The sequence below is a fragment of the Bifidobacterium sp. SO1 genome, assembly GCF_018555335.1.
GTDB lineage: Bacteria > Actinomycetota > Actinomycetes > Actinomycetales > Bifidobacteriaceae > Bifidobacterium > Bifidobacterium simiiventris.
Window position 1 is genome coordinate 1 of sequence record NZ_JAFEJR010000004.1, and the last position, 57,671, is coordinate 57,671.

The window sequence follows — 57,671 nt, forward strand, 5'->3', positions numbered from 1 at the left end:
CGTGGACGAGATCAACAACCGTCCCATGCGGGTACTCGGCTACCGCACGCCGGCCGAGGCATTCACCGACGAACTGCTAGAATTAGCCGACAAACAAGGGCGTTGCACTTCTAAATAGACAACGGGGCGTCCTGAGCTCGCCGCGGCGTGCGTTAGGATACTGTCATCGGCGTTATCGCACGGCGCCGACGAACCGAGGGAAAGGCAAGCCGTATGATTCAGGTGCACGCATGGGCAGACCTTGATTATGACGTGCTCGTGCGCGATATGCGGGCCGTCGCCTTCGACCTCGACAACACGCTCGCCTCGTCCAAGCAGCCGATGTCGGCGGCGATGACCGATCGGTTCGCGGAACTGACCCATCGCACGACGGTGGCGGTCATCACCGGCGGACGATACGAGCTTGTGGTCAGCCAGGTGCTTGACGCGATCGGCGGCCGTGCGGATCGTTCCCGCATGCATCTCATGCCTACGGGCGGAAGCCGGTATTACCGCTGGCATGTGGATGACGACGGATGCGGCCGGTGGAAATGCGTGTACGCGCATGACCTGAGCGAGACGGATCGTCGCGCCGCCGCCGCGTCCGTGGAGACTCGGGCCCGGGAACTGGGATTGTGGGAGACCCGCGTATGGGGCGAGCGCATCGAGGACCGCGGCAGTCAGCTGACGTTCTCCGCGCTCGGCCAGCAGGCCCCGGAGACGGCCAAACGCTCCTGGGATCCGGACGATAAGAAGAAGAGGATGCTGGTCGCGGCGGTTTCCCGAGACCTGCCGCATCTGAAAGTACGATCGGGAGGCTATACCAGCATCGACATCTCCCTGCCGGGCATGGATAAATCGTTCGCGGTCCATGAATTGGCCCGCGTGCTCGGCGTTGAGGTCGGCGGCATCGTGTTCGTGGGGGATCGTATGAATCCGGGCGGCAACGACTATCCTGCCGCCGAGGCCGGCGCCTATGCCGTGCGTGTCGGCAGTCCGGATGACACGCTGCGTTTCCTCGAACGGCTGCTCGTACGCCTGTAAGCGTCGTGCGGGGACGGTGACGGCATGACGGTGTATGGTCTGGTTCGCGATATGGTGCTGCCGCGAGGATGTGCGGGATGCGATACGCCGGACGAGGTGCTGTGCGCCGGCTGCAGGGGCGGATTCAGCCACACCATATGCAGGTCGTTGCCCCTCACGGTGATGGGGGAGGGATATTCCTGCGCGAGCTACCGCGATACGGCACGTCACGCGATCCTGTCATGGAAGGATCATGGCGACGAGGAATGCGATGGCGTGTTCTCCTCGCTGCTCGCCGGTCTTGCGGTGCGTTGCGGTGCCGTGGACCGTAACGCACCGGTGACGTTGATTCCCGCCCCGTCATCCCGTTCGTCGATGGTCAGGCGTGGACGGTGGCATATGAGCACCGTGACCGGCCATATGGCGGCGACGCTTGTAGCACAGGGATATGCGGTCGATATGATGCCCGCGTTGCGTACCATGCTCGTGTCGACCAAATCGGTGCAGGCGGGAGGCGCGGCACAGCGAAGTCAACGCATCGCCGGCAATATCGCAGTGACCGGAGCGGATTCGATACGCGGACGGCGGACAATCGTGATCGACGACATCATGACCACCGGCGCGACGATGCGTCAATGTATCGCCGCGCTCGACCAGGCGGGGTGCAAGGTCATTACCGCGTTGAGCCTGGCCTCGGTGGAGCGATAGAAAACCGGCAGGGATTTAGGCCGCCGGATGGTACTTCGGCAGGGTGATCTCGAAATCGACGCCGCGTTCGTCATCCACCACGCGCACTGTGCCGCCATGCAGCTGAGCCGCCCATCGGGCGATGGACAGCCCCAGGCCGGTGCCGCCGGACTCGGTGCCGGGGCCGGCCTTGCCTTTGACGAACCTGCGAAAGATGTCCGCACGCTCGTCGGGGGGAATCTGCGATCCGAAATTGACCACATTGGTGACGATCATGCCATGATCGGTATCCTCATGGGCCTCCACCAGCACCGTGGTGCCGTCGAGGGAATGCTTCAGCGCGTTGGCGATGATGTTGGTGAACAGTTGGCGAAGACGATCCTGATCGCCTTCCATGCGGATGGATTCGTCGACGTTCATGATGATGTCGTGCGCATGCCCCGCATCGGCGATTTCGAGCGGTTTGATCGTTTCGTCGAGAAAATCGCGTACGTCGAACTCCTCGACATTGAGACTTGCCGCGCCGGCCTCCATGCGGGACAGATCGAGCAGATAGGCGATCAGATCACTCAGACGATGCGTCTGGTCAAGGATGCTTTCCAGATTGGCCGCAGACGGTTCGGTCACGCCATCGGCCATGTTCTCGACCATGGCCTGCAACGCCGAAACCGGCGTGCGTAGCTCGTGACTGACATTGGCGATCATGTCGAGTCGCATCTGATCGGCATACTGCAGTTCCTCGGCCATCTCGTTGAACGCCCGGGCGAGTCTGCCGATCTCGTCACTGCTGTCAGTGGCCAGATGCACACGCACCGTGTAGTCGCCGTCGGCCATGGCGTTCGCGGCGTCGCGCATCTGCCGCAGCGGGGCGATCAGTCCGCGGGAGAAGAAATACGTGATGCCCAATGCCACGACCAGGGTCAGCGGCATGGCGATCCAGCCGTTCCAGCCGAATTTGAGCAACAGCCACGACATGCCGAACGCAATCGCGGTGGCACTGGTAATGATGACACTCAGTTCCACTTTGAGCGACGAGAACATGCCAATCGGGCGTACGATACTACGATGAGACCGAGATGAGACGCCGGCCTTGCCGTTGCGGTCAAGACGACGGGATGAAGCGACTTCCGATACTTTGGTTATGGCCGAAGCGGCCTTCGGGGACGATGCCGTTCCCGAAGGCCGCTTGCTGATGTGCTGATGTGCCAATCGACTCACCTGTGACTGTCACTCGCTGGGAGGCTCGAACGCATAGCCCACGCCGTGCACGGTGCGGATCGTCTCCGAACCGAGTTTGTGGCGCAGGGCCTTGACGTGCGAATCGACGGTGCGGGTGCCCGAGGCATCGACCCAGTCCCACACCTCCTCGAGCAGCTTCTCGCGCGTGAGCACGGAGCGGGGCTTGCGCGCGAGCGTCGCCAGCAGGTCGAACTCCGTGGGGGTCAGATGAACCTGATCTCCGTTCATCGTCACGATGCGCTGTGCCGGATCGATAACCAGTGAACCGAAATCGAGAATCTTCTCGTTCTCGGAATTCTTGGCGATGACCTTCGCCCGCTCCACGCGGCGCAACAGGGCCTTGCACCTGGCGATCAGCTCTCGCATGGAGAACGGCTTGGTCATATAGTCATCCGCGCCGGCGCCCAGCCCGATGACCTTGTCGCTTTCGTCGTCGCGCGCGGTCAGGATCAGCACCGGCACCGGGCGTTCGGCCACGATGCGCTTGGTCGCCTCGAGACCGTCCATCACCGGCAGCATGATGTCCATGATCACCAGGTCGGGGCGTAGCTGCTTGGCGGCCTGCACGGCGCTCGCGCCGTCCGAGGCCACCCTTGCAGTCCAGCCTTCGGCCGTGATGCGCTGTGCGATGGCGGTGGCGAGCGTGGGCTCGTCCTCCACCACCAGCACCGTGCGCGGCGCCGTCGATCGCGTCGGAGTGTTCAGCATATTCGGAAAACCGCCTTTCAGTGTGTCGGTTCCAAGAATACCGCTCCCAACGCCGGAATCGTGAGTCTCGCGGACCATTCGCGCGAATGGAATTCGCCTGGCTCGGCCTCGAACGTGCCGTTGTGGATGTCGGAGCCGCCGTATTTGGCGTCGTCCGTGGTGAGCACCTCACGCCACTTGCCGCCCTTGGGCAGTGCGACCTGATAGTTCTCCCACGCCTCGCCGGAGAAGTTGACGACCACGACCATCTGCTCGCCCTTCGTGCCGATGCGCACGAAGCTGAGCGTGTTGTGGTCAGCGTCGTCGCTGGTAAGCCACTGGAAGCCGGCCGGATCGAAATCCTGGCTCCACAGGGCGGGAGACGCCTTGTACAGCTTGTTGAGATCGGCCACGAGCTTCTGCACTCCGCGGTGGTCGGGCCAGTCCAGCGCCGCCCAGTCGATGGAGCCGTCGTGGTCCCACTCGCCCCACTGCGCGATCTCATTGCCCATGAACGTGAGGTTCTTGCCCGGATGCGCCCACTGGTACGCGAAGAGCGAACGCACGCCGGCGTACTTCTGCCAGTCGTCGCCCGGCATCTTGCCGTACAGCGAACCCTTGCCGTACACGACCTCGTCGTGGCTGATCGGCAGCACGTAGTGCTCGGAATAGGCGTAGACCATCGAGAACGTGATCTCGCCGTGGTGCCACTTGCGGTTGATCGGCGTCTCGTGCAGGTACTGGAGCGTGTCGTGCATCCATCCCATGTTCCATTTGAGGCCGAATCCAAGGCCGCCCGCGTCGGTCGGGGCGGTGATGCCCGGATACGCGGTGGACTCCTCGGCGATCATCATCACGCCCGGGTTGTTCTTGTACGCGGTGGCGTTCGCCTCCTTGAGGAAGTCGATCGCTTCGAGGTTCTCGCGGCCGCCGTAGATGTTCGGGCGCCACTGGCCGGGCTGACGGCTGTAGTCGAGGTAGAGCATCGAGGAGACGGCATCCACGCGCAGCGCGTCGATATGGTACTCGTCAAGCCAGAAGCTCGCGTTGGCCACGAGGAAGTTGCGCACTTCGCGACGGCCGAAGTTGAACACGTAGGTGCCCCAGTCCGGGTGCTCGCCGCGCAGCGGGTCCGGATCCTCGTACAGCGGCGTGCCGTCGAAGCGCCCGAGCGCGAACGCGTCCTTCGGGAAATGTGCCGGCACCCAGTCCATGATCACGCCGATGCCGGCCTGATGCAGCTTGTCGACCAGATACTTGAAGTCGTCGGGGCCTCCGAGACGCGAGTCGACCGCGTAGTAGCCGGTGACCTGGTATCCCCACGAGCCGGAGAACGGGTGCTCCGCCAGCGGCATGAACTCCACGTGCGTGAAGCCCTCCTGCTCGACGTACGGCACCAGCTTGTCGGCCAGTTCGCGGTAGTTGGCAACGTCCTTGCGCCAGCTGCCGGCATGCACCTCGTAGATGCTCACCGGGCCGTCGTGCGGATTCGTCTTGCGACGCTTGTCCATCCATGCCTTGTCGGCCCACTCATGATCCGAGTCCACGACGATCGAGCCGGTCGCCGGCGGGATCTCGTGGGAACGCTCCATCGGGTCGGCCTTCATGACCCATTCGTAGTTGGCGTTGAGGATCTCGTACTTGTAGACCTCGCCGGCCTCGACGCCCGGGATGAAGAGCTCCCACACGCCCGAGGAACCGAGTTCACGCATGGCGTGGCGACGGCCGTCCCAGCTGTTGAAGTTGCCGACGACGCGCACCGCATGAGCATTCGGAGCCCAGACCGCGAATGCGGTGCCGACCAGCGGCTTGCCGGCGGTGCCGTCGGACGAGCCCATCGGGTCGTCGAAACGGCGCACGTGAGCGCCCAGCGCCTCCCACAGGCGCTCGTGGCGGCCTTCGCCGAACAAGTAGGTGTCCATATCGCCGATCGTGGGCAGATAACGGTACGGATCATCCTCGACGACGCTCTCGCCCAGTGCGTACACGGTGCGCACGCGGTAGTCCGGCACGGCGAATCCGTCGTCGGTCCGTTCTGCCGGCATGACGGTGACGAACACGCCGTTGTGCTCGTGCAGGGCCTCGTACGAGCCGTGCTGCGTGAGGATGGACACGGCCTTGGCCATCGGGCGCAACACGCGCACCGTCACCTCGCCCGCATGCTCGCCCGTGCCGAGATGCCCGCCGAGCACCTCATGGGGGTTGTAGAAGGTGGCGTTGCTGACCGCGTCCAGATCGCCCTGGGCCACGGGCACAGCAACAGAATCGTCGTTGATGTTCGTATGTGTAGCCATACTTCAGAAGTGTAAAACGACACCGCCGAAAAGTGGGCATTGTGGTGTGTCGTACCGGTTCGACGGCGCGTCGTGCTGCCGAATATGATGCCGTCCACGGCATATGACATACTTATCAGGTTTGTTCTAGGCTCTCACGGAGGATTCATGGCTTACAAGGTCGGCGATATGGTTGTCTATCCGCGGCATGGCGCGGCGAAGGTGGAGGCCATTACCGAGCGGACGGTGAAGGGCGTGACGAGGCAATATCTCCAGCTGTCCGTGCTGTCTTCCGATGGTCTGGTCATCAACGTGCCGGTGGAGAACGCCAAGAAGGTGGGCGTGCGTGACATCGTCGACGCCAACGAGGTTGCCAAGGTGTTTGAGATCCTGCGCACCCCGATCGTCGAAAAGGAAATGAACTGGTCGCGCCGCTACAAGCTGAACGTGGAGAAGATCGCGACCGGCGACGTCAACAAGATCGCCGAGGTGGTGCGCGACCTCGCCCAGCGCGACGTGGACGACCACGGTTTGTCGGCCGGCGAGAAGCGCATGCTCACCAAGGCCCGTAGCATCCTGACCTCCGAGATCGCGTTGAGCGAGAACCTCTCGGACGACGACGCACAGCGTCTGTTGGACGTCAACCTCGGCTATGCCGAGCCTCAGCCGGGGGACGACAAGCATCACACGCTCGCCCCGGAGGAGCCGGCTTCCCAGACCCTCGCCCGCATTGAGGCCGAAGGCAAGAAATCCAAGCGCAAGTAAGCGTAATCGTGTGATTTTTCGTTTTGCATAAACGGACGAAGGGCGGTTCGGATATCATGTGAGCGGTATCCGATCCGCCCTTCTTGCTTGTTTGATACCGGATATTCGCCGGTTGCCGGGCGGACACGATCAGACCGTTGAATGAGATGAAAGGATCCGTACATGCTGATAGGACAGGGATTCGACGCACATCGGTTCGCCGCCCCCGACTCTGGGCGGCCATTATGGTTTGCCGGACTGCTGTGGGACAGCGCCGGCATCGAAGGGGATTCGGACGGCGACGTCGCCGCACACGCCCTGATCGACGCGTTGCTGTCCGCGGCCCATCTGGGAGACATCGGCACACTGTTCGGCGTCGGTGCGCAATCCGCCGGGGCCGGTCGCCACGGTGCCGACATGCTTCGCGAAACCGTCGCGTATCTGCGTTCGCATGGCTATGCTCCCGAAAGCGCCAGCGTCGCGCTGGTCGGCAACCGTCCGAAAATCGGCCCGCGCCGCGCCGAGGCCGAACAGGCGTTGTCCGAAGCGGTCGGCTGCCAGGTCTCCCTGACCGCCACCACCACCGACGGCATGGGCTTCACCGGCCGTGGCGAAGGCATCGCCGCCATCGCATCAGCCTTGGTCAGCCCCTGCGACGGGCGCTGACCAGTTTGGCGATTGCCCAGAACAGGGTGGACAGGGTCACGATGATGAAGCTCGGGGGAGCGGGGAACATCGCGGCCAGCACCAGGCCTCCCCAGATCGCCGCCAGACACAGTGCGCTCGCCATCACCATCGCACGCAGGGGCGAACCGGCGAGGATGTTCGCGGTCGCAGCCGGCGTGATCACCAGCGCGAAGATCAACAACGTGCCTACGGCCGGCACGGCGATCGTGATCACTCCGGCCATGATCGCCATGAACGCGACGTTCATCGCGCCGATCGGCACGCCCTTGGCCTGGGCGACCTGTTCATCCACCGAACTGAACAGCAGTGGCCGGTAGATCACGGCCAGCACCGCCAGCAGCAGCGCGTCGAAGATTGCGAATCCGATGATCTGACCGTCGGTGATCGTCAGGATTGAGCCGAACAGGATCGATTGCATTTGCTGGGATGCCGAACTGGACAGCCGTGCGAAGAACAGGCCCAGGCCGGTGGCGAACGCGAGCACGGTGCCGGTCGCGATCTCGCGTTGCGAGGCGCGTTTGCCGAGCGCGCCGATTACCAGAGCGCCGCCCAACGCGAAGACGCCGAGACCGAGTGAGACGGGCAGCCCCAGCAGCACCGCGCCGGTCGCGCCCGGCAGTCCGATGTGCGCGAGCGCGTGCGCGGCGAACGTGGACTGGCGGGCGATCGTGAAATAGCCCATCACGCCGGCCGCGACTGCGATGCACAATCCGGCGAGGAAGGCGTTCGTCATGAACGGCGCGGTGAGCGTGTACATCCAATCCGGGTCAAACGAGAAATCGATCATCGTGAATCAGCCTCTCTTCTCTGCCGCAGTCGTCGCATCCGTTGTGTTCGTCGCAGCGTCGGGATGATGGTGGTGGAATTCGGCCACTTCGGCCGGATTGTGCGTGTCCAGAATCGTATCGGGGCGTTCGTCCGCGCTGGGGGTGACGAACATGTCGCCTTGCGGGGTGGTGATGACCTGCACCTGCGTGCCGTAGAGGTGCGTGAGCAGCGACGAGTCGAGCACCTGGTTCATCGCCGCGTAGTGCGGGTGGCCGTCGAGCAGGTAGATCGCGCCGGTGAGGATCGGCAGCAGCATGTTGAGGTCGTGCGCGACGACCTGGATCGTCATGCCGAGTTCCTGGTTGAGGCGCGCAAGCACATGCACGACGGAACGCTGGCTGGCCAGGTCGAGGTTGGCGAGCGGCTCGTCGAGCATGAGCAGCTTCGGGTCGGAGACGAGCGCCTGCGCGATGGCGACGCGCTGGCGCAGGCCGCCGGACAGTTCGGACAGTCGCAGGTGTGCCTTGTCGGCGATGCCGGTGAACGTCATGGCTTCGCGCACTTTGGCCTTCTGCTCCTTGGTGACGAAGTGGATGCCGAAGCGGGTGCCGGTCAGTCCGAGCAGCACCGATTGTTCGGCGGTGAGGTTCGAGTCGATGTCGGACGTGTAGCTTTGCGGCACGTAGCCGATCTGCCGGTTCGCGGAGCCTGCCGGGCGCCCGAGGATCGTGATCGAGCCGGCGGCGAGCGGCAGCAGTCCCAGCTCGGCCTTCATCATCGTGGTCTTGCCGGTGCCGTTCGTGCCGACGATCGCGGTGACCGATCCGGTCGGAATGGAAAAGGTGCCGTGCTGCCAGATCGTGCGGCCGCCGCGTGTCACCGCCGCATCGTGAAAGACGATGGCGTCCGCCTGCGCATCGTTTCCGTTGATGATGTCGTTCGTCATGATTCCGTCGTTTCCGTATGTCCTGCCATATATGGCTTACCGGAACGGATTATGACAAATGACGTTGACAATCATTCTCAATAACGTGAGATGAGACAGCATGGTCGCGATGGGCGAGCATGAACCATGCTGACAGCAATCGAATTACTTGCCGGGATCGGGCTGTGTGTCGTTCGACGATGTGCCGGCATCGCTGGAATCGGACTTGGAATCGTCGGACGAGCCGGACGAATCGGACGAATCGGACGACGACGGGGCCTTGCAGGCCGCCGTGCCGGACGTAGATGACGAATCGTCGTCCGACGAAGTGCCCGCATCGCTCTTGCCGTCGGAGGAAGCGTCCGTGTCCGCATCGCCCGAACCGTTCGTATCCGTGCCGTCGGTGCCTTCGTCCGTCGTGCAGACTGTCAGCAGATCGGTGATGCCGTCGACCAGCGAGTCGATCCAGTCGGTCAGGTCGCTCTTGTTTTCCGGCATCTGCTCGCTGACATCGAACACCGGGATATCGGAACGGCCAGCGGTGCCGGTGATCATGTTGGTCGCGTCGGACGCCTCCTGCGTGTTGTTGACCAGCAGGTCGACGTCCTTGTCCTCAAGCAGCTTCTGGAACTCCTGCAGATCCGCGGGAGCCGCTTCGCCCTCGGCGGCGGCCGATGCGGCGTAGCCTTGTGGCGTCTTGTCGGTGAAGCCCATGTCGCTCATCAGATAGTAGGCAACGGATTCGGTCGCGGCATAGGAGGCGTCCTTATGGGCGGCGGCGAACTCGTCCATCTTCTGCTCGACGGATTGCTCGTCCTGTTGCCAGGCCTTGTACCGCTTGGTGAAGTCGGCCTTCTTGCTCGGCAGCGCCTTCGAGAACGCGTTGACCAGTTCCTTGGCCATGCCGCTGCGGGCGTCCTTTGAGAACCACAGGTGTGGGTTGTCGCCTTCCATCGCGCCCACGATCTGCGCGGCGGATACCGTCACCGTCTTGCGGCCGACGCTTTTCGATGCCCATGTGTCGTAGCCGGCGCCATTGACCACCACGATCTGCGCCTTCGAGATCTTGGCCACGTCGGAGGTCTTCGGTTCGAAATCGTGTGCGTCGACGCTGGTGGAACTCAGAATCGACGTAACGTTTACATCGTCGCCGCCGATCTGCTTGGCGAGCGAGCCCCACTGGTTGATTGACGAGATCACCTCGATCGGACCGCTGGTCTCTTCCTGGGATGGTGTCTGGGGTTCGGCTTGCGGATCGGGTGCCGTGCCGCAGCCGCCGGTCGCGGACATCAGCGCGACGGCGAGCAGCCCCGCGAACGCCTTCACTACACGGGATCCACGAATATCCATATTGACCAGCCTCTCCGTCAAGTTGTCCGATTGTCCGAATGCCGCAGCGAACGCCGTCATTGACTGCAATCCACGATAGCCTAACGCTAAGGCAAAGCAACCCGACACAGGAGGCAGACTCATGGCTATCAGACTCGATGGCAAGCAGACGGCGGCGGACATCAAGCACAATCTGGCCGAGCGCGTGTCGCGGCTGAAGGAACGCGGCATCGAGCCCGGACTCGGCACGCTGCTGGTCGGCCAGGACGCCGGCTCGGTCAAGTACGTGGCCGGCAAGCATGCCGACTGCGCCGAGATCGGCGTGCGGTCCATTAAGCACGAGCTGCCGGCCGACGCGAGCTTCGACGACATCGCGGCCGTCGTGCGCGAGATGAACGACGATCCGACCTGCACCGGCTACATCGTCCAGCTGCCGCTGCCCAAGGGCATCGACGAGAACGCGATCATCGACCTGATCGACCCGGCCAAGGACGCGGACGGCATGCACCCGTACAACCTCGGCGAACTCGTGCTGCACGTGCGCGGCGAGATCACGACCCCGCTGCCGTGCACCCCGCGCGGCGTCATCGAGCTGCTCGGCGCGTACGACATCGACCTCAACGGCAAGGAGGTGTGCGTGCTCGGCCGCGGCATCACCATCGGACGCACGATCGGCCTCATGCTCACGCGCCGCGCCGTCAACGCGACCGTCACACTGTGCCACACCGGCACGCGCGACGTGGCCGACCACATGCGCCGCGCCGACGTGATCGTCGCCGCGATGGGCTCGGCCGGATTCGTCAAGCCGGACATGATCAAGGATGGTGCGATCCTGCTCGACGTCGGCGTCTCGCGCGTCTTCGACGAGGAGGCCGGTCGTTGGCGTGTCAAGGGCGACGTGGACAAGGCGTGCTACGACAAGGCATACGCCTATTCGCCCAACCCGGGCGGTGTCGGCCCCATGACCCGTGCCATGCTCCTCGCCAACGTCGTCGAAATGGCCGAACGCCAGCTTGGCTGACGGCTTGCGACACGCCCGAAATATATGGGCAGGGCTACCGGTATTGTTGAGACTTGCGCGTGCGCCAGCATGCGCGCAATAACTGAAGAACGATTTTATCCACCAACTAGTTATTAAGAAACCACATTAATGGCAGAGAACAATAACGAAGTCGCCAAGGTCGCCATCAACGACATCGGCACCGAAGAGGACTTCATCAAGGCAGTCGATTCCACCATCAAGAACTTCGATGATGGTGATCTGGTCGAGGGTACCGTCGTCAAGGTCGATCGTGACGAGGTCCTGGTCGACATCGGCTACAAGACCGAGGGTGTGATCCCCTCCCGCGAACTTTCCATCAAGAAGGATGTCGATCCGGACGAGGTCGTCGAGGTCGGCGATCCGATCGAGGCCCTTGTCGTCACCAAGGAAGACAAGGAAGGCCGTCTGATCCTGTCCAAGAAGCGTGCTCAGTACGAGCGTGCCTGGGGCGACATCGAGAAGATCAAGGAAGCTGACGGCGTTGTTGAGGGCACCGTAATCGAAGCCGTCAAGGGCGGCCTCATCGTGGACATCGGCCTGCGCGGCTTCCTGCCGGCGTCGCTGGTCGAAATGCGCCGCGTCCGTGATCTTTCCCCGTACATCGGCCAGAAGATCAAGGCCAAGATCCTGGAGCTCGACAAGAACCGCAACAACGTGGTCCTGTCCCGCCGCCAGTACCTCGAGGAGACCCAGTCCGAAGTGCGCGAGACCTTCCTCTCGCAGCTCAAGAAGGGCCAGATCCGCGAAGGTGTTGTCTCCTCCATCGTCAACTTCGGCGCGTTTGTCGATCTCGGTGGCGTTGACGGCCTGATCCACGTCTCCGAGCTGTCCTGGAAGCACATCGACCACCCGTCCGAGGTCGTCAAGGTCGGCGACAAGGTTACCGTCGAGGTCCTCGACGTCGATCTGGACCGCGAGCGCATCTCCCTGTCGCTCAAGGCCACCCAGGAGGATCCGTGGCAGCGCTTCGCTCGCACCCACGTCCCCGGCCAGATCGTCAAGGGCAAGGTCACCAAGATCGTCCAGTTCGGCGTGTTCATCTCCGTTGAGGACGGCATCGAGGGCCTGGTGCACATCTCCGAGCTCGCGAACCGTCACGTCGAGAACCCGGAGACCGTCGTCAAGCCGGGCGAAGAGGTGTTCGTCAAGGTGATCGACGTCGATCTCGATCGTCGCCGCATCTCCCTGTCCCTCAAGCAGGCCAACGACTCCGTCGATCCGAACTCCGAGGACTTCGATCCGGCGCTGTACGGCATGCCGGCCGAGTACGACGAGGAAGGCAACTACAAGTATCCGGAAGGCTTCGACCCGAACACCAACGAGTGGATCGCCGGCTACGAGAAGCAGCGCGAGGAGTGGGAGGCCCAGTACGCGGCCGCCCACGACCTGTGGGAGCAGCACAAGGCGTTCGTCGCCAAGGAGCTGGAGAACGCCGCTGCTTCGGCCGCCGAGGATGGTCAGGCTCCGAAGGAGGAGAAGGTCGAGGAGACCTCCAACTACTCTTCCGAGTCCACCTCCACCGGCACCCTCGCCGACTCCGATCAGCTCGCCGCCCTGCGCGACCAGCTGCTCGGCAAGTGAGCATCGCCTGAACGAGAAGAAGTGATTCAGTACTGATCCATCGGTCTGAATGAGAAGCCCGATCCCTATGGGGTCGGGCTTCTTGCGTATATGCCGAGGCGCGTGGCCGTCACGGTGGTTCGTCTCGCGCTACCATGTGAGACGTGATAGTGAGGATCGGACTGACCGGTGGGATTGCGGCTGGCAAAAGCACGGTGGCACGACGGTTGCGCGAGCTTGGCGCGGCGGTGATCGACTATGATGCGTTGGCTCGACTGGTCGTCGCCCCCGGCGGGGATGGTCTGCGCAGGATCGTCGACGAGTTCGGCCCGGACGCGTTGACCGATGATGGCGAACTGAACCGTGCATGGATGGCGGCGCATGTGTTTGGGACACATGCACCGGCAGGTGCGCGGGAGCGTCTCGATGCGATCGAACATCCGTTGATCTATGACGAAGCGGCGAGGGCGGAACGCGAGGCGATTGCCGCGTTCGATCGTGCCGGTGCCGGTGCCGGTGCCGACAACGGTGACGGGACGCTGGTCGTCGTGCATGATGTGCCGCTGCTGGCCGAGGTGATCGGGACGATTCCGTTCCGGTTCGACCATATCGTGACGGTCGAGGCGCCGGTCGACGTACGCATCGCGCGCATGATGGGGGAGCGCGGCATGAGCCGCGAACAGGCCGAAGGACGCATTCGGCATCAGAGCGATGAGGCGACGCGCCGAGGAATCGCCGATATCGTAGTGGATTCCACACAATCTATAGAACAAATGTTCGATATTGTTGATAGGCTGTATGTCAACTGGATCAGCCGGAAGGAGTAATGATGGGCTTCAATATCGAACGATCGAACAAGCCGTTCGTCGTCAAGTCGCCGTACAAGCCATCCGGCGACCAGCCGCAGGCCATCGAGGAACTGGCCACACGCATCGAGAACGGCGAGAACGACGTCGTGCTCATGGGCGCGACCGGCACCGGCAAGACCGCGACGACCGCATGGCTGATCGAACGGTTGCAGCGGCCGACGCTCATCATCGAACCGAACAAGACGCTGGCCGCGCAGCTGTGCGCCGAGTTCCGCGAACTCATGCCGGACAACGCGGTGAGCTACTTCGTGAGCTACTACGACTACTACCAGCCCGAGGCGTATATCCCGCAGACCGACACCTACATCGAGAAGGACTCCAACATCAACGACGATGTGGAACGTCTGCGCCACGCCGCCACCGCGAACCTGCTGACCCGGCGCGACTGCGTGGTCGTCGCCACCGTGTCTTGCATCTATGGCCTCGGCACGCCGGAGGAATACGCCGGGCGCATGCTGTTCCTCAAGGAGGGGCAGGAGATCAACCGCGACGATCTGCTGCGCCAGTTCGTCGCCATGCAGTACAAACGCAACGACATCGCGTTCACGCGCGGTACGTTCCGCGTGCGCGGCGACACCGTCGAGATCATTCCCGTCTACGAGGAGCTGGCCATCCGCATCGAGTTCTTCGGCGACGAGATCGACCGCATCTCCACCCTGCACCCGCTGACCGGCGACGTGATCGATCACGAGAGCGAAGTGCACATCTTCCCGGCCTCGCATTACGTGGCCGGCCCCGAGCGCATGGAACGGGCTCTCAAGACCATCCAGCAGGAGCTGGACGAGCGCACCGCTCAGCTGCGCAAACAGGGCAAGGAGCTCGAGGCGCAACGGCTCACCATGCGCACCACCTATGACCTCGAGATGCTCGCACAGGTGGGCGTATGCTCCGGCGTGGAGAACTATTCACGGCATTTCGACGGCCGCGCTCCCGGCACGCCGCCGCACACGCTGCTCGACTTCTTCCCCGACGACTTCCTGCTCGTCATCGACGAATCCCACGTGACCGTGCCGCAGATCGGCGCGATGTACGAAGGCGACGCCTCACGCAAGCGCACGCTCGTGGACTTCGGGTTCCGCCTGCCGTCCGCGATGGACAACCGGCCGCTCAAATGGCCGGAGTTCCTGGAACGCGTCGGACAGACCGTCTACCTGTCCGCCACGCCCGGCGACTACGAACTGGGGCTGTCCGACGGCGTGGTCGAACAGATCATCCGACCGACCGGCCTGCTGGACCCGAAGGTCGAAGTGCGCCCCACCAAAGGGCAGATCGACGACCTGCTTGCCGAGATCAAGGATCGCGTCGCCAAACACGAGCGAGCGCTCGTGACGACCCTGACCAAGAAAATGGCCGAGGATCTGACTGACTACCTGCTCGAACGCGGAATCAAGGTCGAATACCTGCATTCCGACGTGGACACGCTGCGGCGCGTCGAACTGCTGCGAGAGCTGCGCGAAGGCAAGATCGACGTGATCGTCGGCATCAACCTGCTGCGCGAGGGCCTCGATCTGCCGGAGGTGTCGCTCGTGGCGATCCTTGACGCCGACAAGGAGGGCTTCCTGCGTTCGTATCGTTCGCTTATCCAGACGATCGGCCGCGCGGCGAGAAACGTGTCCGGCACGGTCATCATGTACGCCGACGAGACGACCGACGCAATGCACAAGGCCATCGACGAGACCGAACGCCGCCGCGCCAAGCAGATCGCATACAACAAGGAACATCACATCGACCCGAAGCCGCTGATCAAGAAGATCAGCGACGTCAACGACATGCTTGCCAAGGAGGACGTGGACACCCAGACGTTGCTGGCCGGCGGATACCGCAGCGCCGGCAAGGCCGGCAACACGCATCTTGGCGTGCCGACGTTCGACAAGGACGAGGCCGACAAGCGGCATGAGGAGATCCTCAAGGCCGGACTGCCGGCGCAGGACCTCGCCGACCTGATCCGCCAGCTGAGCGAACAGATGCACACCGCCGCCGAACAGCTCCAGTTCGAACTCGCCGCCCGCCTACGCGACGAGATCCGCGATCTCAAAAAAGAACTGAGGGGGATGACCGAGGCGAATAAGTGAGCCTCGGTAGCAGCGAGCAGCGGTAGCGTCGCGAGCGTCGCATGTGATGCCGAGGCAAATAAGTGAACTTCGGCCCCGGCTCGGGACCGGGTGCACGCTCCCTCAGTCAGCCTGCGGCTGCCAGCTCCCTCAGCCGAGGGAGCCGAGGCTCGCTATGCTCGCTGAAGTAGCGTCAGCGCCTGTTCATATGCTGGGAGTCATGTCTGAAACCCCTGTAGTGTTTATGGTCGCCACGTTCGTGGTGCTCGCGGCGTTCTTCGTCGTGGATCTGTTCGTCATCGGGCGCAAACCGCACGTGCCGTCCACCAAGGAGTGCCTGCAGCATATCGCGTTCTTCGTGGTCGCCGCCCTGATCTTCGGCGGCATCATGTGGGCCGTCGCCGGTTCCAAGCCGGCCATCGAGTTCTATTCCGGCTGGCTTACCGAATACTCGCTGAGCATCGATAACCTGTTCGTATTCGTCATCATCATGTCGAACTTCGCTGTGCCGAAAGTCCTGCAGAAGTACGTGCTGTCGGTCGGCATCACCGTCGCTCTGATCCTGCGCGGCATCTTCATCCTCATCGGCGCCGCGCTCATCGAACGGTTCACTTGGATCTTCTTCCTCTTCGGCGCGTTCCTCATCGTCACCGCGATCAAGCTCGTCACCGGCGGCGACGATGACGAGGAATACCATGAGAACGGCATCATCAAGGCCTTGCGCAAGATCATGAGGATCTCCGACGAATACGACGGCGAGAAGCTGCGCACCGAAAAGAACGGCGTTAAGTACTTCACCCCGATGCTCGTCGTGTTCCTCGCCATCGGTACCACCGACGTCATGTTCGCCTTCGACTCGATCCCCGCGATCTTCGGCCTGACCAAGGATCCGTTCATCGTGTTCACCTCCAACGTGTTCGCCCTGCTCGGCCTGCAGCAGCTTTACTTCCTGCTTGGCGCGCTGCTCGACAAGCTCGTCTACCTGCCGCTTGGTCTGTCCATCGTGCTCGGCTTCATCGGCATCAAGCTCATCATGGAGGCGCTGCACGGCAATTCGCTGCCGTTCCTCAACGGCGGACAGCCCATCGCATGGGTGCCGGAGGTGCCGACGTGGTTGTCGCTCGCGGTTATCATCCTGGCGATCGGCGGGGCCGCCGTGGCCAGCGTGCTCAAGATGAAGTCGCTGGAAACCACGGACGCCAAGAACGCGTGATGAACTGTTGCTGAACAGTGCGGAACCCGTTGCATGAACCCTTGTCGTGCAACGGGTTTTGCATTATCCGGTGGCTTTGCGTTACAATATTGTGAGCGCTCACAACACACCGCAAAAAACAGTGGCCGTGTTCGTCGTGTGCTAGTAGACTGAACCTCGGCAGCCGGGCCATCCCGGGTCCGGCAAAACAAGATAGGAATAGGCAGGCATTCATGCGTAAAGCCAAGATCGTTGACACCATCGGTCCCGCGACCGAATCTCTCGAGGGCATCACCAAGCTCGTCGAAGCGGGTATGGACGTCGCTCGTCTGAACCGCTCCCACGGCACCCCGGAGGATCACCTTCGCGTCTACAACAACGTGCGCGAAGCCTCCAAGGCCACCGGTCGCAACGTCGCTGCGCTGGTCGACCTTCAGGGCCCGAAGATCCGCTGCGGCTGGTTTAAGAAGAACGCCGAGGGTGAGGACAAGGTCCAGCTCCAGCTTGGCCAGGAGTTCATCATCACCACCGATGATGTTGAAGGCGACGAGCACATCACCTCCACCACCTTCAAGGGCCTGCCGGGCGATTGCCACCCGGGCGACCCGATCCTGATCGACGACGGCAAGGTCCGCCTCGAGGTCACCAAGGTCGAGGGCAACAACGTGTACACCAAGGTTGTCGTGGCCGGTCCGGTGTCCTCCCACAAGGGCATCAACCTGCCGGGTGTCGCCGTTTCCCTGCCGGCCCTGACCGAGAAGGACGAGGCCGATCTGCGTTGGGCCATCCGCACCGGCGCCGACATCATCGCCATGTCCTTCGTGCGCTTCGCGACCGACATCGACCGCGCCCACGAGATCATGGACGAGGAAGGCCGCCGCATCCCGATCGTCGCCAAGATCGAGAAGCCGCAGGCCCTCGAGAACCTCGAGGAGATCGTCAAGACCTTCGACGGCGTCATGGCCGCCCGTGGCGACATGGCCGTCGAGTGCCCGCTCGAAGAGGTTCCGCTGGCCACCAAGCGCATCATCGAGCTGGCCCGCCAGTACGCCAAGCCGGTCATCGTGGCCACCGAAGTCCTCGGCTCCATGGTCCACTCCCCGGTGCCGTCTCGCGCTGAGGCCTCCGACTGCGCCAACGCCGTCCTCGACGGCGCCGACGCGACCATGACCTCCAACGAGACTGCCGTCGGCGAGTACCCGACCGAGACCGTCGCCACCATGTCCCGCATCTCCGGCTTCGCCACCGAGCACGGCTTCGACCGCATCCCGGAGCTGAAGAACCTCGACATGTCCTCCACCGGCGCCGTCTCCTCCGCCGCCGTCGACCTGGCCGACAAGCTCAACGCCAAGGCCATCGTCGCCTACACCCAGACCGGCAACACCGTGCACCGCGTCTCCCGCGAGCGCCCGGCCGCCCCGATCTACGGCATTACCAACAACGAGCACACCTACCACTGGCTCGCGCTGTCCTGGGGCACCGAGGCGTTCTACGTCCCGGAGGACTACCACGATAAGTCCCGCAAGGATCTCATGGCCTACACCGACACCATCCTCAAGAAGGCCGGTAAGGTCTCCGATGGCGACAAGATCGTCGTGCTGAGCTCCGCTCAGGGTGAGCACTCCGCCGGCTCCACCGACACCATCTACGTGCACACCGTCGGCAACGCCGAGTGAGCGTAGCGGTATCGCGCTAGTGTCCATCGCATAGAACGAAGGAACCCCATCCACAGCGGATGGGGTTCCTTCGTTTGTTTCGAGCATCGGATGATGCCGAACGACAATGCCGAATCGCCGGATCGATCACTGGCCGAGGTTGTGATTCGGCGTGGTGTACAGGCGCAGAATCGCGATGATCGTCTTGGCGTCCACGATCGTGCCGTTCACCACCATCTGGTATGCCTCATCCAACGAATACAGGCGAACGTCAGGGCGGGGCGTCTCCGGGCCAAAATCGCCGCGGCTGACCGGAGTCAGGTTCGTGGCGAAGAACAGCGCCGTATGATGCGCCGCGAAACTCGGCATGTTGAGGAAGCGGGAGAACTGCACGTAGCTGGTCGCCGTGAATCCGGCCTCCTCGTGCAGCTTGCGCTTGGCCGCCTCGAGGGCGGACTCGTTCGGATCGTTGGCGTGGCCTCCCGGGATCTCCAGCGTCCAGCGATGGGTCGGGATGCGGTACTGCTCGACCAGCGGGATGCGTCCGTCGTCCGTCATGGCAAGCACGCCGACGCCGTCGCCGTTGTTGCCTTGCAGCACGAACCGGTCGAACTGACCGGCTTTCGGCGTGGACAGCGACACCTGATCGACGTTGAAATAATGGGTGGCGACGATCTGTTTGCGCGATTCCTCCTTGAGCGGCGATGTGCGCCACGGGTCGAACTGACGATAGGTCTGCGAATCGTTCATGACTACCTCCTTGTATGGCATTTGAACTACCTCTATGGCATATTGTATGGCATTAGCTGCGATCCGTGCCATTGCGCCGACAACGAATCGCCGCACGAGACGTGTGATTCATGCCACGCCGAACCATGCGGCAACTCGCCGCAGTCGTAAACCTGTGCTATTCTTCCGTAGGTGCGCATAACGCCCTCGTATCCCAATTGGTAGAGGAAGCAGCCTCAAAATCTGCGTAGTGTGGGTTCGAGTCCCACCGAGGGCACGCGATTTGAGCGATAACGGAAGACAGTGTCGGCCGCATCGCAAAGACGCAGGATAATTGTTGTAAGGCCGGGCGTCGATTCATGAGGAGCAGCCTGGCACTTCGATGAAAGAGGTTGGCATGGTTGCACGGAACAAGACCTCGGAAACGCCGGAATCGTTGGGTGCGGTGTTGACGGATGACGAACTGAAGGCGGCCGCGCAGGCCGAGGATACCACTACGACTCAGGACGACGCCGAGCAGACGGCGGACGAGAACCGCCAGCGCACGGTCGTCGTCGCCGAAGACGAATCCGTCAACCGTATGGATCTGGTCGCCATGCTCGAGGACAACGGCTACAAAGTCGTCGGCGAGGCCGCCAACGGCGAGGAAGCGGTCGAACTGACCCGCAAGTTCCGTCCGGACGTCGTGTGCATGGACGTCAAGATGCCGCGCATGGACGGCATCGCCGCCGCCGGTGTGATCTGCGACGAGAACATCGCCCCGGTCGTCATGCTCACCGCATTCTCCCAGCCCGATCTGGTCCGTCAGGCCACCGGTGCCGGCGCCATGGCGTATGTGACCAAGCCGTATGAGGAGTCCAAGCTGCTGCCGGCCCTCGAGGTCGCGATGGGCCGTTTCGCTGAGATCAACGACCTGCTCGACACCGTCGAGCGCGGCGAGAACAAGCTCAAGAGCGCCCAGGAAGAGCTCAAGAAGATGGAGGCCCAGCTCAAGAAGGCCGAGGACACGCTCGAGGAGCGCAAGCTCGTCGACCGCGCCAAGGGTCTGCTCATGGACAAGGCCGACTTCTCCGAGCAGGGCGCCTTCCGCTGGATCCAGAAGACGTCGATGGACCAGCGCATCCCAAAGAAGCGTCTGGCCATGGCCATCATCGCCAAGTACGGCGATCCCAAGCCGGAAAGCAACAATGACTGAGGCGACGCAAGCCTCTGTCGAAACGCGCGGAACACTGCTGGTCGTTGACGGCCATTCGCTAGCGTTCCGCGCGTTTTTCGCTCTACCCGTCGAGAATTTCAGCACACAGGCCGGTCAGGCCACCAATGCCGTGTGGGGATTCGCGACCATGCTCTCCCAAGTCCTCGACGCGGAGAAGCCCGATCATCTCGCCGTCGCGTTCGACGTCAAGGGCGGCACGTTCCGCAACCAGATGCTCCCGCAATACAAGGGCACACGCGACGCCGCCCCTGAGGAACTGCTCACTCAGCTGCCGCTCATCCAGAAGATGCTCACCGCACTCGGCGTCACCTACATCGAAAAGCCCGGCTATGAGGGCGACGACGTGATCGGCACGCTCGCCACGATGGGTGCCGACGCGGGATATCATACGCTGGTGCTGTCCGGAGACCGTGACGCCTTCCAGCTCATCAGCGACCGCATCACCGTACTGTATCCGGGCCATCATTTCAAGGATCTCAAGCACATGACCCCCGAGGCCGTCGAGGAGAAATACCATGTGCGTCCCGACCAATACCCCGATCTGGCGGCGTTGCGCGGCGAGACGGCCGACAACATCCCCGGCGTGCCGGGCGTGGGCGACGGATTCGCCGCCAAATGGATCAACCTGTACGGCGGCCTCGACGGCATCATCGAACACGCCGACGAGATCAAAGGCAAGAAGGGCGAGGCCCTGCGCGAGAGCATCGACCAAGTGCGGCTCAACCGCAAGGTCAACGCGCTCGTACGTGACCTCGATCTCGGCGTGGGACTCGACGATCTCACGTTCGGCAACGTGAATGCCAAAGCGCTTGACGATCTGTTCAAGGATCTCGAATTCGGCGTACGCACGCGCAGCCGCATGGTCAAATCGTTCAGCGGGCACGCACTGCCATCGGCTGCAACGGACGGCAGTGATGCACCGGCCGAAGAACCGGCTTCGCTGCAATTGCCCGAAGCGACCATCATCGCGGATGCGCCGATGCTGCAACAGTGGGCGCATGATCACGAATCCGACATCGCACAGCCCGTCCTGCACCACGCCGGCGGGTCATGGGCGCTGCTCGCGCAGGGAGACTCCAAGCCCGGGAGCGCCTCGCTCGGTCATGTCGTTATCGCCGCAGGCCATCAGGCAGCCGTTCTGGCAGCGCCGTTCGACCGGTCCACCGCCGATGCCTTACGCCGACTGATCGCCGACCATCACGATACGATGATCGTCCACGGGTACAAGGAGCATCTGCACCTGCTCGGCTCGGCCGGCATCGATCTGCCGTTGCCGGCATTCGACACGAAGCTCGCCGGCTATCTCGTGCACCCCGACTTTCATGCGGACACGCTCGAACAGGCTGCGGCGCACTTCCTCGACCTGCATATCGAGGAACAGCAGCCGGCGGCGGAACAAGGACTGCTCGATCTGGGGGAGGAACCGGCCTCCGGCTCCGACGACCAGACACAATCCATCCTCACCCATGTCGCCATCGTGCAGGCGCTTGCCGCCGCGCTGGCTCCCATGCTTGCCGAACGAGAACAGTCCAAGCTGCTGACGACCATCGAACTGCCGGTGTCTCGCGTGCTGTACGGCATGGAGGATGCCGGCGCAAGCGTCGACATGCAGCGGCTTGTCACCATGCGCGACCAGTTCGCCGCCGATGCGCGTCAGGCGCAGGAAACCGCATGGGATTGCGCGGGCAGCCGTGTGAACCTGCAAAGTCCCAAGCAATTGCAGAAGGTGTTGTTCGAGGACATGGGCCTCAAAGGCACCAAACGCACCAAATCCGGCACCTACACGACCAGCGCGTCCGTATTGCAGGACCTGTACGTCAAATACGTGGACGACGAGCGTGCCAGCGGTTTCCTCGGCGCGTTGTTGCGGCATCGCGAGACGAACAAGCTCAAGCAGATCGTGCAGACGCTCATCGACGCGACCAATCCGCGAGACGGGCGCATCCACACCACGTTCGAACAGACCGTGGCCGCGACCGGTCGCCTGAGCTCGGTCGACCCGAACCTGCAGAACATTCCGAACCGCAACGACGCCGGCCGCGAGATCCGCTCCGCGTTCGTGCCCGGCGACGGGTACGTGTCGCTGCTCAGCTGTGACTATTCGCAAGTCGAGCTGCGCATCATGGCCGACCGTTCCGGCGACGAGGCGCTCATCGAGGCGTTCCGCTCGGGCACCGACTTCCACCGCTATGTCGCGTCGCTCGTCTACGGCGTGCCGGTCGACCAGATCACCTCCGACCAGCGTAGTCACGTCAAGGCGATGAGCTACGGCCTCGCCTATGGCCTGAGCACGTACGGTCTCGCCCAGCAGCTCAAGATTCGCCCGGGCCATGCCGAGGAGTTGAAGCAGAAGTACTTCGCCACATTCGGCAAGGTGCACGAGTATCTGGAGTCGCTCGTCGCCGACGCGCGCGCCAACGGCTACACGGAGACGATGTTCGGCCGCCGCCGCTACTTCCCCGGGCTGTTGTCCACGAACCGCACCGTGCGTGAAGCGGCCGAACGTGCCGCGCTCAACGCGCCGATCCAGGGTTCGGCAGCCGACATCATGAAGATCGCGATGATCCGCGCCGACCAGGCGTTGCGCGACGCCGGCGTGAAAAGCCGCATCATCCTGCAGATCCACGACGAACTCGTCGCCGAGATCGCGCCCGGTGAGGCCGAACAGGTGACTGCGCTCGTCTCCGACGCGATGGAGCACGCCGTCGACCTGTCCGTGCCGCTGGACGTATCCACCGGCATCGGCGATGACTGGCAGCTCGCCGCGCACTGATCCGCATGTCCGCCGTCGTTTTCGCACCGAAGACGACGGCGGACAACCATATTGTCGTAATTGCATGCAATCGTAAGGAGGACTGGATGCCCACGCTCAAACAGATCGTCGATGTACTCGAAACGCTGTATCCGCTGCGGTATGCGGAAAGCTGGGATGAGCCGGGACTGATCGTCGGAGATCCGTCCGCGCCCGTGACGCGTATCATGTTCGCCGCCGACCCGACCATGGCTGTGGTCGATGCTGCGATCGAACGCGGCGTCGACCTGTTGGTGACTCATCACCCGCTGCTGTTCCGTTCCGTGCATCAGGTGTCCGGACTCGGCGCACGCGGCGACATCGTGCGCAGACTGTACCAGTCCGGCTGCGCGCTATGGGTCGGTCATACCAATGCCGATTCGGCGTACCGTGGCGTCGGTCAGGCCGCCGCTGACCTGTTCGGACTGGTCGACCAGCATCCGCTCGTGCCGATCCGGGACGACGAGGCCGCGTCGGCCGGGCACGAGGTCGGGCTTGGCCGTGTTGGCCGGCTCGCCCAACCGATGACGTTCGAGGCGTTCGCCCGCCGCGTCGCCGACATACTGCCACACACCGAACTCGGCGTCACCGCAAGCGGGCCGCTCGACCAGATGATCGCAACCGTGGCCGTGCTGCCCGGTTCCGGCGATTCACTGTTCGACGAGGTGCGCGCCAGCGGGTCCGACGTGTACGTGACCAGCGATCTGCGTCACCATCCAGCCACTGACGCGATCGAACAGGCCCGATACGAGGCCACGATGCGCACGCAAGGCATCCGCGTCGGCCTTGGTGACGAACGCATCCGCCCGCTGCTCGTCAACACGCCGCACTCCGCCATCGAATCGTTGTGGTTCCACTATGCGATTGAGGATGTGCCGAACGCGGTCGAACAGGCGACTGGCCAGCGGCCGGACGTCGAATGGCTGCGCATGAACACTGATCCGTGGACGCTGCGACTGTAGCGCACGGATCCGCGCGGTACGTGAACGGCCGGCCGTACGGCGTCACACGGCATCGCACGGTGCCATACGGCATCACAAGGAAAGGCATCAAGTCAATGCACGACATCATCGATATGAACGCGCCGGTCGAGGTGCGCTCGCGCGAAACCGTCTACCGTGGCGCGATCTTCACCGTCGAGGACATGACCATCGCCCTGCGCCGGCGCGACGGCGGCACCGTCGACATCCGACGGCAGGTATTGCGCCACGCGCCCTGCGTCGTCATGCTCGTCCACGACACGACCACCGACCGCTATCTGGTCGAACGCGAATACCGCGTCGGCTCCGACCGGTTCGCATACGGCATTCCCGCCGGACTCATGGACGCGGGGGAGGACCCGACAACCGCCGCGCTGCGCGAACTCGCCGAGGAAACCGGCGTCGTGCCGGACGGCGAGAACGGCGTCACCATCGACCATGTCGGCGACTACTACTCGTCCGAAGGCATGACCGACGAACTCGCGCACATTATGGTCATGCACCTGAACCGCTACACGACGACGGCGCGCCATCTCGACGCCGACGAACACGTCGACACCGCGTGGGTCGGCTGGAACGAACTGCTCGCCCTGCCGGTCACCGCATCCAACTCGATCATCGCGATCCAGCACGAACGCATCCGTCGCATCCTGAACGCATCATGAACAGGCCGTGATCGTTCCATTCACATCCAGCAAGACCACACGCAAGTGTCGGCAAACTTCACGGTGAGGTGAGATACTGTACCTATGCAGATCAGACCAGGTTTGATGTACCCGCTCGGCGCCAGCTACGACGGCGCCGGCGTGAATTTCGCACTGTTCTCCCAAGTCGCCAGCAAAGTCGAGTTGTGTCTGTTCGATGACGACGACAACGAGACGCGTATCGAGATGACCGAGCAGAACTCGTACGTGTGGCACAACTACATTCCCGGACTCCAGCCCGGCCAACGCTACGGCTACCGCGTCTACGGGCCGTACGATCCGAATCAGGGTCTGCGATGCAACCCGAGCAAGCTGCTGCTCGACCCGTACGCCAAAGCCATCGAAGGCAACATCGACGGCGACGAAAGCCTGTTCTCCTACTGGTTCGACTCGCCCGGCGACGTCACCAAACGCAACGACCTCGACTCGGCCGGCCACACGATGAAATCCGTCGTCGTCAACCCGTACTTCGACTGGAGCAACGACCAGCATCCGCACATCCCGTACCACGACTCGGTCATCTACGAGACGCACGTGCGGGGTTTGACGAACCTCAACAAAGACGTGCCGCCGGACATCCGCGGCACCTACGCCGGCCTCGCATACCCGACCGTCATCGAATACCTCAAGAAGCTCGGCGTGACCGCCATCGAACTCATGCCGATCCACCAGTTCGTCAACGATTCGTTCCTGCAGGAAAAGGGTCTGTCGAACTACTGGGGATACAACACGATCGGCTTCTTCGCCCCGCACAACGCGTACTCGTCCTCCGGCGAACGCGGCCAGCAGGTCAACGAGTTCAAGTCGATGGTCAAGGCCTACCACCGCGCCGGCATGGAGGTCATCCTCGACGTGGTCTACAACCACACCGCCGAAGGCAACCACATGGGCCCGACCCTGAGCTTCAAGGGCATCGACAACCAGGCGTACTACCGTCTCGTCGACAACGACCAGCGGCACTACTTCGACACCACCGGCACCGGCAACTCGCTACTCATGCGCTCGCCGCACGCGCTGCGTCTCATCACCGACTCGCTGCGCTACTGGGTGTCCGAAATGCACGTCGACGGCTTCCGATTCGATCTGGCCGCCACGCTCGCCCGCCAGTTCCAGGAGGTCGATAAGCTGTCCGCGTTCTTCGACATCGTCGAACAGGACCCGATCATCAGCCGCGTCAAGCTCATCGCCGAACCGTGGGATCTCGGCTCGGGCGGCTATCAGGTCGGCGGCTTCCCGTCCAGCTGGTCCGAATGGAACGGCCGTTACCGCGACTGCGTGCGCGACTTCTGGCGCTCGCAGCCGTCCACGTTGCCCGAGTTCGCGTCGCGCCTCATGGGCAGCTCCGACCTGTACCAGATGAACGGACGCCGACCGGTCGCATCCGTGAACTTCATCACCGCGCACGACGGCTTCACCATGAACGACCTCGTCAGCTACAACGAGAAGCACAACGAGGCCAACGGCGAAGGCAACCGCGACGGCGAATCCAACAACCGTTCGTGGAACTGCGGCGTGGAAGGCCCGACCACGATCCCGGACGTGCTCGACCTGCGCGAGCGGCAGATGCGCAACATGTTCGCCACGCTGCTCGTCAGCCAGGGCATCCCGATGATCTGCGGCGGCGACGAGGTGGCGCGTACCCAGCAGGGCAACAACAACGCGTACTGCCAGGACAACGAGATCTCGTGGACAAACTGGGATCTGAACGATTCGCAGAAGGATCTGTTCGAGTTCGTCTCGAAGCTCATCCATCTGCGTCTCGAGCACCCGGTGCTGCACCGTCGTCGTTTCTTCTCCGGCCGCGAGCAGGGGGATTCTCCCGACAAGCTGCCGCAGGTCGAATGGTTCGACCACACCGGTTCGATCATGGACATGGAGGACTGGCAGAACACGCACGCGTTCTCGGTGATGATCTACCTCAACGGCTCGAACATCCCCGAAATGGACTACTACGGCAACCAGCTCGTCGACAATGACTTCATCCTTATCTTCAACGCGCACTACGAGCCGATCATGTTCACGCTGCCCGACGAGAAGTACGGGCGCAAGTGGCAGCTCATCGTGGACACGCACAACCCGAAGGGGCCGGAGCTGAGCTATGAGGCCGGGTTCGTGATCACCGCGCAGTCGCGCAGCTTCCTGCTCTTGAAGAGCGCGAAGGATCCGCGCAAGCAGCAGAACCACTTGTTCTAGTTGAGCGATGATGCATCGCAGTGGAAGCCCTTGCTGGGAACGTAGTTATTGCAAGGGCTTTCACTGTTTTCGAGCTTGGCTGTCTTGTTGTGGAATGTTGTGATTAGCAGTTATTAGCAACAAACTTGCTGGTCGGTTTGCGGAATAGTTCAGCGTGTCTTGTCCGGCTTCGTCGGTGAAGTCGTCTTGCATAGAGAGCATGTGTCGCGAGCGAAAAATCGCGGATCGCTTTTAGTTAGCTATTCAAGTAAAACAGTTTGAGTAGAATTCTTGTATGTTCACGTCTGCGTGTTATCAGTCAGTCTCATTGCCGCGTTACTGTCTAGTTGTACTGTCGTGTGATTCAGTAGTATCATGAGGGTGATAATAGTAAAGCCCTGTGGCGTTCCAGCACCACAGGGCGGTTGAAACCCCTGACAGAGTTCCACTCCCAGATTAGATCTAGGCGTGGAGGAAAGATGACGGACGAGATGGGCTACCGGAACATCGACCGCGTGTACGAGCTCTCGCAGCAAGGCAGACTGTCCAAGGAGAGCGGCGGCACCCTGACCCTTGATCTTCTCGCCTTATCCATGATGACGTACATGGCGCGTAAGGCCATTGACAAAGAGGATCGCAAGGCCATCGCCGAAGGCAAGCCCTACTGGTGCTACTGGGGTGGCTGGGACAGCATGGCTGCGACGATAGGTATGGTGCTGCCGACCGACGAACAACGGGAGCATGCGTTCGAGGACGAATCGGTCGCAGATGCAATATCCGCACGGCAGCTCACCGCTAGGAACCGGTTGAGTCGTACCGCCAAGTTCCTCAAGGAACGCGGTTGTATCAAGATGCTCAAAGCGCCGGTGACATTCGCTCGCGAGAATGCGATATGGCTGCTGAGGCTAGGAGAGACCGAGGAGGAGAACGCCACGGCCGAGGCGTGGGCTAGGAAGTGTCTGAACCTGTAAAACAATTCAAAGCCCCTCACTCTCCCGATGTGGGGAGGGTGAGGGGCTTGTGGCTCAAAACTTTGCCGGTAGAGACCGGTGATGATTGATCGTTGCCGGCGGTTTACTCCCGCTTTCCACGGCGGGCCTACCCGATTGGGTAAGACTTTGTTTACTGTCCGATACTGGACTTGGGCACGCTGCCCATGCCGAGCTTGATGAGCCACTGGTTGACCGCGGGAATCGCCATGACACGCGACAGCGCGCCCGCGATGGCGGTCACGGTCGCGGCCATGCCGGCCAACGTGACGTACAGTGAACCGGACGGGTCAAGGCCGAGCGCCTGCACGATCTGCGGTACAACGGGCGCGGCGATGATGAAACCGACAAGCACCTGCATGATGGTGCGGATCACTCGCTGTCCCTTGTACCAGATGTCCTGCACCGCCTGCTCGTTGCCGGTCAGATCGGACAGGATACTGATGATCTCCTCGTCGGTCAACGGTTCAAGACCGAGCGTGGTCATGGTGTCGGCGGTGATGCCGTCGGTGTCGAGCGTGGCGGTCTGGCTGGCGTCGCTGATCTTGGCGAGTTGGGCGGCGTTCATGCCATTGCCGGTAGTGGTGTCTGCTGTCATGATACGTTCTCCTTTAGTTGTTGACGGCCTGCTGGAATCGGGTGAACCAAGGTGCTTTCTTGCTGCCGAGCTTGAACACCGGGATCGTGATGCCGCACTGTTTCGCGACCTGTTTGATCGCGGTGACCTGATCCGGGTGGGTGAGATTGTGCAGTCTGGTTCCGTCGAACCAGACAAGACGACTTTCGTCGTTGGGCTGGATGATCGCCTGCATGGCGTCGTCTCCTTCCGTAATCGTGTTGGTATTGGTCGTGGTATTAGTGGTGGCCGCTCCGAGTAACTGGTTGGCACGGTCGAGAATCCGCTGTACAGGCAGGGGATTGTCCACGGCGCGGTCGGGACATCCCGCATGATCGGTGCCGGGGATCTCGCGATGCAGGTAGATGTTGCCGTTCAACCCGTCATGCCAGAGTTTCTTCCACCCGTACCTGCGGGCGATGTCCGCGCACAATTGGGCCGACGCCTCGATCTCCGCCTCGGTGACCGCGATTCCCCTGAGTCCGCCCGCATGCTCGATCGTGACGCCAGAACAGTCGGACGCCATGTTCGCGTCCGCCCACGAACCGTTCGCCTCGGACACCCACTGGTAGATCGTCCCGTCCGAACCGACCCCGTAATGGGAAGCGGCACGGAAGTCCGCGCGTCTGAAGCACGTGTCCGTGCCCGCCAACGTGCCGACCATGATGTGCAGGGTGATGTGATCCACCGTGTACCCGTTACGCCCGTCGTAATGGTTCGGCGAGCCACGCCAAGTGACTGTTACCATTCGTTCTCCTTAGTCGGTGTGGTGTGTTTTCGTATAATCCCAGTCGCAGGTCTTCAAACGCTGCTCGTAGTCCGAGGTGAGCCATTCGTGGCGCGCGTGGCCCAAACCGTTGCCGCCGAGCCGAAGGTATTCCTGTCCGGCCTCCAACTGGCGTTCGTGCTGGGTGCGCGACGTGGTGTGCGCGAACAGTTCCAGTCGGAGCACGTCCAGTCGGATCGCGCGCCGATCCCGTTCGGATTGTTCGAGCCGCTGATAGTCGCGGTCGAGCTTGCGTTCCACGTCCTTGAGGATCGGACTGTCCGCCAACGCGGCGTCCAGATCCTCACGGGTCAGCACATGCTCACGCCGGTCGACCCGGTTGAGCAGCCACGTCACGAACGTCACGCCCACGCCGCCCGACAGGATCGACACAAGCACCGTCGCCCACACGGGCATTACATCAGTCAAAACATGATTCCTTTCCTCTCCGTTCAGTCGAGCGGCATCGTGTCCCCGGTGAACGACGTCAGCCCCAGCTTCTGCAATGCCTGCCAGTCGGCGGCCGTGCCGAGGAACATGCTGCTCCAGTTGACGTTCACGTTGGTTTTCGCGGGCGTGAAGAACAGGAGTTGGAGTTTGGTCGCGTCGGCCGGCATGGTGATCTGCATGCTGGTCGTGTTGCTCCCGTCCTTGAGCGCGGGCCCGTTCTTCAGCCATGTCCACGAGCCGCCGGCCTTGCGGCTGTTGGCGATGATCCACTGGCCCTTGGCTGGCGGGGCGGCCGTACCGCCGTAGCCGAGGTACGCGTTCGCGTGGAATTCGAGCTGACGGCCCGCCAGCATGGGGTTGTCGATCTCGCAGGTCGCGAATCCTCCCGTGTCGCTCGTGCTCACGAGCACGATCTGGACGCGGGCGAGATCCGTCGATAATGTGCATCCGTCGGAGACCGGCCATTTCGACGCGCCGGTAAGACCGGGATCCGGGAACAGGTTGGTGATGATCATGCGACCACCATCCAATCCATGCGGCGGAGCACACGGGTCAGGCGTTCAGCCCCCCCAATGGCATCGTGTCTCCGTCGAACCACGGGAGGTCGGGCAGCAGTGCGCTGACCGCCGTCCAGTCGTCGGGCGAGTAGATGGCGATGTACCGTAGGGTGACGGTCTGCGTCTTGTTCAACCGCAGGCCGAACGGGTAGTCGTTGGTGATGCATTTGCCGGCGATCCACCGGACGCCGTTCCTTTCCCCGTGGGCCAGCGGCGTTCCCGCCTCGATGCCGGTGGTGGCCGTCTCGTCGGCCGAGTCCACCGTGAAGGCGAGCACGATGACGTCGCCGGCCGTGAGCTTGCCGGTCTGGACGACGGCGAAGTCCGTGCCCTTGTACTGGTACGTGTAGTGGCCGTCACCGGTTTTGGTGACGGTCATGGTGCCGCCGGTCTTGGAGTCGCTCACGTATGTCGGGCGCTGCGTCGCGGCGCGCGTGTCGGTGGCCTTGTTGGTGATGATCATGCGGCCACCTCCCACCGGGAGGCGACCGCTAGTTCAACGGCATGGTGTCGCCGTTGAACGTGTCCTTGGGCAGTTTGAGCGTCTGCAGGATAGTCCAGTCGGCGCTCGTGCACACGCACAGGTTGTCCGCTTTCCAGTACTTGCCGTCGTTCAGGCAGGTGAACGTGATCGAATCCGTATCCGACTGGGGTGTGATGGTCCAGATGTTCGCCTTGGGGATCCCCGCCTCCGTGACGGTCGTCCCGCCGCACGAGATCGTGAAGCCCTTGGCCTCCGCGTCCGTCCAGGTCTTCCACACGCTCACGCGCAGGACAAGTTCCGTGCCGGCGGTGACCGGGCTGATCCTGAAGGTCGTGCCCTCGCTGTTGAATCCGGTGAAGCTCTTCGGAGACAATGCGATGTTGCGAATGTACGTCATGCGGCCAGCCCCCATTCAAGAGAGCCGACGCGAACCAGAACGTGAGAGCGGCGGCTAGGCCATCCCCCCCTAATGGCATGAGATCACCGTACAGACAACCGGGATTATCGGTCCATTTCGACCATGCGGCGTATTCGTCCGCGGTCATGATCATGAGGTTGGTGACGCTGATCGTCTCGTCCACGGCCTTCGGCGTGCTGGCGACGGCTTTGATCGACGTGTAACCGGAGGATGGCGCCGTGAACGGGATCGCGAGCTTCTGGGTGCCGGTCTTGGCTCCGCCGCCTCGGGCGAGTTCCGCCCATTTGCCGTCCGCCGTGGTCATGCCGATGATGATCGGCGAACCGTTGCGCAACGCGGTCGCGGTCTTCAAAAACACGTCGCACAACAGGACGAGGCTTGTGGACGGGGCCTTCACGACCCACTCGTGGATGCTGATCTCGGCCTGCGCGCCCTGCGTGTCCTTGCCGGTCACGTTGAACCCGTATTTGCCCGTCGTCGCGTAGCTGACGGCCGACACGACGCCGTTGCCGGCCGAAATGCCGGGTAGTTTCACGGTCTTCGGATCGCACCAGTAATTGTGGTACAACACGATTCGTCTCCTTTCAAGGTATGAAAAAAGCCACCCCGCGAACGGGATGGCTTCATGACGTGAGGGAACCGGCTTACTGCTTGTCGGGCTTCTCGAGCTTGGAAAGACGCCGGTCGCGGTCGGCGAGCTGTGCTTTGAGGATGCTGTTCTCGACCGTGAGGTTCGCGATCTTCAATCCGAGATCGTTGATCAGATCGGCCTGCTCGTAATCGGCGTTCATTTGGCGTCTCCTTCGATCGGATCGGATGTGACGGTCAGGATACCGTCGATGGACACGAGGTCGCCCACGGTGACGGTTTTGGACGTGTTGGTGCGCGTGTCCTCGAACGTGACCGTTTCGCCGTCGGCCGGGACGCGGGCGAGGAGCATGCGTTCCGTGTCGCGCCAGATCTCCTCGGACTGGTCGGGCTGATAGTCGAAGTTCAGTCCGAGACTGATGAGACGCCCCTTCACGCTGTCGATGGCGGGACGCAGGTCGAGCGTCTGCGTTTCCGGAATGGTGGTTTCGTCTGTCATGATGTTCCTTTCCTGCTGGGTTAGAATGCGATCCACCGGACGGTCACGGCCTGTTTGCCAGTCTCCCAGCCGTCCGTGTCGTTGCGGGCGAGACGGATGGTGCAGCCGGTGTCGGTGATGTTGGTGACGACCGGGTGGAAGTGGATGCCGTTCTCGTTGGCCATGCTGACCACGACCGTCGGCACGTATCCGCAGTTGTGGTTGAAGCTGAAGTAGCCTTTCTCCGAGTTGCCGGCCGCGGTTCCGCTGCGGGGCGTGAACTTCTTCCCGTTGAGGGTGGCGACGTGCAGTCCGTCCGATTTGAACTGCATGTTCGTGCCCTGCACGTAGAAGTCGAGCTGCGTGTCGGTGAGCTTGACGTACGTGTTGCTGTCGTATGTCATGTACATCGCGGCGTTGGTCGCCTGGAAACTGTGACCGTTGCGGATCAGCGCCGCATACGTGCCGTTCATGTCGACTCGGCTCGTGTCGGTCGAACTGGTGCCGACCATGAGCTGGCAGTAGTCCGATCCGATCTGCAACGCGGTGTTCGCGGTCCTCAACTGCAGGCCGAACCCCTTCTGCGTGGCGGACAGGACGCTCGTGTAGTTGCCGAACTTCATCCACGTCTTGCCGTCCTCGCTCAGGAACGAGCTGTCCTGTTTCGCACTGACGAACTTCGCGCCCGTGACCGTGCCGCCGCTGATCGCCGCGCCGCTGATCGTGCTGCCCGATACGAGGCTGCCCTTGATCGAGATCGCGCCGGTCGACGTGTTGATCCACAGCGTGCTGTTGCCGGCAGCGTCCTTGACCTGCATGTGGTCGTCGGTGATTGTGAACCGTCCGTTCGTGGTCGTGAACGAACCGCCCTTGATCGTCGCGCCGGTGATCGTGCTGCCGGACACGAGACTGCCTTTGATGGCGACGGCGCCGCTGCTCGCGTTGATCCAGAACGTCGTGTTCCCGGATGCGTCCTTGGCGGCGATGCCCGAATCGTTGATCACGATCCTCTGGTTCGTGGTCTGGATCTTGCCGCCGGTGATCGTGGAACCGGTGATCGTCGATCCCGTGATCGTGCTGCCGGAGGTAAGACTGCCCTTCATGCTCACGGATCCGTCCGACGCCTGCAACACGAACGTGTTCGTCCCGCTCGCGTTCTTCAGCACCATGCCGGAGTCGGTGAGCGTGAGCCTGCCGTTCGTGGTCTTGACGGCAGCGCCGGTGATGGTGCCGCCTGTGACGTTCGGCGCGGTGATGGTGCCGTTCGCGAGGACGCCGCCGTTCGCTTTCAGGTTGCCGTTCACGTCGAGCGTGAACTTCACGGTGCCGGACGCGTCGTAGCCGACCAATCCGCCCGACGTGAGCTTGACGCCCCTGTTCGCGGTCGCGGTGGTCTGGATCGTGGAGCCGGTCACGGTCACGCCCGACAGGCTTCCCCCGGACATGACCGGCCCCTTGAGCGTGACCGACCCGTCCGCACTGTTCATGGTCAGGGTCGCGGCTCCCGACGTGTTCTTGAGCGTGAGCCCGGAATCGTTGATCAGAAGCCGGCCGTTCGTGGATTGGAACACACTGCCCTTGATCGTGCTGCCCGAGATCGTGCCCTTGACGGTCAACGATCCGGTCGTGCTGTCGTACGAGAGCTTGTCGCCCAACGTCATGCCGGCCTGGTTGATCGTCAGATACCGTGTGCCGTCCGTTTTGAGTCCGCGGATCTCCGCGCCCTCGACCACGCCGCCCTTGATCGTGCTGCCGCTGATCACGGCGCTCGACATGATGGGCGCGTCCATCGTCAGACGCCACTTGTCGGCCAACGTGGTCAGGCGGGACGGTGAATTGTTCGCCTCTCCCTCCCATTCGGTGTAGAAGTCGGCGAGCAGCGAAACGGAATTGTTCTCTTCGCCAGCCCACCTGGTCCACAGTCCGATCGGAGCCCACGTGAGAACCGGCTTGCCCTCGCCGTCCGTGAACACCAGCCCGTCGTCCGAAATGTCGACGTGCTTGCCGGCGGTCTGGAAACTGGAGCCGGTGATCGCCGTGCCTGTGATCGTGCTGCCCGCGTTGATCGCGCCGGTGACCGACACCCTGCCGGTGGCGGCGTCCACGGCGAACGTGGGATCGCCGTTCGCGTCATAGCCGGCCAGTCCCTTGTCGGTGAGCTTGACGCCCCGGTTCGCGGTCGCGGTGGTCTGCACCAGCGCGCCCGTGATGGTCGTGCCGGTGATCGACCCGCCCGACACGATCGGCCCCTTCACGGTGACCGACCCGTCCGACGATTTCATCGCCATGGTCACGCCGCCGGAAGCGTCCTTGAGCGTGAGCCCGTCGTCGTTGATCAGCAGACGGTTGTTCGTGGTCACGAACTTGCCGCCCTGCACGGTCGTGCCGGACAGGAGGTTGCCTTTGATCTTCGTCGCGTCGATCGATTCCGCGGCGATCTTCTCCGCGTTGACCGCGCCGGCCTTGATCTTGTCGGCCGTCACGCTGTTCGCGGCCAACGCTTCGGACACGATCGAGTTGGCGGTCATATGCCCAGCGTTGATCGACTTGGCGGCGATCTTCACGGCGGTGACCGCGTTCGCGGCCAAGGCGTTCGTGGTGACGCTGTTCGCGGCGAGCTTGTCGGCGGTGATCGCGCCGACCGCGATCTTCGCGGCCGTGACGGCCAATGCGGCCAGTTTCTCGGTCGTGACCGCGTTCGCGCTGATCTTCTCCGCGATCACCGAACCGACAGCCAGTTTCGCGGCCGTGACGGCCAACGCGCTGATCTTCTCGGTGGTAACCGCGTTCGCGGTGATGTTCGAGGCGAGCACGCTGTTCGCGGCCAGTTTGCCCGCGGTGATCGCGGCCGCGGCGATCTTGTCGGAGACGATCGACCCGGCGGCGAGCTTGTCGGTGGTGATGCTGTTCGCGGCCATGTTGTCCGCGACGACGCTGCCTGTGGCGAGGATGTTCGCCGCCACCAGATTGATCTGGTTCCACCGTTCCCCGTCGTACACGTTGGCGTCCACGATACGGCTCGACAACGTGGACAACCATGAGGGGCTGTTGTTCGCCGCGCCCTCCCAACCGGTGTAGAAGTCGGCGAGGATGCTGACGGAATTGTTCTTCTCGCCGGCCCAACGCGTCCAATACGCTTGGGTGCGGTACCACAGGTCGCCCTGTCTGACCGTCACGTCCTTCAACGTGGTCGGATCGTCGGGCCCCGTGTACACGTTGTGCATGCCGTCGAGGCTCGTGCCGACGCTGTTGGCTTTGTCCAACGCCTTCTGGGCGGTCGAGCTCGCCGCCGTGATGTCCGTGCGGTTCTTCTCGATCGCCGCGCTGTTGGCCGCGACCTGCTTGCTGGCCGTCGCAAGATCGCTGTTGGCCTTGTCCAACGCGGTCTTGTTCGCGGCGATGTCCTTCTGCGCTTGGACGATGGTCTTGTTCGCTTCGGTCAGACCGGTCTTGTTCGCCGCGATGTCGGTCTTGGCCTGGCTCAGATCCTTCTGCGCTTGGGCGAGATCTGTTTTCGCCTTGTCGAGCGTCTTGTTGGTTTCCGTGATGGTCTGATCGAGTTCGGCCTGTTTCCGTTCGTTGTCCTCGAGCGACTGCTTGACCGAATCCATGTCGGCGTTCGTCAGTTCCAACCATTGCGAGCCGTTCCACCGGTACGTGCCGATGACGCGCGTGGACAGCGGGGTCAGCCATGACGGGCTGTTGTCCGCCTCTCCTTCCCAACCGGTGTAGAAGTCGGCGAGCAGCGAAACGGAATTGTTCTCTTTCCCCTGCCAACGGGTCCAGTATTTCTGTGTGCGGTTCCACAGGTCGCCGTCCTTCAACGTGACGCCTTCCAACGTGGAGGGGTCGTCGGGGCCCGTGTACACCTGATGCAGGCCGTCGACGGCAAGCCCGACCTTGTTGGCCTTGTCCAACGCCTTGTCGGCGGTGGAGGTCGCGGCGGCGATGTCCTTCCGCGCTTGGGAGACCGTGGCGTCGACCTCGGCCGCGTGCTTGTTGATCGCGGTGATGCTGTCCTTGTTCGCCGTGATCTGCCTGCCCGCTTCGGTCAGGGTCGCGGCGGTCTGGTCGATGGTCTTCTGTTGGGCGGCGTCCACGGCCTTCAGATCGGTTATCTGCTGCGCGTTCGTCTCGGCCGCGTTCTTGGCCGCGTCGGCCTGTTTCTGCGCGTTCGAGATCGCCTGCCCGTGCTGCGAGATGGTTTTCTGCGCTGCGGCCAGCGCGTTGTTGGCCGCGTCGATCTGCTTCTGCTGGGCGGTGTTCGCGTCCGAATTGGCCTGAACCTTCTGATTCGTTGCGGTCAGGGAGTCGCGGATGGTCTGGTCGGCCTTCTCCGCCTCGGTCTTGTTCGCCGCGATCGCCGTGCTGTTGGCCGTGACCTTCTTGTCCACGACGGCGACCTGCGCGGCCGCGTCCTTCTTCGCTTCGGCGAGGATCCTGTCCGCGGACGCGTCCAGCTCCTCCTGTGTGACCGCGGGCACGACCGTGATGCTCGCCCCCGCACCCCAATCGGACTTGTTGTCGGAACGGTCCACGCTCCTGAGTGCGAACCAGTAGGTCTTGCCGACCTCCAGACCGGTGACGATGCAATGCCCGTCGCCCATGATCATGTCACGGTACGTCCAGTTCGTCGGCCCGTTCGACATGCCGACCTCGCAATGGTCGAAATCGGCCTCCATTCCGCCGTTGACGTTGTTCTTCCCGTCCCAGCGCACGTCCACCGTGCCCAGCGAGGACGAGAGGATCGGCTTCGACGGGACGGACGGGGGAGTGACGTCGGCCTCGGTACGTACGACCACGGTCTTCGACCATTCTCCCGGCCTGTCGGAATACGTGGGGATCGCACGCACGCGGAACCCGTATTCGACGCCGCATTCGAGATTCGTGATGCCGAGCGTCGAGCCTCCCGCATCGGCGGCGGGCGCAGCATCCATGACATTGACTGCCGCGGCCTGCGCGTCGGTCTCGCCGCCGAACTGCCACGGGGCTCCGGCGATGTTCTTCCGATATTCGACCCTATAGCCCTTGACGTCGATGGCCGTGTCGTCGGTCGCCTGATCGACCGGATCGGCTATGACGCGCGCCAACGCGACCGCGTTCCCGTCCTCGGCGATGTACGCGTCGGTCGTGACCGTCACGGACACGGGAGCCTTCGCTACCCTGTGATCCTTCTCCGGAGCTGGGATGCCGTTGCCGGTGCCGCCCGCGACCGCGCCGCCAAGCATGCCGGTGACCTTGCGCGCGTTCGTGACGGAACGGTTGTACACCTTGTCGTTCAGCACCGCGTTGATCTTGTACCGGCCCGAATCCGAGGACACCTGGTTCGCGTCCATGCTGATCGTGACCTGCTTGACCTGCACCTTCTCGCCGACGCCGTACGTCGGCGCGGTGATCCAGTCGCCTTGACGCCAGTCGATCAACGGCAGATAGTCCACGTTGCCGCTCAGGATGCTGCGCGTGTACTCGCCGCGCACGCGCGACGCGGAATCCAATGTGCCCTGCAGGTAGGCGGCGGCGCTGGCCGCATCGGAAACGCCCTGCTGCGACAGGTACAATTCCCACTTGCCCCACGGGGTCGGCGCGGTCGGATTATCCTGCGTGAACGCCTTCTGGTTGTCGCCCCTGACGAGGATGTGCGAGGCGACCGATTCGATGCTTTCCTGCGCGGGCGCGTCGACCACGTCCCTCATCGGCACGCGGATCGAAGACATGTCGCGCGACAGGGCCGCGGAACCATGGTTGTAGACGCGCAGCTCACGCTGGTAGAAGCACCAGTCGCACAGGAAGTTGTCCGACATGTTCTGCAGGACGGTGTACATGCTCACGCCCGGTTCGAACGCGAGCGTGAGCCGGTCCTTCCACGGCTGGCCCGCACTGTCCTTCGCCGTGTCGAACACGCAGTTGACCGGCACGCCGCCGCGCTTGAAGTTCTCGTCCATCATCGTGCGCAGGATCAGACCGACCGTCGCGTTGCGGAACACGCGCTTGCCCTTGTTGTCGCCCTTCTGCTCGAGCACGTTCAGGTTCAGCATGAGCGCCTTGTTCAACAGCCACCCGTACGAGGGGCAGGTCAGCTTCACCGTGTCCGACAGGTCGAGCGCGTCCGTGTCCGCCTGGATGCGAATGTACCGGCCGTTGACCATCTCATGCCAACTGGTCGGCTCCGTGTCGTCGCACACCTCCAACGCGAGCTCCAAGCCCGCGCCGAGCGCACGGTCGAGCAGATACCCGTTGATCGCCTTCCGCGAATAGGTGAGCGACAGGCTCCCGTTGCCGTCATGCAGCAGGGTCGCGTCGAACTGGATCGGCTGGGGAAGGAACCCCAACGCCGGCCCGTTCGGCTCGTACACACGGAAACGGACACCGAGATTCTTGCCCATCAGATCCTCTTTTCAACTCTCAGCAAACACCCATGCGGGCTACCACCACGTCTTGCGCACATGCGCGAACACCCAGCCGCTCACACCGTCCGCGGCCACGCCCATCCTGTAGATGTCCTGCGCGTCGGGCCAGCATTGCAGCAACCCCTGCGACGGATAGTCCAGACCGTTCGAAACGTCCGTGCCCGACAGGGTCCACGCCTCGTTGTTCTCGCTGCGCCACGCGCGCATGCGCAGCGGGTCGATGAACAGGCTCGCCTCCTGCGCCTGCCCGGTCCACGCGATGCCCGAATGGGTCACGTGGTCGGTGATGATCACGCGGGTCGCGTGGCCCGGCACACGGAACACCATGTCCGTCAACGGCGCGTCCGACAGGCTCCCGTCCGTCGACTGCGGCGTCCACACCGGGGACGTGGTGCCGATCTGCAGCTTCTGGTCGTAGTATTCGGCCGAATGCCACCACACCTCGATCATCGCGAACTGCGCGGTGAAACTGACCAGCCCGTTCGGATCCGACGTGTCGTCGTCCACGACCAGACTGACCAGTTCGACCTTCGTATGCTGTTCGACGCCGTTCCTGACCCGTGTCATGGTCAGTTCCGGCATGGCGCACAGGCGCATGATCCTCGACGACTCCTCGTACACCTTCGGATGGAACGCGTCCACCTTCAACGTGATCGTCCGCTCGTCGTACACGGGCAGCACTCCCAAGTCCAGCGTGCCGTTGATGCCGGGCATCGTCGTCACCGTACGGCGGCGCGTGATGCCCGGCAGCAGGGAGGAGCCTGTGACGACCAGACAGTTCTCGCTGTCCAGGGGGACGCCGGCCAGCCGGTACGACATGGTCGAGAAGGCCGTCATGGTCCAACTCCTTTCAGATCAAACCCAGATTCGCGTATTCGTCGAGCTGACGGTTGCGCTGCACCGGGATCGGGGTGACGCTCGGATAGATGAACGTCTGGTTGTACGTGTCGCCGGATTTCACGGCCGGCATGGACAGAGCCGCGTTAGATCCGGTCGAACGGGTCGAGCGTGCGGATGGCAGGGTGATTCGGCTCGTGCGACGCGCGTCCGTGATGTACTTGTTCGGGATCGACCCGGTCGCGTTGATCGCGGCCATCACGCCCGAACCGTACAGTTCCTCCATGCGGCGCACGCTCGACGCCTTGACCACGTATTCGCCGGTGGACACCATCGTGGACGCGTTCAACGGGATCGAATCGCTCGTGTTGTCGCCCTGACCGGTCACGCGTCCGGTCCTGGTGACGCCGGAGCCGAGCACTTCGCCGCCCTCCGCGTCGCCTCGGACGAAGCCGAGCACCGCGTTGAACGCCTTGCTGGCCCATGACGTGCCCCAATTCCACGCGGCCCAGAATGCGTTTTGCACTTCGTCGGTGGTCGCTCCGAACTGCGCGTTGTACGTGCTGCCGTTCCACTGGTTCGCGTAATCCTGCGCGGTGTCCTTCGCGTTCCTTGCGCCCGTCGCGTCGCCGTCGAATCCCGCGACGCGACGCACGCCGGCCCAATAGTCCGCGTACGACATCGCCGTGTCCTTCGCGTTCTTCGCTCCGGTCGGGTCGCCGTTGAAGTCGGCGACGCACTCCTCGATATCCCAGTCGTCCGCATACTTCTGCGCGGTGTCCTTCGCGTTCTTCGCTCCGGTCGGGTCGGCGTTCAGCTTCGCGGTGGGCACGAGCTTGCCGTACGCGTCCATCTTGCCGTTGACGTAATCCAACGTGGCCTTCGTCAGATCGGTCGCGTTCAGCGTGGTCGTATACCCTTTGCCGTCCTTGCCTTTCTTGAACAGTTCCGCATGCTGCTTGACCAGTTCGGTCTGCACGAGCGCCTGTTCGCCGTTCGCGTCCAGCACGATCGTGTACTTGCCGGTGTCGTCCGTGCTCGTGTTCTTCTTGAGCTCGTCCATCTTCGCCTGCACGTCGTCCATGCTGGTGATCGCACCCGAGTTGATGCCCTCGAGGATCGTTTTGAAGATCGCGGTGTTGCCCGCCTCGGGGAAGATCGCGCGAAGATTGCTCAGATACTGGGTGAGCGCCGTCTTCGTCTGCTCGGTCTCCGCCTTGAACAGGGTGGTCACCTCTTCCGGGGTCAGCCCGTACGTCTTCAACAACTGGTCGACGGCATCCTGGGGGATGTTGATCTTGTTGGCCGTGTCGACGAACTGTTCGGCCAGCTCCTTCTGCTTGGCTTTCACCTGATCGGTCGTCGCCCCGGACTCGACCATGCTTTTCAACCAGTCATGGCCGGCCGTGCCGAGATTCGACAACGCGGTCTGCGCCTGACGGCCCGCCTCGCTCATGTTGTTGAACGAGCCGGTCACGTTCGCGATGCCGGTCGCGTTCTCATCCCAGACGGGCCCGGTCTTCCCGGCGAGCTCGTTGATGTTGGCGATAGCGTCGCCCATGTTCGAATACGTCTCACCGTATTCGGACGCCGCGTTCAACGCGTTCTGCTGGCTTTGCCGCTGACGGTCCTGCCAACTGATGAGCTGCTGGGTCGCGGTGGACAGCATCTGCGTGCGCTGCTCCTGCGTTCCGATGAGGATGCTCAACGCCGCGGAATCCTCGCCCGTCTTGATCAGGTTCTCCGCGAACCCGGCCTGATGCCCGTTCGCGATCGCGGTGGCCTCCGCGTTCGTGATGTACTCCTCGCGGGCCTTCTCCAACGACGCCCTGACCTTCTGGGCCGCTCCGGCGAGAGTACCGTAGTTGCCGGTCAGGGTCGCGATGCCGCGGTTGTTCTTCTCGTAGATGGCGTCGAGTTTGCCGAGCATCGCCTCGTACTGGGATTGCGAGCCGGTCGCGGTCTTCGCGAGATCCTCGGTCTTCATGCCGAGCTTCTCCGCCGCGTCGGCCGTGCTGTCGAATCCGGTCGCCACGTCGGACAGCCAGTTGAACCCGGTCTCCGCGAACTCATTGTCGTTGAACGACTCGTCGATCGTCTTCGCGACCGCGCTGATCCCATCCTCCGCCTCCTTGGCGGAGTCGGGAATGTTCGACAACGCGGCCCTGATGTCCTCCGAAGCCTTCTCGGTCGCCTGCGCCTTGCCCACGTAATCCGACATCGCGGTGGTGAGCGCCGCGACGCCGGCCGTGACGGCCACGCCCACCGGGCCTCCGAACGCGCCCAATACGGCGCTGCCGGCCGACTTGGCGAACGCTCCGGTCTTGCCCAGCACGCCGTTCGCGGCCTTCACGCTGCCGGTGATGCTCGACAACGCGGGGTTGACGGCCACGAACCCGGCGATCGCGCCCTTCATGCCGGTGCCCGCCTGCTTCGCGCTGACGCCCAACGACCGAAGCGTCTTCTGATAGGCGAGCGTCTGCACCGTGTTCTCCAGAAGCCCGGTCTTCACCGTGTTCCACGCGGTCAGACCGGCCTTGCCGAACGTCATGTACAGGCCGATCGCGGCCTGCACCGGTTCCGGCAGACGGCTGAACGCGTCGGCCGTGGTCTTCGCGGCCACCGCCACCGCCTCGATCAGCGGGGTCGCGGCCTTCAACGTCACGGCGAGCGTCCCGCCGAACGTGTCCGACAGTCGACCGACCGTGGACAACAGTTGGCTGAACGCGGGGCTCGCGTCGCCGACCGCGTCGAACACCTTGCGGAACCCGCTCGACACTCCCGCGGAGAAGTCCCTGATGCCGGTGCCCGAGTTCTTCAACAGGCGGCTCACGTTGCTCGAGAACGAACCGAACGTCGCGCCCGCATCCCGGAACACGTTCGCGGTCGTGTCACGCAGCGCGTACGCGGCCGAACCGATGTCCGAGAACGCGTTGCGCACCGACTCCTTCGCGTCCTTCGCACCATCGGCCCACGTCCTCAACGTCGTCTGGAAGCGTGCCGAGTTGACCGCCCGGTCGGCTTTGCCGACCGCCTTGCTGAACCCCTCGATGCCGTTCTGGGACTCCGCCAACGCCGTGTACAGGCCCTTCGCGATGCCGAGCGTGCTTTTGAACGTGTCCTTGAGATACCCGCCCTGCTCCACGACCTCGCGCATCGACGCGACGATCTCGCCGGTGTACCGGGTCTTGTCGACCCACTCCGAGAACTTCGCGGACAGTTCGCTCATATAGTTCGCGGCCCGCGGCAGGTATTGGCTCGTGCCGTCGCTCAGCCGCAGCATCGATTGGACGAGGCTCTTCACGCCAGGCTGCAGCTTGTCGATCGCGGTCTTCGTCGTGTCGAAGATGACGGGCAGTTCACCCGCCTTGTCGGATTCGCGGATGATGTCCGCGATACCCTCCACGACCTTGCCCTCCGCAGTGGCGATGCCGGTCATGCCGGGGATGAGCGTGCCGCTCACATCGTCCATCAGATTACGGATCGCGAGACGCGCCTTGCCGTAGAACGCGTCGTCCATCGCCTGACCGAACCCGTTGAGCTTCGTCGTGGCGATGTCGATCTGCGTGCTGAACGTTTCGCCCTTGTCGCCCCACGCGTGCTTCAACACGGTGAACGCGGCACCAAGACCGATGATCGCGCCCGGGGCTGCCAACGCGGCCTTGCTCATCGTCACGATGGACGAGCCGACGCCGAGCACGCTGCCCGACAGGTTCGTCGCGCCCGCCGCCAGACCGGCCATGACCGTGCCGACCGCGCCGAGCACCGGCACCTTCGTGTCCAGCGTGTCGAACAGGTTCACCAATCGTTGGAACTGGTTGTTGACGCCGCGCAGGCCGGTCGCCCCGTAGGTCATGCCGTCAAGCAGCTTGCCGAAGTCCGTGGCGTGGAGTTTCGCGTAGATGTCGACCGAACGGGGGCGGGTCAGCACGGCGAGATGCGCGGACGCGAGCTTCGACTTCAGGTCTACGTCCATGTCGAGCTTGTCGTTCTTGTCCTTCCACTCGTCGAGCCGGCGTTTCGCCCGCTCCAACTGGAGGTTCAATTCAAGCTCGTATTCGATCCTGCGGTCCGGGTCGGCCTTGATCCTCGCTTCGATCTCGCGTAGTTTCGCGACCGCGTCCTTGATGTCCGCCACGTATTCGACGGGGATGTCGAGGCGCGTGTGCTGCAGCTTGTACAGGTCGTTCTCGAGCGAGTCGGCCGTGCCCTTGACCCGTTCGACGCGGACCTTGATCTCGTACTCCTTGCGGAGTTTTTCGCCGAAGTCCTCCAACCGGGCGTCCAACGTGTCGAACGCGGACGTGAAATAGTTCTCGAACCGGCCGTTGTGCAGCAGCGCGTCCGCGAGGCTCGGCATGCGGTTGATCTTCCGCTGCAGGTCGTCGATGCGGGCGACCGCGTCGTTGACGTTGCGGTTGAGCTCTTCGCTGCGACCCCACGGGAACATCTTCTCCTGCGCGGCCTGCGCGCTTTGCAGACGGTTCCGGTACTGGTCGAGGACATCGTTGACGTATTTGGTGGCCTGCTTCTGCCGGTCGAGCTGCTGTTTGATGGCGGCGGAGGTCTTGGCCTGCCGGTCGGTCGCGTCGGCGAACGCTTCTGCACGTTTCTCCGCCTCACTGTTCGTCTTGGCGAGCCGTTCCGTCTCGAGACGCAGGGACGCGAGCCCGCGATCCAGCCCGTTCCGCAGAACGCCCTTATAGGAGTCCTGGAACTGCTTGACGCTCTTGGACATGTCAGCGGCCGAATGTTTGACCCTCTTGCGCAGGTCGTCGACGGCCTTCTGGTTCTTGCCGATGCTGTCGGTCAGTTCGTCGATCCGACTGGTGTCCAAGCTGCGAATCAGCTTGTTCTGTTCCTTGGTGAGCTCGCTGATGCGGGTCCTCGTACCACGGATCCGTTCGTTGCACCGGTCTCGGGCCGTGGTTTCCTCTTGGATCAGTTTGACGGCGCGCGCAACGCCTTCGATGTCGTTGGCTTTGCGGAGTCCGGTCTTCTCCTTGCGCAGCGCGGCGAGGGTGTCCTTGTGCCGCTGGTATTCCTCGTCAAGCCGTTTCAGCGACTGTCGTTCCTGAGCCATGTCGGCCGACAGGCGGTCCAGCGAGTCCAGAGTCCCGGACATGTCGGAGAACAGTGTGGCGCGTTCCTCGGTCTGGGACTTGACGAGCCCCTGAAGGTTGCGTAGCTTTTCGGCCGCGTCGTCCACGGAACTGGAATCGACCTTGACCTTGGTGTCGATGACCTTCTTCTCGAACGGGGAAAGCTTCCTGCCGGCGTCTTTCCGCGCGTCATCGATGGACCGGGCCATGCGGCGCAGGCCATCGGTGTAAAGGGAGTCGTCGAACTTGGGCGCGAACCTGGTGTTGTCCCAGTCCTTGTCCATCTTGCGACGATCCTTGTCGCGCTTCGACAGGCTGCGACGCCAATCGTCGTCATCGAACGCGGGGGAGATGCGGGTCTTGTCCCAATCCCGTTGGAGTTTCTGACGCTCCTTCTCCCGGTCGTTCATCCATTTCTTCCAACCGGAGTCGTCGCCGTCGATCTTGACCTTCTGACGGATGTGGTCGTTGCCCGCGTGCTTGGCCCAGTCGCGGTAGCCGGAATCGTCCACGTCGGTCTTCACGTCGACATGCACCGGGACGCTTTCATCCGAGTAGCGGGCCAACGCGGCACGCAGTTTCGTGCCGAAACCGGTCGTGTCCGGGTAGATGTCGATACCGACGCTGCCGGCCTTGTACAGAACCATGGGAGACTCTTTTCAGTTGTCAGCCGCCGAGGAACGCCTTCATCGAATCGAACGTGGCGCTACCGCCCGGGGCATGTCCGTCGTCGCGGTTGCCGGGCGGCAGTATCGGCGTGAACTCGGGATGTTTGCCGTTCTTCGAGGTGAGCAGTCCGGCGACGAGCGCGCCGACGTTGTTGTACAGGCCGAGCAGCAGGCTCGTGTCCTGCGTGTACCGGTGGTAGGAAAGCATCGGCGTACCGTCTGATTCCGGGGCGGGTTGCCGGTCGGGATGGTCGAGCAGCCATTCGCGGTACAGGCTTTCGTCATAGCCGGCCAGACCGGTCATGAGCCGCCACAGGAGCCCGCCGTCCAATTCACGGAGGGCGGCGGGCATGTTCAACTGGTAGAAGCGGCGGAAATCGCAGGTCAGTTCGACGGGGCAGGTTCGGTAGGCGTCCTCGACGCTTCGGATTTTCCCAGTTCGTTCCGGTAGAACATGGTCAGCAGCGTGAACGCGTTGAACAGGACGTTGCCGTTGCGGCCCCGCGTCCACTGCTCGTACGCGGTCTTGTCCTTGGCGATCTGCGCGTAGAACTCGTCCGACACGGTGATCAGCCGCGCGATCTGCAACGCCGCCTGCACGTCATCCGTTTGCTCGTCGATCCCGGGAATAATGGACACGTACAAGGTGTCGAGCACGCCGAAATCGGCGGATTGTGCGGGCGTGAACTCGTGGGCCGGCGTCATCGCCGGCACGCCGGACAGTTCGGGATAACGGGCGGCCAGCCCGTCGAACGTGTCCGGGAAAACGTTTTCATCGGTCTCCGTCTCCTTGGAGACAATGGGAGTGTTATTCTTCGCTGCCATGAGCGGTCCTATCTACTAGCGCCTATCGTGGTGTGAAATCCCGGTCCGCGCGGATAGGCACGCGCGGACCGGGAAGAATAATCAGGCGGCGGCGGTCACGGTGACCGTCAACGCGGGCGACGTGACCCCGTCGGCCTTTGCGGTGATCTTCGTGGAACCGACCGCGGCCGGCGTGACGGTGCCGTCGCCGCCGATCTTCGCCTTCGTCTGATCGGATGACGCCCACGTGACCCCGGACGAGAGAATGTCCTTGGAACCGTTGTTCCGGGTCGCCTGAGCGTACAGGCGGATCGTCTTGCCCATCTGGACGCTGCCCGGCGCGGCTCCGCCGTTGGCGGCGGTTACCGCGACCGAGCGGATCATTTTCCCGTCGACGTGGTGAAATCCTCGGGCGAGAAGAGCTGATAGCCGCCGATCTCCCCGTTCGGACCCTTCTTCAGGGATTCCGACGAGAGCACGACCGCGTTGAAGCTGAACTCGGCGAAATCGTCGCCGGTCAGATCGATCGTGTTGAACGTGAAGTCGGCCTCCGGCACGTACAGGCCGAACGACAGGTTGTCGCCGTCGTCGTAGGCGAGCACGAACATGGCGTACTTCTGCACGACCGACTTGACCGGCACGACCACGCCGCCCCCGTTGCCGTCCCAGCCGCCGGTGATCTTCTTCAACGTGGCCTTGTCGCCCTGCACGGACGAGCCGGTTATCGTGATGGTCGGCGCTTCGGTCGAGGATTTCGCGGACGCCTTCAGCCACGTGTCCTTCGTGGTGGTGTCGCCGCCATCCTTCGAGAAGCCGATCTTGTTCGAATTGGACGTGTGGCCGAGATTGTCCCAGCTCACGTTCGCGCCGACCGAGATCGCGCCCGCGTTCAACAGGAACGCGCCCACGCCGGCCGTCGGCAGGCCGGTCTTCGCCGGCGCGAGGAACACCGTGCCTCGCGTCGCCTGGATCAGCGCATTATCGGAAATAGCCATAATGGCCCCTTTCACATGTTTTGGGTATGAAAAAAGGGCCGCGCCATACCGGTCACGGCCCTCGAATGGACAGGAACTACTGGATGTCGCGCGCGTCCATCAGCGCGTCGAACCCGTATTCCTTGATGTTCTTGCCTTGGTTCTCCTTCGCGTCCGAACGGCGTTCGGGAGCGTCCATGCTTACGATCCGACTGATCTTGCCCGACATGGTCGCATCCTCGAACGGCCATCCCATGACCCTCTTGTACAGGTCGCGGCTCAACCCGTACGGGTTGTTGACATCCGCGCCCAGCACGGTGAACGTGACCGTGAACTCCCACAGGCCGCGATCCCTCTGCTTCGGGGACTCGACCGAATAGAGGATCACCCGGCCGGTTTCCGCCATCGCGTTCAGATCCAGATCGATCTCGCTGAACACGTGCACGTCCGGCCACACGTCGTTCGGATACGCGCGGTTCAACAGCTCGTACACGAGGGTTTCCGCATCCAACGGCAGACGCACGTCGAGTGCGAGCCTCTGGAAGATGGTGGTGTCTGCCATGACGGCCTCACATCCTCAACTCGGAAGCGGTCTTGCGCGCCGCGTGCAGGCCTTTCATATGCCGGTTGGCGCGTTCGTTGAAATAGCCGAACTCCAGAAGACTGGCGATCTCCTTGCCTTCGCGGCCGGTCACGCTCAACACGATCTGATGGTTGTACGCGCGTTTGAACGTTTCGATGCTCACGTTGCCGGTCAGATCGGCGCGGGCGACCGCGTGATTGCGGTCATCGACCGTCGCGGCCCTGATGTTCGTGGCTAGCAGGGGCGCGCCCTTCGCGGCGACCTTCGCGGTCAATTGAGGTCCGAACAGGCGGGCGATGTCACGCCCCACATGCTTATTGACCGTCACTCGGCCCATAGCCGCCCACCACCTTCGTCCATTCCGGTTCCGGGATACCGCCCGGTATGTTCTTGCCCTGCACGGTGCGGCGGCAGCGCACCTCCCAATGCCGGGACAGTCTCGACCCGTGACCTCGCCATGTCGGCTCGCCGTCCGCGTCGTACCAGTCGCCCTGATACCAGATGCGCGAGTGGATGTCGCCCGGCCATTCCCGGGCGATGATCTGCAATGGGGTGACCTCCTGCAAGCCGCCCGAGGACTGGCCGGAAGGCGTCTTGTCTTCCGCGCCGGAAATCGAGAACATGCCTGCCTGCTGGGCGCGCCCCTCCACGCTGCAGATCACCTTGACCGGGTCGCCGACCTGCTCGTGGTATCCGCCGTGCGCGTCCTGCACGTGACGCCGGTTGACGACGATCACGTAATCCTCGTCGAACAATTGGCGTACGCCGCCCGTCACGTCCAACCCGTCGTAGAGAAACCCTCCGCCGAACGCGGCGAGATCGATACCGTCGAACAGATGCCCCATGTCGAGGCGTGTCTCAGTGTCACCCATGCCCGCCGCCTTACAATCCGTACGCGCGGTCGAGTGCCATGTGCATCGTGCCGATCGGGCCTATGGAACTGCCTTCCAACATGGCCTTCTCGCGTTTCGACACATACAGGTTCGGGGAACCTTCCTTGCCGGGAGGATTGTCCTGCGGATCGAAGTTCGTGTACTGGTAGGAGCCGTTCGACTCGGTCTTGAACTGGCGGTAACGCACCACGCGCAGCACCATCTGGCATACGACGTACGCGAGCGTGCGTTCCTTGAGATCACCGTTCTGCAATCGGGGGATCGCGTCCGGCGTCTCCGTTTCGATCATGTCCACGGCGACCAGACACATATTCTCCAACCAAACGTTCGGACACCGGTCAAGAAGGAGGTCGGGCTGGTCAAGCGCGTTCACACGCAGCCATTGCAGCCAGTCGACGGAATCCACCGAAGCCATCGCGGCCTCCCTTTCACGGTCAGAGAACGGACGCCTTCGCGGTCGACACGGCCTCCTGCAGGATCGGCATCATCGTGCCGTTCGCCCACAGGTCGTACTTGACCGGAGCACCGCCGGAGAACATCGCGCCGACGAAACCGTCGTTCACGCTCTTGTTGATCTCGTACTCCGGATCCTGACCCTCGACGGTCGGACCGGACGCGGTGAAGCCGAGGCTTGAATCGTTGTAGGACGGGAACATGAGGAACGTGCCGTCCGGGATCATCGCGTTCACGTCCACCGGCATCTTGAAACCGTTGTCGATCTCAAGATCACGGTAGATCAGGTCGATCATGCGCACGTCGGACAGGCCGCACGCGGTGCGCAGCACGTCAAGCACCTCTTCGCGGGTCAGACGAGGCTTCGAGTTCGCGAGGCTCACGCCCGTGTATTCGGTGATGAACGACTCGTTCAGACGCAAAGCGTCGATGACCTTGGACGTGGTGAGTACCGCGCCCGGAGCGCGACCGCGCTCGTCGCGAATCTTGTCGACCCACTTCAGCACGTCGGTCACCGGATCCGACTTCACGTCGGACCACACGGTCTCCGGAGTGAGCTTGGACAGCGTGTTCGGGCGTTCGAACGTCCACGTGTTCTGCTTGATGCCGTTCTCGTCCACGGTGATCTTCGCATCGACCATCGCGGTGATGCGCGCCAGTTCGATGCGCACCGCGGCTTCCTGTCCGAGCTGGGTGAAGATCTCGGATGCCTTGTCGTGAATCCAGTTCGAGTCGCTGGTGTGGGTGATGACATCACGTTCGGAGATGTGTCCCATCTTCGACAGGGGGATCAGACCGGTGTAGTTTTCGCCGGTGCTGGTCGAGGTCTTGCCGTGCGCGGCCTCGCCGTCCCACGCGCGGAACTTCATCGCGTCGGTTTCCTTCGGCGGGATGATCTTCGTCCACGTGACGGTGGTCTGGCCGTTGTTCGACTTGACCGGGAACACGCTGCTGAACGGCAGCAGGTTGTTCACGAAGTCGAACCCGCCCTGCACGAGACCGGACGCCTCGGCGGGGCTGATGATGTTCTTCTCAAGAGTTCCACTCATTGAGGTTTCCTTTCAGATATGAGAAGGCCCGCCACTAAGGAATGGGTCTTCGGAGATTCGTGATCCGGTCAATGCCGGACGAGACGGAGACTCATGAACGGATTGCTCATCGTGTGTCTCCTTCGAGTCGGACGAGGCTGGGCGTGATGGTCACGTCGAACGGGGTGGCCGTGCGGGTCACGATCTGCAGCGGGTAGCCGCCGCCCTTCAGCGTGAACCTCGGTGTTTTATTGGTGGGGTTCACGCTGGATTCGGGGTCGACAAGCTGTATGTACATGAGGGCGGGCAATGTTGACGGCTCGCTGTTCGCGAGCGTGTACGTGCCGGCAGGCAGGCTGACTATGCCGCATCGGATGAGACAGTACCTGTCCTGTCCCGCGACCGGGGTGATCGATCCCTTGACATGGATCGCGCGCCCCTCGTCCATGATCTCGGCGGTGACCTCGCTTGCGGCGGGCCCGTCCAGACTGAGACTGGTGATGGCGGGCAGCAGGTTCACGTTTTCATCACCCCCCCCCCGAAGCGTTCGTCACGTCCGGGGGCATCCAGTCGAGCACGTTCGCGCCCTTGTTGAGCATGGGTTTGAGATCCGCGTCGACCGTGGTGCGCGCCTGCATGCGCAGGGTGAGGTATTTGACCGCGGGTTCGAGAATCGTGTTCACGCCGATCGACTGCGAGGCCTGTCCGGGCCGGTAGCCGACCAGTTCGAACTGCAGGCTCTTCGGCTTGTCGCCCGCGTTGAACGAGAGCACGTCGCCCGCCCTGACCCCGATGTCCGCCAGCTGGATGCTCCACGTGACGAAGTTGTACGCCGCGTCCAACACGCCCGTGACATGCAGGGAACCGTCCGGATTGACCGTGACCGTCAGTCCGCCGATGTCCAATGGGCCGTATCGGAGCAGGTTCGGGCTCAGGCTAAAAAACCGGCCGTACGACCGTTGGTCAGTAACGTGTTGAACTTGCTCTTGATCTCGTTCACCGCGGTCACGACCGCGCCGAACTCGGCCTGAGTTGGGGTCGCTCCCGCAGCGGCTTTCGCGTCCGCCGCACCCACGTTCGCGACCGCCGCGGCCTTCTTCACGCCGCCGATCACGGTCGCGGTGGCCGCGGGCAGCGTGTACGCCGCCGGGATCGTCGGCTTGTTCGACAGATCGTTATAGCTGCCGGTAAACGAGCTGGTGCCCGCGCCGATCGCCGTACGCGCCGCCGCGGCATCCTTCGCGGTGAGCACGTTCTTGCCGACCGTGGACGCGTCGGAGATCGACGCAGAGGTCACGGTCGTAGCGCCACCAGAAGCGGCGGCACCCTTGGCCTCGGACAGCGGGGTCACCACATCGTCCTCGACATCGAAGAACATGCCGCCCCACACCGCGTCGTCGGCCGGCACGACCGGCAGCTTGGATTTGACGATGTCGCCGCGGTAGCGCATGCCCGCGTTGGCTCCGTCGGCCAGTTCCAAACCGCTCAGGTACACGTTGACGGTGAGCATGCTTTCGAGCAAGCCGGCGATCTTGTTCTGACGACCGTCGGTCGCGGTCGGATCGTACGGGCCGTATTCGCCGGTCGCGTCGATCTTCGCGAGCGGGATGCCGCTCTTGATGTAGATGGTCGTGGCGCGGTCGCCCAAACCGGTGAAGTACTTGTTGCGCAAGGCCTCGTCGGTCGTGTTGAACGTGTCGAGGTTGAGGGTCACGCTGACGGTACCGTCATCGGTGTGAGCGCCGTACCGCCACTCGTTGTTTTCCTCCACGGTCACAATGCCCGTGGAGCGCACATTCTCGTATGCCATGTGCTTGTCCTTTCAGTGAAGTGGATGATTGTTACTTGCCGGAGCGGGCTTGACGCCGCTGCTCCTGCATCGCCATAGCCTTCTTGTACCCGTCGTTCATCGAACCGGACGAAATAGCCGGGATGCCCTCGCCACGAGTCCGAGCAATTCGGTCAGCCAGGTCACGTACCGGGGTTGCCGATGGGGCTGTTTTGACTGGTTCGTCGAGATGGAAGGTTTCGGCGATCTTGTCGGCCCACGCGGCCACCTCGTCCGGCGTGGTCTTGTCGCACAGGGCGATCATCGCGTCGGTGAGGTTCGGATGTGCCTTCTGCGCCTTGAGGAACGCGTTCTCCATGCGGGCGTCGTGCAGCTCGTTCTGGGTCTGCGCGTAGGAAGCTTCGGTCTTCTGGAGCTTGTCGTAATTGTCCTTCGCCTGCTTCTCGTGCTTGCGGGAAGCCTGCTGCCAGAACGACAGCTGTTCCTCGACCGGCTGGTCCTTGAGCGCCGGACGCTGCGCCGGCTGCTCCGGTTTCGTTTCGGGTGCCGACGGCTCTACAGTCGGCGCTGTCGACTGTGTTTCGGGAGCCGTGGCGGTCTGCCCGGTAGTGTCCTGGGAATCGTCCGTGACGGTCTGATTCTTGATTTCGTCACCCATACGTGGGCCTTTCTTGATTAGGCAGCGGTGCCAAGCATCGACTGCATTTGATTGAGCAGTGAGCGCTGATACGCCCACGCCTGTTTGAGATGGGTCGAGGGTTTGAACGTGTAGTTTCGCCCCTCGTACCGGAACTTGACTTCCTCTCCGCTGTCCGACACCTGCTTGTAGCGTTTGCCGAACTCGATGGCACGGTTCTTCATGCGCTCGTATTGGGCGAGCGTGGTCTGACGGTCGGGCGTATGCCACGCTTCGACCGACTTGTTGGGAATGGTTTTCGGCGTGGCCCTCGCGTCCGCGGCGGACAATACGGGGCCAAGCTCTCCATGCGTTATGGTCTGCACGCGCACATTAGCCAAGTCGGAGGCTTTATTGCCACCGGCCTCGTTATAGAGCTTGCGCAGATCATCATTGTTGAGCTGGAAACCGGGATCATAGTCGGAACCCGCCGGAGCGACCCCGCAATGACAGTGGTTGTGCATGGGCATGAGATTGTCGGTCGAATACCAACGATCGGCTGCGACCACGCACAATCCGCACGAACCGGACCGGGATAGCTCCGGGTGCAGTACGCGACGGTAGGAGAGCACCTTGCTGCCCTTGTACTGGTCGAGCGTGGCGCTCGTGGAGGCGATCTGCGTGTTCGTGTCCGTAGTGGCCTGCAAGCGGTCGAACGCTGCCGTAATCCATTTGCTGACTTCCTCGTAGTCCTCGTCGCCAACGGACGGCCATGCGGTTGGCCGCAGATCCGGCGTTTCCACGGAGGCGCTGCGATACGAGTCGGCGGGGCGCGCGGCAACGAGCCACGGGTCGGTGTTCACGCGCGGGTAGATGAGCTGCATGACGCTGTTCTTCGGGCTGACGCCGACCATGCGCAGCGTCTGGTTCGCGTAGGCGATGCCCAAACGACGGACCTGGCCGATCAACGCCAGTTCCAGCATGGACAGGCGCGCCGCAGCCCCATACACCACGGCGTCATTCCACCAGTCGGCCGGAGTAAGACTGTTCCACATGATGCGGGCCAATCTCACGTACTCGTTGACCAATTTCTTCTGCGACGCATCCAACGCGTTGGATGCGACCTCAAGCGTCACCCCTGCCATTACATAGCCTCAGCCGTCTGCTCGGAATTGTCCGGTTCCAGCTGCCCGGTGTCGGATGATGCCGTGCCGGTTTCGTCCAACGTCAGGTTCGAACCGAAACCGGTCTCGTCCGGGAGCGTGGGGGAGACTTGCCGCGAGGTCTTGCCCTCGATCAACTGATTCTCCGCCGCCAGCGCCTGAGCGAACTGCGTGTCCATCAAGTCCTGCATGGCCTCGGCGATCTCGATTTCCGTCATGCCGAAGGAACGACGCATGTTCGTCTTGGCAGGCAGAACGCCCTTCGAATAGTTCGCGGTCTGTGCCTGTTCCAACTGGCTCGGCGGATTGATAGGCTTCCACACCGTCTCGAAACGCTGCTCGGGGGCCTTGTTGTCGTTGCCTGCGGTCAATGCCATGCGCAAGAGTCGGGTGAATCCGTCGTTGGCTCGCGCGTTCATGTCCTCGACCTTGAACACCAAGCCCTCGCGCTTGAGCTGCGCGCCCTCGGCGCTACCGGACACGTCCGGGCTGAGAATATCCAACGGCGTGCCCGAAGATGCAGCCAAATGCTTGATGTCCGACGCAACTGCCGTAATCAGCGGAGTGATGTCGGTGACACCGGACTCCCAGAACTTCGCATCGCCCGGCACCAACCACAACGCGTCAGGCCCCTGCTGAAACAGGTCCTTGTAATCGATCTTGTCGCCGGCGCTTGCCAAACCGTCCCGCACCTGCGGATCGGACTCCTTGTAGTACTGCGGCATGTTGCTCATCGACACGGCGCGTTGCTTGAACGCCTGCAACTCTTGAATGCAGAACCGCTGGAAGCGCTGCTGGTCGATCGAACTCAACGCCGGAATATGAGGCTCGAACTGGCCCTTACCGCCTGATGCGTGCATACGCACGATCGGCAAGCATTGACATGCTTCAGCGTACGGGTAGCTGTATTCGGCGGCGCCTTCCCATTCAAACGTCGGAGAAAGAGAAGGCTTCAGTTTGGAATCATCGTTAGCGATGCCGTAGATTTCTTCCTCGTTGTTTTCGTCAAGCAGACTGCGTTTGTCGGTTTCATTGGAAGCGACTCGGCAAAAGATGCGACTCACTGACCCATCTTCGTTTCGCTCCAGCTTGTAAAGGGCAATGTATTCCTTGCCGTCTACCGAACTATAGGTGTAGTTGATCGCTGAATCTTCGTCGGAGGACACGTAGGTCGTCCAAGGGCTGAGCACGGTAATGTAGGACGGGTATTCGTTAGCGTGGACCATCGCGTACGCGTTGCCGTACACGGACAGATCATGGAATAACTGTCTCGATTTCAGTTCCATGCGACATTTGGACCACATGTCGTCCGCTTCGGTGCTGCGCATGGTTTTGTCTGAGATCAGCCTGAACCCGGTCGGCCGTTGTCGGTGGATCACCGCGTCGGCGATGGCTTTAGCCAAGTCAAGCTGACATATTGCCGTGAAGCGTTGGTACACCGCGTAGCCGGACTGGTTCGTGCTTTTCGGAATCGATTTGGTGGGTACCAGTTCCTTGCCGTCGTAGAACGTTTTCAACGTGCAGAGCGTGGGGATGCGGTTGACCAGACCGTTTGTCAGTTCGGTCAGCAGCATCGCGTCACTGTCCGACTCGTCCGCGGATGGGATGAGGCTTTCCAATTCAGCCACCGCAGTCTCCTTTCATTACCAGACGCGCATCGGCGCGAACGATTCCTCGGCCTGTTCGGCGGCGACACCGAGGTAGATGTCCCTCGCCCGATAGGCGAGCATGCCGGCCGCCAAAGCGTCGATCTTGTGCGGTGAGTTCTGTGTCTCCTTGAACACCAGATAGCCTTCCGGCCTATCCCTGCGCCGACCATTGCGGAAATGGTCGATCAATCGCGGGTCGGCGAACAGCATGATGTTCGTCACGTCCGGTTCCGCGGTCTTCGGGACGATGCGCATGTCCTCGCTGAACGCGGCGCGCATCGTCTTCCATTCGGCCATCACGTCGCGCTTGTACCCGTTCATCGGGAAGCGGATATGCGAACCGTTCGACCGGGGGAACACGTGCAGTCGGGAACCGAAGTCGATCTCCCATTGCGCGATGTACGGTTCCCACTCGTCCGTGTCTGCGAACATGCCGATCACGTTGTAGTGGGCGAACATCCACCGCACCTTGCCGTCGAAACTATCGCGGTCCACACGCCAGTGCGCGCCCTGCGGGCCGTCCGGCTTCTGCTCCAGTTTGATCAGGAACAATAGGCCGTCGCGCACTCGACATCCGACCAGCGCGGTTGAATCGTCCGACATGGAACCGTCGAATCCCAAGGTGATCTCGTCGTCCTTCGAGACGACCTTGCGCCACGCGTCGTCCAGCTTGTACCGGTTTCGTGTGGAGATCGCCTCGTCCACGACGTTACGGTAGGCGACATGCGATTGGATCATGTCCTCTTCCAGCCACGCGTCGCGTGCGGACGCGAGGTTGTTGAGGTAGAAGCGCGTCGCGTTGTCCGGGTCGTAGCCCGGGTCGAGGATCTTCTTGACCGTGCGCCGCAGGTCGCACCAACCGTATTTCGACGGTCCCGGCTCCACGCCCTCGTCCTTCAACGACCAGCCCTCCGAGGAACGGCCGTCGGCTCCGACCGGAACCATGCGCCCGTCAGGAAGGAAGATGTAATCCCTTCCGTCGGGTGATTTCATGGCCGAACCGTACGCCTCGTACACCGCATGCTCCAGCTTGCCGTCGTCGGCGAAATCCTCGCGCGACAGCGTGGAATACCGGTGGTCGAACAGCAGGTCCTCCCAGCCTCGCAGCTTGCCGGACTCGATGTCGTGCGCGGTCCTGAACGTCGCCTCGGCAACGCTTTCCTCACCCGGCCTGTACATGGTCGTCGTCTCCAGAAACCACGGGTCCGCCTCCACGCCGCGCTTGGTCAGGTTCTGCGTCATGATGTCGTACAGGTCGCGCAGACGCTTGTTGTTGTACTGGTGCGTCTCATCGAAGCACACGAACGTCTGCAGGCCGCCGTCCTTGCTTCGCGCGGCGGCGGTGCTGTAGCGGATCTCCATGCCGGTCTTCGGCCACAGGATGCGGGTCTTGCCCGCGTCCATGCCTTCGCCGGCGAGGAACCTCAGATAGCCTTCGGTGCAGTTGTAGTAGATCGTGTCGTACACTTCGCCGGTCTGCTCCTCGGCGGTGGCGAGGCAGACCACGAGCGGTGCCTTGATCGGCCGGCCCATCGGTTCGCCCGGCTTGTACTTGTAGGTTTTGCCGAGGAACGTGTACGTTTCCCCGCCCTTCGCCCAGCCGGCGAACCGGCACGGGCCGAACGCTTCGAACATGGCGATCTCCGCCGCGAAACCGCTCTTGTTGCAGCCCTTCGGCCGCGACAGGAACACGTGGCCGAACCTGCGCCGCCCATGCCTGTCGAGCGCGTAGCAGTCCACGATGAACTGGAAGTATTCGGGGGAGTGGCGTATGCGACGGCCTTTCGCGTCGCCGCGGCCGATCAACGTGAACTTCTCGATCCACCACACCGCCAGACGCCCCAGTGAACGTTGGCGGTCCTTCGCGGTGAGTTTCGGGATCACGTCGTGCACGTCACATCACCGCCTGGGCGCGCGCCTCGAAATCGTCATGCGGATCGTCCGGGATCTGGAAGCCGACGATCCCTGCGGCCATGTCGTTCGCCTCCGGCGCGTCCATTTTCAGCTTGCGTTTCGCGTCCGGGGTGTCGCCGTACTGGTTCATCGACTGGCGCATC

Annotated in this window: 52 protein-coding genes and 1 tRNA gene (1 of these 53 running past the window's edge); 18 read left to right on the plus strand and 35 right to left on the minus strand. The window is 62.8% G+C overall.

Annotated features, from left to right (window positions below; genetic code table 11):
• The first annotated feature begins 213 nt into the window (after positions 1 to 213).
• A complete protein-coding gene (locus JS541_RS04710) occupies positions 214 to 1,023 on the plus strand; it encodes an HAD family hydrolase (RefSeq protein WP_214373346.1) in 810 nt (269 codons plus the stop codon).
• Positions 1,024 to 1,047: 24 nt separating this feature from the next.
• Positions 1,048 to 1,710: a phosphoribosyltransferase family protein gene (locus JS541_RS04715; RefSeq protein WP_236036800.1), complete on the plus strand. Its 663-nt coding sequence runs from the start codon at positions 1,048 to 1,050 to the stop codon at positions 1,708 to 1,710.
• 15 nt (positions 1,711 to 1,725) lie between these two features.
• Here the strand turns inward: JS541_RS04715 and JS541_RS04720 are convergent, their stop codons facing one another.
• The 3 genes from JS541_RS04720 to glgB all read right to left on the minus strand — a co-directional run bounded on the left by JS541_RS04720 (position 1,726) and on the right by glgB (position 5,909).
• Complete coding sequence (locus JS541_RS04720) at positions 1,726 to 2,730, minus strand: HAMP domain-containing sensor histidine kinase (protein ID WP_214373524.1); 1,005 nt, start codon at positions 2,728 to 2,730, stop codon at positions 1,726 to 1,728.
• Between the two features lie 186 nt (positions 2,731 to 2,916).
• Complete coding sequence (locus JS541_RS04725) at positions 2,917 to 3,636, minus strand: response regulator transcription factor (protein ID WP_214373347.1); 720 nt, start codon at positions 3,634 to 3,636, stop codon at positions 2,917 to 2,919.
• 17 nt (positions 3,637 to 3,653) lie between these two features.
• On the minus strand, positions 3,654 to 5,909 hold the full coding sequence (gene glgB / locus JS541_RS04730) for a 1,4-alpha-glucan branching protein GlgB (protein WP_214373348.1): 2,256 nt from the start codon (positions 5,907 to 5,909) through the stop codon (positions 3,654 to 3,656).
• Between the two features lie 147 nt (positions 5,910 to 6,056).
• Between glgB and JS541_RS04735 the strand changes: the two genes are divergently transcribed.
• Together JS541_RS04735 and ispF are read left to right on the plus strand one after the other, a co-directional pair.
• Complete coding sequence (locus tag JS541_RS04735) at positions 6,057 to 6,653, plus strand: CarD family transcriptional regulator (protein ID WP_214373349.1); 597 nt, start codon at positions 6,057 to 6,059, stop codon at positions 6,651 to 6,653.
• Positions 6,654 to 6,815: 162 nt separating this feature from the next.
• Positions 6,816 to 7,298: a 2-C-methyl-D-erythritol 2,4-cyclodiphosphate synthase gene (ispF, locus tag JS541_RS04740; RefSeq protein ID WP_214373350.1), complete on the plus strand. Its 483-nt coding sequence runs from the start codon at positions 6,816 to 6,818 to the stop codon at positions 7,296 to 7,298.
• On the opposite strand, the gene JS541_RS04745 is transcribed toward ispF, so the two are convergent.
• From JS541_RS04745 to JS541_RS04755, 3 genes are all read right to left on the minus strand, one after another.
• Positions 7,276 to 8,106 carry a metal ABC transporter permease gene (locus JS541_RS04745; RefSeq protein ID WP_214373351.1) on the minus strand — a complete coding sequence of 277 codons (831 nt, stop codon included), beginning with the start codon at positions 8,104 to 8,106 and terminating at the stop codon, positions 7,276 to 7,278. The two genes, ispF and JS541_RS04745, sit on opposite strands and share 23 nt — an antisense overlap.
• A 6-nt stretch (positions 8,107 to 8,112) precedes the next feature.
• Positions 8,113 to 9,033, minus strand: a complete 921-nt coding sequence (locus tag JS541_RS04750; protein WP_214373352.1) for an ABC transporter ATP-binding protein — start codon at positions 9,031 to 9,033, stop codon at positions 8,113 to 8,115.
• 144 nt (positions 9,034 to 9,177) lie between these two features.
• On the minus strand, positions 9,178 to 10,362 hold the full coding sequence (locus tag JS541_RS04755) for a zinc ABC transporter substrate-binding protein (protein WP_214373353.1): 1,185 nt from the start codon (positions 10,360 to 10,362) through the stop codon (positions 9,178 to 9,180).
• Between the two features lie 121 nt (positions 10,363 to 10,483).
• On the opposite strand from JS541_RS04755, the gene JS541_RS04760 reads away from it, so the two are divergent.
• The 6 genes from JS541_RS04760 to pyk all read left to right on the plus strand — a co-directional run bounded on the left by JS541_RS04760 (position 10,484) and on the right by pyk (position 18,731).
• A complete protein-coding gene (locus JS541_RS04760) occupies positions 10,484 to 11,362 on the plus strand; it encodes a bifunctional methylenetetrahydrofolate dehydrogenase/methenyltetrahydrofolate cyclohydrolase (protein ID WP_214373354.1) in 879 nt (292 codons plus the stop codon).
• A gap of 129 nt (positions 11,363 to 11,491) precedes the next feature.
• Positions 11,492 to 12,964 carry a 30S ribosomal protein S1 gene (rpsA, locus tag JS541_RS04765; protein ID WP_152358590.1) on the plus strand — a complete coding sequence of 491 codons (1,473 nt, stop codon included), beginning with the start codon at positions 11,492 to 11,494 and terminating at the stop codon, positions 12,962 to 12,964.
• A 143-nt stretch (positions 12,965 to 13,107) separates the two neighbouring features.
• Positions 13,108 to 13,770: a dephospho-CoA kinase gene (coaE, locus tag JS541_RS04770; protein ID WP_338023556.1), complete on the plus strand. Its 663-nt coding sequence runs from the start codon at positions 13,108 to 13,110 to the stop codon at positions 13,768 to 13,770.
• A 2-nt stretch (positions 13,771 to 13,772) separates the two neighbouring features.
• Positions 13,773 to 15,884, plus strand: coding sequence for an excinuclease ABC subunit UvrB (gene uvrB, locus JS541_RS04775; RefSeq protein WP_214373526.1), 2,112 nt, complete (start codon positions 13,773 to 13,775; stop codon positions 15,882 to 15,884).
• A 199-nt stretch (positions 15,885 to 16,083) separates the two neighbouring features.
• Positions 16,084 to 17,076: a TerC family protein gene (locus tag JS541_RS04780; protein ID WP_214373355.1), complete on the plus strand. Its 993-nt coding sequence runs from the start codon at positions 16,084 to 16,086 to the stop codon at positions 17,074 to 17,076.
• Positions 17,077 to 17,288: 212 nt separating this feature from the next.
• On the plus strand, positions 17,289 to 18,731 hold the full coding sequence (gene pyk, locus JS541_RS04785) for a pyruvate kinase (protein ID WP_152358588.1): 1,443 nt from the start codon (positions 17,289 to 17,291) through the stop codon (positions 18,729 to 18,731).
• A 126-nt stretch (positions 18,732 to 18,857) separates the two neighbouring features.
• Here pyk and JS541_RS04790 read toward each other — a convergent pair whose 3' ends face one another.
• Positions 18,858 to 19,460, minus strand: a complete 603-nt coding sequence (locus JS541_RS04790) for an NUDIX hydrolase (protein ID WP_214373356.1) — start codon at positions 19,458 to 19,460, stop codon at positions 18,858 to 18,860.
• Positions 19,461 to 19,642: 182 nt separating this feature from the next.
• On the opposite strand from JS541_RS04790, the gene JS541_RS04795 reads away from it, so the two are divergent.
• The 7 genes from JS541_RS04795 to JS541_RS04825 all read left to right on the plus strand — a co-directional run bounded on the left by JS541_RS04795 (position 19,643) and on the right by JS541_RS04825 (position 28,273).
• Positions 19,643 to 19,716: transfer RNA gene (locus JS541_RS04795), tRNA-Leu, on the plus strand.
• Positions 19,717 to 19,836: 120 nt separating this feature from the next.
• Positions 19,837 to 20,634: a response regulator gene (locus JS541_RS04800; protein WP_214373357.1), complete on the plus strand. Its 798-nt coding sequence runs from the start codon at positions 19,837 to 19,839 to the stop codon at positions 20,632 to 20,634.
• Positions 20,627 to 23,428: a DNA polymerase I gene (gene polA / locus JS541_RS04805; RefSeq protein ID WP_214373358.1), complete on the plus strand. Its 2,802-nt coding sequence runs from the start codon at positions 20,627 to 20,629 to the stop codon at positions 23,426 to 23,428. Before JS541_RS04800 ends, polA begins: the two co-directional genes overlap by 8 nt.
• An 86-nt stretch (positions 23,429 to 23,514) precedes the next feature.
• Positions 23,515 to 24,408 carry a Nif3-like dinuclear metal center hexameric protein gene (locus JS541_RS04810; protein ID WP_214373359.1) on the plus strand — a complete coding sequence of 298 codons (894 nt, stop codon included), beginning with the start codon at positions 23,515 to 23,517 and terminating at the stop codon, positions 24,406 to 24,408.
• 95 nt (positions 24,409 to 24,503) lie between these two features.
• Positions 24,504 to 25,091, plus strand: a complete 588-nt coding sequence (locus tag JS541_RS04815) for an NUDIX hydrolase (RefSeq protein WP_214373360.1) — start codon at positions 24,504 to 24,506, stop codon at positions 25,089 to 25,091.
• Between the two features lie 84 nt (positions 25,092 to 25,175).
• The gene (glgX, locus tag JS541_RS04820; RefSeq protein WP_214373361.1) at positions 25,176 to 27,323 is read left to right on the plus strand and encodes a glycogen debranching protein GlgX; all 2,148 of its coding nucleotides are present in this window, start codon (positions 25,176 to 25,178) and stop codon (positions 27,321 to 27,323) included.
• Positions 27,324 to 27,781: 458 nt separating this feature from the next.
• Positions 27,782 to 28,273 carry a hypothetical protein gene (locus JS541_RS04825; RefSeq protein WP_214373362.1) on the plus strand — a complete coding sequence of 164 codons (492 nt, stop codon included), beginning with the start codon at positions 27,782 to 27,784 and terminating at the stop codon, positions 28,271 to 28,273.
• Positions 28,274 to 28,424: 151 nt separating this feature from the next.
• Here JS541_RS04825 and JS541_RS04830 read toward each other — a convergent pair whose 3' ends face one another.
• From JS541_RS04830 to JS541_RS04855, 6 genes are read right to left on the minus strand one after another with little or no spacing between them, the layout of a single operon-like run.
• Entirely contained in the window at positions 28,425 to 28,889 is a 465-nt protein-coding gene (locus JS541_RS04830) for a hypothetical protein (RefSeq protein ID WP_214373363.1), read from the minus strand.
• 13 nt (positions 28,890 to 28,902) lie between these two features.
• Positions 28,903 to 29,655 carry an N-acetylmuramoyl-L-alanine amidase gene (locus JS541_RS04835; RefSeq protein WP_214373364.1) on the minus strand — a complete coding sequence of 251 codons (753 nt, stop codon included), beginning with the start codon at positions 29,653 to 29,655 and terminating at the stop codon, positions 28,903 to 28,905.
• A 9-nt stretch (positions 29,656 to 29,664) separates the two neighbouring features.
• Positions 29,665 to 30,102, minus strand: a complete 438-nt coding sequence (locus JS541_RS04840) for a hypothetical protein (RefSeq protein WP_240539248.1) — start codon at positions 30,100 to 30,102, stop codon at positions 29,665 to 29,667.
• A gap of 23 nt (positions 30,103 to 30,125) precedes the next feature.
• On the minus strand, positions 30,126 to 30,638 hold the full coding sequence (locus tag JS541_RS04845) for a hypothetical protein (RefSeq protein WP_214373365.1): 513 nt from the start codon (positions 30,636 to 30,638) through the stop codon (positions 30,126 to 30,128).
• 37 nt (positions 30,639 to 30,675) lie between these two features.
• Positions 30,676 to 31,143 carry a VCBS domain-containing protein gene (locus JS541_RS04850; RefSeq protein ID WP_214373366.1) on the minus strand — a complete coding sequence of 156 codons (468 nt, stop codon included), beginning with the start codon at positions 31,141 to 31,143 and terminating at the stop codon, positions 30,676 to 30,678.
• Between the two features lie 28 nt (positions 31,144 to 31,171).
• Complete coding sequence (locus JS541_RS04855; protein ID WP_214373367.1) at positions 31,172 to 31,561, minus strand: hypothetical protein; 390 nt, start codon at positions 31,559 to 31,561, stop codon at positions 31,172 to 31,174.
• A gap of 239 nt (positions 31,562 to 31,800) precedes the next feature.
• On the opposite strand from JS541_RS04855, the gene JS541_RS04860 reads away from it, so the two are divergent.
• Positions 31,801 to 32,067: a hypothetical protein gene (locus JS541_RS04860; protein ID WP_214373368.1), complete on the plus strand. Its 267-nt coding sequence runs from the start codon at positions 31,801 to 31,803 to the stop codon at positions 32,065 to 32,067.
• A gap of 159 nt (positions 32,068 to 32,226) precedes the next feature.
• On the opposite strand, the gene JS541_RS04865 is transcribed toward JS541_RS04860, so the two are convergent.
• The 22 genes from JS541_RS04865 to JS541_RS04970 form a co-directional block, all read right to left on the minus strand.
• Positions 32,227 to 32,373, minus strand: coding sequence for a hypothetical protein (locus tag JS541_RS04865; RefSeq protein WP_214373369.1), 147 nt, complete (start codon positions 32,371 to 32,373; stop codon positions 32,227 to 32,229).
• Positions 32,370 to 32,669, minus strand: coding sequence for a hypothetical protein (locus JS541_RS04870; protein WP_214373370.1), 300 nt, complete (start codon positions 32,667 to 32,669; stop codon positions 32,370 to 32,372). The genes JS541_RS04865 and JS541_RS04870 overlap by 4 nt, the downstream gene beginning before the upstream one ends.
• Positions 32,670 to 32,689: 20 nt before the next feature.
• Positions 32,690 to 39,031: a hypothetical protein gene (locus JS541_RS04875; protein WP_214373535.1), complete on the minus strand. Its 6,342-nt coding sequence runs from the start codon at positions 39,029 to 39,031 to the stop codon at positions 32,690 to 32,692.
• Positions 39,032 to 39,070: 39 nt separating this feature from the next.
• The gene (locus JS541_RS04880) at positions 39,071 to 39,892 is read right to left on the minus strand and encodes a hypothetical protein (RefSeq protein WP_214373371.1); all 822 of its coding nucleotides are present in this window, start codon (positions 39,890 to 39,892) and stop codon (positions 39,071 to 39,073) included.
• 13 nt (positions 39,893 to 39,905) lie between these two features.
• The gene (locus JS541_RS04885) at positions 39,906 to 45,641 is read right to left on the minus strand and encodes a hypothetical protein (RefSeq protein ID WP_214373372.1); all 5,736 of its coding nucleotides are present in this window, start codon (positions 45,639 to 45,641) and stop codon (positions 39,906 to 39,908) included.
• Between the two features lie 19 nt (positions 45,642 to 45,660).
• Entirely contained in the window at positions 45,661 to 46,014 is a 354-nt protein-coding gene (locus JS541_RS04890; RefSeq protein ID WP_214373373.1) for a hypothetical protein, read from the minus strand.
• A gap of 32 nt (positions 46,015 to 46,046) precedes the next feature.
• Entirely contained in the window at positions 46,047 to 46,487 is a 441-nt protein-coding gene (locus tag JS541_RS04895; protein ID WP_214373374.1) for a hypothetical protein, read from the minus strand.
• An 81-nt stretch (positions 46,488 to 46,568) separates the two neighbouring features.
• Complete coding sequence (locus JS541_RS04900; protein WP_214373375.1) at positions 46,569 to 46,850, minus strand: Ig-like domain-containing protein; 282 nt, start codon at positions 46,848 to 46,850, stop codon at positions 46,569 to 46,571.
• Entirely contained in the window at positions 46,847 to 47,461 is a 615-nt protein-coding gene (locus JS541_RS04905) for a hypothetical protein (protein WP_214373376.1), read from the minus strand. The genes JS541_RS04900 and JS541_RS04905 overlap by 4 nt, the downstream gene beginning before the upstream one ends.
• Positions 47,462 to 47,537: 76 nt before the next feature.
• Positions 47,538 to 48,002 (minus strand): hypothetical protein, encoded by a 465-nt coding sequence (locus JS541_RS04910; RefSeq protein ID WP_214373377.1) that lies wholly within the window; start codon positions 48,000 to 48,002, stop codon positions 47,538 to 47,540.
• A 7-nt stretch (positions 48,003 to 48,009) separates the two neighbouring features.
• The gene (locus JS541_RS04915; protein ID WP_214373378.1) at positions 48,010 to 48,360 is read right to left on the minus strand and encodes a hypothetical protein; all 351 of its coding nucleotides are present in this window, start codon (positions 48,358 to 48,360) and stop codon (positions 48,010 to 48,012) included.
• On the minus strand, positions 48,338 to 48,895 hold the full coding sequence (locus tag JS541_RS04920; protein WP_240539249.1) for a hypothetical protein: 558 nt from the start codon (positions 48,893 to 48,895) through the stop codon (positions 48,338 to 48,340). The genes JS541_RS04915 and JS541_RS04920 overlap by 23 nt, the downstream gene beginning before the upstream one ends.
• A gap of 10 nt (positions 48,896 to 48,905) precedes the next feature.
• On the minus strand, positions 48,906 to 49,331 hold the full coding sequence (locus JS541_RS04925) for a hypothetical protein (RefSeq protein ID WP_214373379.1): 426 nt from the start codon (positions 49,329 to 49,331) through the stop codon (positions 48,906 to 48,908).
• Between the two features lie 19 nt (positions 49,332 to 49,350).
• Entirely contained in the window at positions 49,351 to 50,418 is a 1,068-nt protein-coding gene (locus tag JS541_RS04930; protein WP_214373380.1) for a major capsid protein, read from the minus strand.
• Positions 50,419 to 50,524: 106 nt separating this feature from the next.
• The gene (locus JS541_RS04935; protein ID WP_214373381.1) at positions 50,525 to 50,917 is read right to left on the minus strand and encodes a hypothetical protein; all 393 of its coding nucleotides are present in this window, start codon (positions 50,915 to 50,917) and stop codon (positions 50,525 to 50,527) included.
• 7 nt (positions 50,918 to 50,924) lie between these two features.
• Entirely contained in the window at positions 50,925 to 51,302 is a 378-nt protein-coding gene (locus JS541_RS04940) for a hypothetical protein (protein ID WP_214373382.1), read from the minus strand.
• A 26-nt stretch (positions 51,303 to 51,328) separates the two neighbouring features.
• Positions 51,329 to 52,207: a hypothetical protein gene (locus JS541_RS04945; protein ID WP_240539250.1), complete on the minus strand. Its 879-nt coding sequence runs from the start codon at positions 52,205 to 52,207 to the stop codon at positions 51,329 to 51,331.
• Positions 52,208 to 52,238: 31 nt separating this feature from the next.
• Positions 52,239 to 52,844 carry a hypothetical protein gene (locus tag JS541_RS04950; RefSeq protein WP_214373383.1) on the minus strand — a complete coding sequence of 202 codons (606 nt, stop codon included), beginning with the start codon at positions 52,842 to 52,844 and terminating at the stop codon, positions 52,239 to 52,241.
• Between the two features lie 17 nt (positions 52,845 to 52,861).
• Entirely contained in the window at positions 52,862 to 53,947 is a 1,086-nt protein-coding gene (locus JS541_RS04955) for a hypothetical protein (RefSeq protein WP_214373384.1), read from the minus strand.
• Positions 53,947 to 55,539, minus strand: a complete 1,593-nt coding sequence (locus tag JS541_RS04960; RefSeq protein WP_217625340.1) for a phage portal protein — start codon at positions 55,537 to 55,539, stop codon at positions 53,947 to 53,949. The genes JS541_RS04955 and JS541_RS04960 overlap by 1 nt, the downstream gene beginning before the upstream one ends.
• A gap of 69 nt (positions 55,540 to 55,608) precedes the next feature.
• The gene (locus tag JS541_RS04965) at positions 55,609 to 57,507 is read right to left on the minus strand and encodes a hypothetical protein (protein ID WP_214373386.1); all 1,899 of its coding nucleotides are present in this window, start codon (positions 57,505 to 57,507) and stop codon (positions 55,609 to 55,611) included.
• 1 nt (position 57,508) lies between these two features.
• On the minus strand, positions 57,509 to 57,671 hold the end of the coding sequence (locus JS541_RS04970; protein WP_214373387.1) for a hypothetical protein. 317 nt of this gene lie beyond the right edge of the window; only the last 163 of its 480 coding nucleotides appear in the window; the start codon falls outside the window, past its right edge — the gene reads right to left on this strand; its stop codon occupies positions 57,509 to 57,511.

Excerpts from the sequence above, each read along its gene's own strand:
- JS541_RS04710 (WP_214373346.1), top strand. The coding sequence starts at position 214 with ATGATTCAGGTGCACGCATGGGCAGACCTTGATTATGACGTGCTCGTG.
- JS541_RS04715 (WP_236036800.1), top strand. The coding sequence starts at position 1,048 with ATGACGGTGTATGGTCTGGTTCGCGATATGGTGCTGCCGCGAGGATGT.
- JS541_RS04720 (WP_214373524.1), bottom strand. The coding sequence starts at position 2,730 with ATGTTCTCGTCGCTCAAAGTGGAACTGAGTGTCATCATTACCAGTGCC.
- JS541_RS04725 (WP_214373347.1), bottom strand. The coding sequence starts at position 3,636 with ATGCTGAACACTCCGACGCGATCGACGGCGCCGCGCACGGTGCTGGTG.
- glgB (WP_214373348.1), bottom strand. The coding sequence starts at position 5,909 with ATGGCTACACATACGAACATCAACGACGATTCTGTTGCTGTGCCCGTG.
- JS541_RS04735 (WP_214373349.1), top strand. The coding sequence starts at position 6,057 with ATGGCTTACAAGGTCGGCGATATGGTTGTCTATCCGCGGCATGGCGCG.
- ispF (WP_214373350.1), top strand. The coding sequence starts at position 6,816 with ATGCTGATAGGACAGGGATTCGACGCACATCGGTTCGCCGCCCCCGAC.
- JS541_RS04745 (WP_214373351.1), bottom strand. The coding sequence starts at position 8,106 with ATGATCGATTTCTCGTTTGACCCGGATTGGATGTACACGCTCACCGCG.
- JS541_RS04750 (WP_214373352.1), bottom strand. The coding sequence starts at position 9,033 with ATGACGAACGACATCATCAACGGAAACGATGCGCAGGCGGACGCCATC.
- JS541_RS04755 (WP_214373353.1), bottom strand. The coding sequence starts at position 10,362 with ATGGATATTCGTGGATCCCGTGTAGTGAAGGCGTTCGCGGGGCTGCTC.
- JS541_RS04760 (WP_214373354.1), top strand. The coding sequence starts at position 10,484 with ATGGCTATCAGACTCGATGGCAAGCAGACGGCGGCGGACATCAAGCAC.
- rpsA (WP_152358590.1), top strand. The coding sequence starts at position 11,492 with ATGGCAGAGAACAATAACGAAGTCGCCAAGGTCGCCATCAACGACATC.
- uvrB (WP_214373526.1), top strand. The coding sequence starts at position 13,773 with ATGGGCTTCAATATCGAACGATCGAACAAGCCGTTCGTCGTCAAGTCG.
- JS541_RS04780 (WP_214373355.1), top strand. The coding sequence starts at position 16,084 with ATGTCTGAAACCCCTGTAGTGTTTATGGTCGCCACGTTCGTGGTGCTC.
- pyk (WP_152358588.1), top strand. The coding sequence starts at position 17,289 with ATGCGTAAAGCCAAGATCGTTGACACCATCGGTCCCGCGACCGAATCT.
- JS541_RS04790 (WP_214373356.1), bottom strand. The coding sequence starts at position 19,460 with ATGAACGATTCGCAGACCTATCGTCAGTTCGACCCGTGGCGCACATCG.
- JS541_RS04800 (WP_214373357.1), top strand. The coding sequence starts at position 19,837 with ATGGTTGCACGGAACAAGACCTCGGAAACGCCGGAATCGTTGGGTGCG.
- polA (WP_214373358.1), top strand. The coding sequence starts at position 20,627 with ATGACTGAGGCGACGCAAGCCTCTGTCGAAACGCGCGGAACACTGCTG.
- JS541_RS04810 (WP_214373359.1), top strand. The coding sequence starts at position 23,515 with ATGCCCACGCTCAAACAGATCGTCGATGTACTCGAAACGCTGTATCCG.
- JS541_RS04815 (WP_214373360.1), top strand. The coding sequence starts at position 24,504 with ATGCACGACATCATCGATATGAACGCGCCGGTCGAGGTGCGCTCGCGC.
- glgX (WP_214373361.1), top strand. The coding sequence starts at position 25,176 with ATGCAGATCAGACCAGGTTTGATGTACCCGCTCGGCGCCAGCTACGAC.
- JS541_RS04825 (WP_214373362.1), top strand. The coding sequence starts at position 27,782 with ATGACGGACGAGATGGGCTACCGGAACATCGACCGCGTGTACGAGCTC.
- JS541_RS04830 (WP_214373363.1), bottom strand. The coding sequence starts at position 28,889 with ATGACAGCAGACACCACTACCGGCAATGGCATGAACGCCGCCCAACTC.
- JS541_RS04835 (WP_214373364.1), bottom strand. The coding sequence starts at position 29,655 with ATGGTAACAGTCACTTGGCGTGGCTCGCCGAACCATTACGACGGGCGT.
- JS541_RS04845 (WP_214373365.1), bottom strand. The coding sequence starts at position 30,638 with ATGATCATCACCAACCTGTTCCCGGATCCCGGTCTTACCGGCGCGTCG.
- JS541_RS04850 (WP_214373366.1), bottom strand. The coding sequence starts at position 31,143 with ATGATCATCACCAACAAGGCCACCGACACGCGCGCCGCGACGCAGCGC.
- JS541_RS04855 (WP_214373367.1), bottom strand. The coding sequence starts at position 31,561 with ATGACGTACATTCGCAACATCGCATTGTCTCCGAAGAGCTTCACCGGA.
- JS541_RS04865 (WP_214373369.1), bottom strand. The coding sequence starts at position 32,373 with ATGAACGCCGATTACGAGCAGGCCGATCTGATCAACGATCTCGGATTG.
- JS541_RS04870 (WP_214373370.1), bottom strand. The coding sequence starts at position 32,669 with ATGACAGACGAAACCACCATTCCGGAAACGCAGACGCTCGACCTGCGT.
- JS541_RS04875 (WP_214373535.1), bottom strand. The coding sequence starts at position 39,031 with ATGGGCAAGAATCTCGGTGTCCGTTTCCGTGTGTACGAGCCGAACGGG.
- JS541_RS04880 (WP_214373371.1), bottom strand. The coding sequence starts at position 39,892 with ATGACGGCCTTCTCGACCATGTCGTACCGGCTGGCCGGCGTCCCCCTG.
- JS541_RS04885 (WP_214373372.1), bottom strand. The coding sequence starts at position 45,641 with ATGGTTCTGTACAAGGCCGGCAGCGTCGGTATCGACATCTACCCGGAC.
- JS541_RS04890 (WP_214373373.1), bottom strand. The coding sequence starts at position 46,014 with ATGCCCGCCGCCCTCCGTGAATTGGACGGCGGGCTCCTGTGGCGGCTC.
- JS541_RS04895 (WP_214373374.1), bottom strand. The coding sequence starts at position 46,487 with ATGGCAGCGAAGAATAACACTCCCATTGTCTCCAAGGAGACGGAGACC.
- JS541_RS04900 (WP_214373375.1), bottom strand. The coding sequence starts at position 46,850 with ATGATCCGCTCGGTCGCGGTAACCGCCGCCAACGGCGGAGCCGCGCCG.
- JS541_RS04905 (WP_214373376.1), bottom strand. The coding sequence starts at position 47,461 with ATGGCTATTTCCGATAATGCGCTGATCCAGGCGACGCGAGGCACGGTG.
- JS541_RS04910 (WP_214373377.1), bottom strand. The coding sequence starts at position 48,002 with ATGGCAGACACCACCATCTTCCAGAGGCTCGCACTCGACGTGCGTCTG.
- JS541_RS04915 (WP_214373378.1), bottom strand. The coding sequence starts at position 48,360 with ATGGGCCGAGTGACGGTCAATAAGCATGTGGGGCGTGACATCGCCCGC.
- JS541_RS04920 (WP_240539249.1), bottom strand. The coding sequence starts at position 48,895 with ATGGGTGACACTGAGACACGCCTCGACATGGGGCATCTGTTCGACGGT.
- JS541_RS04925 (WP_214373379.1), bottom strand. The coding sequence starts at position 49,331 with ATGGCTTCGGTGGATTCCGTCGACTGGCTGCAATGGCTGCGTGTGAAC.
- JS541_RS04930 (WP_214373380.1), bottom strand. The coding sequence starts at position 50,418 with ATGAGTGGAACTCTTGAGAAGAACATCATCAGCCCCGCCGAGGCGTCC.
- JS541_RS04945 (WP_240539250.1), bottom strand. The coding sequence starts at position 52,207 with ATGGCATACGAGAATGTGCGCTCCACGGGCATTGTGACCGTGGAGGAA.
- JS541_RS04950 (WP_214373383.1), bottom strand. The coding sequence starts at position 52,844 with ATGGGTGACGAAATCAAGAATCAGACCGTCACGGACGATTCCCAGGAC.
- JS541_RS04955 (WP_214373384.1), bottom strand. The coding sequence starts at position 53,947 with ATGGCAGGGGTGACGCTTGAGGTCGCATCCAACGCGTTGGATGCGTCG.
- JS541_RS04960 (WP_217625340.1), bottom strand. The coding sequence starts at position 55,539 with ATGCTGCTGACCGAACTGACAAACGGTCTGGTCAACCGCATCCCCACG.